Annotated in this window: 42 protein-coding genes and 1 tRNA gene; 16 read left to right on the forward strand and 27 right to left on the reverse strand. The window is 59.9% G+C overall.

Features of this window, described 5'->3' with window-relative positions:
- Positions 1-52: 52 nt before the first annotated feature.
- From pqqD to PMI29_RS29190, 8 genes are all read right to left on the reverse strand, one after another.
- Positions 53-328 (reverse strand): pyrroloquinoline quinone biosynthesis peptide chaperone PqqD, encoded by a 276-nt coding sequence (gene pqqD, locus PMI29_RS29220; RefSeq protein ID WP_007993177.1) that lies wholly within the window; start codon positions 326-328, stop codon positions 53-55.
- Positions 325-1,077 (reverse strand): pyrroloquinoline-quinone synthase PqqC, encoded by a 753-nt coding sequence (gene pqqC, locus PMI29_RS29215; RefSeq protein ID WP_007993179.1) that lies wholly within the window; start codon positions 1,075-1,077, stop codon positions 325-327. Before pqqC ends, pqqD begins: the two co-directional genes overlap by 4 nt.
- 127 nt (positions 1,078-1,204) lie before the next feature.
- Positions 1,205-2,116 (reverse strand): pyrroloquinoline quinone biosynthesis protein PqqB, encoded by a 912-nt coding sequence (pqqB, locus tag PMI29_RS29210; protein WP_007993181.1) that lies wholly within the window; start codon positions 2,114-2,116, stop codon positions 1,205-1,207.
- Between the two features lie 81 nt (positions 2,117-2,197).
- Positions 2,198-2,272: a pyrroloquinoline quinone precursor peptide PqqA gene (gene pqqA, locus PMI29_RS30660; protein ID WP_003444522.1), complete on the reverse strand. Its 75-nt coding sequence runs from the start codon at positions 2,270-2,272 to the stop codon at positions 2,198-2,200.
- Between the two features lie 157 nt (positions 2,273-2,429).
- Complete coding sequence (gene pqqF / locus PMI29_RS29205; RefSeq protein ID WP_007993184.1) at positions 2,430-4,859, reverse strand: pyrroloquinoline quinone biosynthesis protein PqqF; 2,430 nt, start codon at positions 4,857-4,859, stop codon at positions 2,430-2,432.
- 38 nt (positions 4,860-4,897) lie between these two features.
- Positions 4,898-5,692 carry a carbon-nitrogen hydrolase family protein gene (locus PMI29_RS29200; RefSeq protein WP_007993185.1) on the reverse strand — a complete coding sequence of 265 codons (795 nt, stop codon included), beginning with the start codon at positions 5,690-5,692 and terminating at the stop codon, positions 4,898-4,900.
- A 12-nt stretch (positions 5,693-5,704) separates the two neighbouring features.
- A complete protein-coding gene (locus PMI29_RS29195) occupies positions 5,705-7,387 on the reverse strand; it encodes a flavin monoamine oxidase family protein (RefSeq protein ID WP_007993186.1) in 1,683 nt (560 codons plus the stop codon).
- A 222-nt stretch (positions 7,388-7,609) separates the two neighbouring features.
- Positions 7,610-8,071: an Lrp/AsnC family transcriptional regulator gene (locus tag PMI29_RS29190; RefSeq protein ID WP_007980298.1), complete on the reverse strand. Its 462-nt coding sequence runs from the start codon at positions 8,069-8,071 to the stop codon at positions 7,610-7,612.
- 173 nt (positions 8,072-8,244) lie between these two features.
- On the opposite strand from PMI29_RS29190, the gene PMI29_RS29185 reads away from it, so the two are divergent.
- A complete protein-coding gene (locus PMI29_RS29185) occupies positions 8,245-8,880 on the forward strand; it encodes a hypothetical protein (RefSeq protein ID WP_007993188.1) in 636 nt (211 codons plus the stop codon).
- Positions 8,881-8,978: 98 nt separating this feature from the next.
- Here PMI29_RS29185 and PMI29_RS29180 read toward each other — a convergent pair whose 3' ends face one another.
- The 6 genes from PMI29_RS29180 to rpsU all read right to left on the reverse strand — a co-directional run bounded on the left by PMI29_RS29180 (position 8,979) and on the right by rpsU (position 18,202).
- Positions 8,979-9,278, reverse strand: coding sequence for a DUF3077 domain-containing protein (locus tag PMI29_RS29180; RefSeq protein ID WP_007993190.1), 300 nt, complete (start codon positions 9,276-9,278; stop codon positions 8,979-8,981).
- 382 nt (positions 9,279-9,660) lie between these two features.
- Positions 9,661-9,737: transfer RNA gene (locus PMI29_RS29175), tRNA-Ile, on the reverse strand.
- Positions 9,738-9,752: 15 nt separating this feature from the next.
- On the reverse strand, positions 9,753-13,499 hold the full coding sequence (locus PMI29_RS29170) for a bifunctional diguanylate cyclase/phosphodiesterase (protein WP_007993192.1): 3,747 nt from the start codon (positions 13,497-13,499) through the stop codon (positions 9,753-9,755).
- A gap of 124 nt (positions 13,500-13,623) precedes the next feature.
- Entirely contained in the window at positions 13,624-15,471 is a 1,848-nt protein-coding gene (gene rpoD / locus PMI29_RS29165; RefSeq protein ID WP_007993193.1) for an RNA polymerase sigma factor RpoD, read from the reverse strand.
- A 67-nt stretch (positions 15,472-15,538) separates the two neighbouring features.
- A complete protein-coding gene (gene dnaG / locus PMI29_RS29160) occupies positions 15,539-17,506 on the reverse strand; it encodes a DNA primase (RefSeq protein WP_007993194.1) in 1,968 nt (655 codons plus the stop codon).
- A gap of 480 nt (positions 17,507-17,986) precedes the next feature.
- Positions 17,987-18,202 carry a 30S ribosomal protein S21 gene (rpsU, locus tag PMI29_RS29155; RefSeq protein ID WP_002551877.1) on the reverse strand — a complete coding sequence of 72 codons (216 nt, stop codon included), beginning with the start codon at positions 18,200-18,202 and terminating at the stop codon, positions 17,987-17,989.
- A 199-nt stretch (positions 18,203-18,401) separates the two neighbouring features.
- Here rpsU and tsaD point away from each other — a divergent pair, with 199 nt between their 5' ends.
- A complete protein-coding gene (gene tsaD, locus PMI29_RS29150; protein ID WP_007993196.1) occupies positions 18,402-19,427 on the forward strand; it encodes a tRNA (adenosine(37)-N6)-threonylcarbamoyltransferase complex transferase subunit TsaD in 1,026 nt (341 codons plus the stop codon).
- A gap of 23 nt (positions 19,428-19,450) precedes the next feature.
- Here the strand turns inward: tsaD and plsY are convergent, their stop codons facing one another.
- The gene (gene plsY / locus PMI29_RS29145) at positions 19,451-20,020 is read right to left on the reverse strand and encodes a glycerol-3-phosphate 1-O-acyltransferase PlsY (RefSeq protein ID WP_007993197.1); all 570 of its coding nucleotides are present in this window, start codon (positions 20,018-20,020) and stop codon (positions 19,451-19,453) included.
- 74 nt (positions 20,021-20,094) lie between these two features.
- Between plsY and folB the strand changes: the two genes are divergently transcribed.
- Together folB and folK are read left to right on the forward strand one after the other, a co-directional pair.
- Entirely contained in the window at positions 20,095-20,451 is a 357-nt protein-coding gene (folB, locus tag PMI29_RS29140) for a dihydroneopterin aldolase (protein WP_007993198.1), read from the forward strand.
- Positions 20,442-20,960 carry a 2-amino-4-hydroxy-6-hydroxymethyldihydropteridine diphosphokinase gene (folK, locus tag PMI29_RS29135; protein ID WP_007993199.1) on the forward strand — a complete coding sequence of 173 codons (519 nt, stop codon included), beginning with the start codon at positions 20,442-20,444 and terminating at the stop codon, positions 20,958-20,960. The genes folB and folK overlap by 10 nt, the downstream gene beginning before the upstream one ends.
- A gap of 22 nt (positions 20,961-20,982) precedes the next feature.
- On the opposite strand, the gene PMI29_RS29130 is transcribed toward folK, so the two are convergent.
- The 11 genes from PMI29_RS29130 to PMI29_RS29080 form a co-directional block, all read right to left on the reverse strand.
- Positions 20,983-22,212: a multifunctional CCA addition/repair protein gene (locus tag PMI29_RS29130; RefSeq protein WP_007993200.1), complete on the reverse strand. Its 1,230-nt coding sequence runs from the start codon at positions 22,210-22,212 to the stop codon at positions 20,983-20,985.
- 63 nt (positions 22,213-22,275) lie between these two features.
- Positions 22,276-23,838 carry a SpoVR family protein gene (locus tag PMI29_RS29125; RefSeq protein WP_007993201.1) on the reverse strand — a complete coding sequence of 521 codons (1,563 nt, stop codon included), beginning with the start codon at positions 23,836-23,838 and terminating at the stop codon, positions 22,276-22,278.
- The gene (locus PMI29_RS29120) at positions 23,835-25,106 is read right to left on the reverse strand and encodes a YeaH/YhbH family protein (RefSeq protein WP_007993202.1); all 1,272 of its coding nucleotides are present in this window, start codon (positions 25,104-25,106) and stop codon (positions 23,835-23,837) included. The genes PMI29_RS29125 and PMI29_RS29120 overlap by 4 nt, the downstream gene beginning before the upstream one ends.
- Before the next feature lie 203 nt (positions 25,107-25,309).
- Positions 25,310-27,232, reverse strand: coding sequence for a PrkA family serine protein kinase (locus PMI29_RS29115; RefSeq protein ID WP_007993203.1), 1,923 nt, complete (start codon positions 27,230-27,232; stop codon positions 25,310-25,312).
- Positions 27,233-27,529: 297 nt separating this feature from the next.
- Complete coding sequence (glpE, locus tag PMI29_RS29110) at positions 27,530-27,859, reverse strand: thiosulfate sulfurtransferase GlpE (protein ID WP_007993204.1); 330 nt, start codon at positions 27,857-27,859, stop codon at positions 27,530-27,532.
- A gap of 33 nt (positions 27,860-27,892) precedes the next feature.
- Positions 27,893-28,777 (reverse strand): symmetrical bis(5'-nucleosyl)-tetraphosphatase, encoded by an 885-nt coding sequence (locus PMI29_RS29105; protein ID WP_007993205.1) that lies wholly within the window; start codon positions 28,775-28,777, stop codon positions 27,893-27,895.
- The gene (apaG, locus tag PMI29_RS29100) at positions 28,777-29,157 is read right to left on the reverse strand and encodes a Co2+/Mg2+ efflux protein ApaG (protein ID WP_007993206.1); all 381 of its coding nucleotides are present in this window, start codon (positions 29,155-29,157) and stop codon (positions 28,777-28,779) included. The genes PMI29_RS29105 and apaG overlap by 1 nt, the downstream gene beginning before the upstream one ends.
- A gap of 115 nt (positions 29,158-29,272) precedes the next feature.
- Positions 29,273-30,091 (reverse strand): 16S rRNA (adenine(1518)-N(6)/adenine(1519)-N(6))-dimethyltransferase RsmA, encoded by an 819-nt coding sequence (rsmA, locus tag PMI29_RS29095; protein WP_007993207.1) that lies wholly within the window; start codon positions 30,089-30,091, stop codon positions 29,273-29,275.
- A complete protein-coding gene (pdxA, locus tag PMI29_RS29090) occupies positions 30,088-31,077 on the reverse strand; it encodes a 4-hydroxythreonine-4-phosphate dehydrogenase PdxA (RefSeq protein ID WP_007993208.1) in 990 nt (329 codons plus the stop codon). The genes rsmA and pdxA overlap by 4 nt, the downstream gene beginning before the upstream one ends.
- On the reverse strand, positions 31,074-32,390 hold the full coding sequence (surA, locus tag PMI29_RS29085) for a peptidylprolyl isomerase SurA (protein WP_033051862.1): 1,317 nt from the start codon (positions 32,388-32,390) through the stop codon (positions 31,074-31,076). The genes pdxA and surA overlap by 4 nt, the downstream gene beginning before the upstream one ends.
- Positions 32,371-35,181, reverse strand: a complete 2,811-nt coding sequence (locus tag PMI29_RS29080) for an LPS-assembly protein LptD (protein WP_007993210.1) — start codon at positions 35,179-35,181, stop codon at positions 32,371-32,373. Before PMI29_RS29080 ends, surA begins: the two co-directional genes overlap by 20 nt.
- Before the next feature lie 130 nt (positions 35,182-35,311).
- Between PMI29_RS29080 and PMI29_RS29075 the strand changes: the two genes are divergently transcribed.
- The 3 genes from PMI29_RS29075 to PMI29_RS29065 are packed head-to-tail and all read left to right on the forward strand — an operon-like array spanning position 35,312 to position 37,768.
- On the forward strand, positions 35,312-36,331 hold the full coding sequence (locus PMI29_RS29075; protein ID WP_007993211.1) for an aminoglycoside phosphotransferase family protein: 1,020 nt from the start codon (positions 35,312-35,314) through the stop codon (positions 36,329-36,331).
- Entirely contained in the window at positions 36,328-36,999 is a 672-nt protein-coding gene (murU, locus tag PMI29_RS29070) for an N-acetylmuramate alpha-1-phosphate uridylyltransferase MurU (RefSeq protein ID WP_007993212.1), read from the forward strand. The genes PMI29_RS29075 and murU overlap by 4 nt, the downstream gene beginning before the upstream one ends.
- Position 37,000: 1 nt before the next feature.
- Entirely contained in the window at positions 37,001-37,768 is a 768-nt protein-coding gene (locus PMI29_RS29065; protein WP_007993213.1) for a TerB family tellurite resistance protein, read from the forward strand.
- 138 nt (positions 37,769-37,906) lie between these two features.
- Here the strand turns inward: PMI29_RS29065 and PMI29_RS29060 are convergent, their stop codons facing one another.
- The gene (locus PMI29_RS29060) at positions 37,907-38,896 is read right to left on the reverse strand and encodes an alpha/beta hydrolase family protein (protein ID WP_007993214.1); all 990 of its coding nucleotides are present in this window, start codon (positions 38,894-38,896) and stop codon (positions 37,907-37,909) included.
- Positions 38,897-38,969: 73 nt separating this feature from the next.
- Here PMI29_RS29060 and PMI29_RS29055 point away from each other — a divergent pair, with 73 nt between their 5' ends.
- From PMI29_RS29055 to PMI29_RS29015, 9 genes are all read left to right on the forward strand, one after another.
- On the forward strand, positions 38,970-41,366 hold the full coding sequence (locus PMI29_RS29055; protein ID WP_007993215.1) for a PAS domain-containing sensor histidine kinase: 2,397 nt from the start codon (positions 38,970-38,972) through the stop codon (positions 41,364-41,366).
- Positions 41,367-41,467: 101 nt separating this feature from the next.
- Positions 41,468-42,121, forward strand: a complete 654-nt coding sequence (locus tag PMI29_RS29050) for a response regulator (protein ID WP_007993216.1) — start codon at positions 41,468-41,470, stop codon at positions 42,119-42,121.
- 343 nt (positions 42,122-42,464) lie between these two features.
- Positions 42,465-43,589, forward strand: coding sequence for an ABC transporter ATP-binding protein (locus PMI29_RS29045; RefSeq protein WP_007993218.1), 1,125 nt, complete (start codon positions 42,465-42,467; stop codon positions 43,587-43,589).
- Positions 43,590-43,637: 48 nt separating this feature from the next.
- The gene (locus PMI29_RS29040) at positions 43,638-44,681 is read left to right on the forward strand and encodes a polyamine ABC transporter substrate-binding protein (RefSeq protein WP_007993220.1); all 1,044 of its coding nucleotides are present in this window, start codon (positions 43,638-43,640) and stop codon (positions 44,679-44,681) included.
- Positions 44,682-44,882: 201 nt separating this feature from the next.
- Positions 44,883-46,130 (forward strand): ABC transporter permease, encoded by a 1,248-nt coding sequence (locus PMI29_RS29035; RefSeq protein WP_007993222.1) that lies wholly within the window; start codon positions 44,883-44,885, stop codon positions 46,128-46,130.
- A 12-nt stretch (positions 46,131-46,142) separates the two neighbouring features.
- Positions 46,143-46,967 (forward strand): ABC transporter permease, encoded by an 825-nt coding sequence (locus tag PMI29_RS29030; RefSeq protein WP_007986034.1) that lies wholly within the window; start codon positions 46,143-46,145, stop codon positions 46,965-46,967.
- 152 nt (positions 46,968-47,119) lie between these two features.
- Entirely contained in the window at positions 47,120-48,268 is a 1,149-nt protein-coding gene (locus tag PMI29_RS29025; RefSeq protein WP_007993224.1) for an iron-containing alcohol dehydrogenase, read from the forward strand.
- A 115-nt stretch (positions 48,269-48,383) separates the two neighbouring features.
- The gene (rpe, locus tag PMI29_RS29020; protein WP_007993226.1) at positions 48,384-49,058 is read left to right on the forward strand and encodes a ribulose-phosphate 3-epimerase; all 675 of its coding nucleotides are present in this window, start codon (positions 48,384-48,386) and stop codon (positions 49,056-49,058) included.
- Positions 49,055-49,516 (forward strand): HAD hydrolase-like protein (locus tag PMI29_RS29015; protein WP_007993227.1); only part of this gene is annotated, 462 nt, incomplete at its 3' end. The genes rpe and PMI29_RS29015, both read left to right, overlap by 4 nt.

Consider the following 49,516-nt stretch of genomic DNA (forward strand, 5'->3'; position numbering starts at 1 on the left):
CAGCCACAGCGGCAGGCCGACGTCGGGTTTGGGCGGTACTTGCCTTGATGAATCAGACAAGTTCGATCCAGTGCTGCGCACGGGCAACCTCCATGAATTGCTCGATGTCGTCTCCGAGCTCGGGCACGCCGGGAAACTGTTGGTCAAGTTCATTGATGATCGCCGCAACATCCCGCTCACCGTCTATCAAACCGCCGATCAGCGCGGCACTTTCGTTGAGTTTGATCATGCCTTCCGGGTACAGCAGCACGTGGCCTTTTTGCGCCGGTTCGTACTGGAAGCGGTAGCCGGGGCGCCAGGTCGGGGTCTTGCTGCGATCGAAACTCATAAGGTGATTCCTTTGTGCCAGACCCGCTCCCCGGTCACGCTGTGATACGGCGGGCGTTTCAGTTCGTAGGCCATGCTCATGGCATCGAGCATGCTCCAAAGAATGTCCAGTTTGAACTGGAGAATTTCCAGCATGCGCTCCTGGCCTTCTCGGGTGGTGTAGTGCTGCAACGTGATCGCCAGACCATGCTCGACATCACGCCGTGCCTGGCCCAGGCGCGTGCGGAAATACTCGTAGCCGGCCGGGTCGATCCATGGGTAATGCTGGGGCCAACTGTCCAGGCGCGATTGGTGGATTTGCGGGGCGAACAGTTCGGTCAGCGAACTGCTGGCAGCCTCCTGCCAGCTGGCGCGGCGGGCGAAGTTGACGTAGGCGTCCACGGCGAAGCGCACGCCGGGCAATACCAGCTCCTGGGAACGCAACTGGTCCGGGTCGAGGCCCACGGCCTGGCCCAGGCGCAGCCAGGCTTCGATGCCGCCGTCTTCACCGGGCGCACCGTCGTGGTCGAGCAGGCGCTGAATCCACTCGCGGCGGATCTCGCGGTCAGGGCAGTTAGCGAGGATCGCCGCGTCTTTCAGGGGAATGTTCACCTGATAGTAAAAGCGGTTGGCGACCCAACCCTGAATCTGTTCGCGGGTGGCCCGGCCTTCATACATCGCCACGTGGTAGGGGTGATGGATGTGGTAGTAGGCGCCTTTGGCGCGCAGGGCCGCTTCGAATTCGGCGGGGGACATCGGGGTGTCAGTCATTGCGGTTCTCCGGTGCGCAACCGTTGAAATCTCTGGTGTCTGGTCGGACGCCTTCGCGGGCAAGCCCGCTCCCACAGGGGAATGCGGTCAACTGTGGGAGCGGGCTTGCCCGCGAAAGGGCCATTCGCTACAACACAATACTCATGCCGTCATACGCCACTTCAACCTGGCGCCGATCCAGCTCCGCCCGCTCCGGCGAATCCTCATCGAGAATCGGGTTGGTGTTGTTGATGTGGATAAGCACCTTGCGCTGCTCGGGCAGTTGCTCCAGCACTTCGAGCATGCCGCCGGGGCCGTTTTGTGCCAGGTGTCCCATCTCGCGACCGGTGCGGGTGCCGACGCCGCGACGCTGCATTTCATCGTCGTCCCACAACGTGCCATCCACCAACAGGCAATCGCTGCCGGCCATGATCTCCAGTAACGCCGCATCCACCTTGCCCAGACCCGGTGCGTAGAACAGTTTGCCACCCGTGCCCCGGTCTTCGACGATCAGGCCGATGTTGTCGCCCGGATGCGGGTCGAAACGGTGCGGCGAGTACGGCGGTGCGGCACTGCGCAAAGGCAGCGGGGTGAAACGCAGGTTCGGGCAGGCGGGGATGGTGAAGCTTTGATCGAGGTCGATGCGGTTCCAGTTCAGCCCGCCATTCCAGTGAGTCAGCATGGTGAACAGCGGAAAGCCGCTGCTCAGGTCTTCATGGACCATGTCGGTGCACCACACCTGATGCGGGCAACCTTCGCGCAACATGAGCAGGCCGGTGGTGTGGTCGATCTGGCTGTCCATCAGGATGATCGCGCCGATCCCGGTATCGCGCAGGGCGCGGCCCGGTTGCATCGGGGCGAAGCCCTGGAGTTGGGCGCGGATGTCCGGGGAGGTGTTGCACAGTACCCAGTTCACGCCGTCATCGGAAATCGCGATGGACGACTGCGTCCGCGCCTTGGCCCGCAGGCTGCCGTCGCGAAAGCCTGCGCAGTTCACGCAGTTGCAGTTCCACTGGGGGAAGCCGCCGCCGGCGGCGGAACCTAGAATCTGGACAAACATGGACGCTCCATCATTTCAACGCTGAAAATAAAACGCCTCGGATAACCGAGGCGTTGTGCTGCACGTCTACCAAGGTAGAGATTAGCGGCTTGCGAAGTACATGGTGACTTCAAAGCCGATACGCAGGTCGGTGTAGGCAGGTTTGGTCCAGGCCATAAATTGAACTCCTTCAGGTGGGTGGGACAGCGCTATCTATAGATATAGTCCACCTCAAGTCAGAGATGTTCCAGATAGTTAGGTTGCTATGTTACTCAAAATTTCAAAGAGATTGCCCGTGAAACTTTGAGAAAGCTCCTTACAGCCCCGGTAACGATCATTTTGCCGCTTGCCATGGCTCGCCCGGGCTGGCGGCGCTGGCCAGGCAGCACCAGCCGCCCTCGGCCTGATTCAGGCGTCGGGTCGCAGCCAATAGCGCGGCCCGGTCGATCTGCAAAATGGCCTCGGGTAATTGCGTCAGATAATCCGACGAGCGGCCAGCCAGTTTGCCCTGCCAGAGCAATTCGGCCGCCTGGGCCGTGGTGAGCGTGGCGCTGGAAAACTGATCCGCCAGGGCCTTGCGTTGAGCGGTGAAGGTGGTGTCGTTGATTGCGTTGATCAGTTCCGGCAATCGATTCAGGAATTGCTCGATGTGTTGCAGCAGGTCCATCGGCGCAACGCTTGGCGATTGCACACCGAACAGCAGTCCGGTTTGTCCGTGAATCTGCCGCAGGGCGCTGAACACCGCATAGCCGAGTTGCAGCTCCACCCGCAGGCGCTGGTAGAACGGCGTCTGACAGACATGCGCGAGCAAACGCCACGCGGCTTCGTCGGCCATTTCCTGGGTGGCTGTCGGACAGAACAGCAGCAGCGCGTGCTCGCTGGAGGCGGTATCGACATTGCTCCACAGACGTTGTGAATGGATCGAAGCTGGCGCCGTCAGTTGATTGTCCGGCGTGCCGGGTATGCGGCTCAAGGCCAGACCCATGGCCGCTTGAGTCTGAGCTGACAAACCGAAGGCCAGCCCATCCCAGCGCGCACTTGACCAGAGTTGCTGTACGTCATCCGAATTCGCGGTGTGCCCAAGACAGTGATCGGGCAATACCTTGAGTAGTTGTCGAATCGGCATTAACGCAACGCTCGTCGATTCTGATGGTGAGACAGTGGCATCAGGTTTTGTCAGTTCTTTGAGCGCATGCTCCAGGACGGAGGGCATCGGCTCCTGTAGCCCGTTCAGCTTCAGCAACCATTCGTTGCCCGACGCACTGAAGGAAAAGTCCACGCCGGCCTGGCGCGCGTCTTCTCGCAACGGATGCAGGTTATTTTCCAGCCGTGATTGAAGGTTGCTACCGGGAGTCGAGTCCAGGCGCCAACGCAGATAGATCGCACCTTCAGCACCGTTGTCCGGGAATGCCTGGCTGAATTGCATCGGAGAACGTTCACGACGGCTGCGCGAGCGATCCTGGGCAAAAGTACGCAGGCCGCGGTGGGCGCTGGTCTGGCCGCGAATCAATCCGGCGTTGGGTGCCGGTGCTTCGCAGCGCAGGAAAGGATTTGGGGCGGGCAATTGCCATGGGCCACAGAAGTTATCCACAGCTCCAATTTGTTGGAGGATTTGCTTGAGGGCTGTAACGCCTTTGTCGGATAACACGACTTCGCGCTGTTCGCTGTCCAGTCGGGCCAGTTGCAAGGCACTGCTGACTTGCTGCTGGCGCTGGAGCAGGGTTGCGTATTCTTCACGCAATCGGTTCCAGTCTTGTTCGGCAAAAAAACCGAGCCAGTCCATCAGGCATTCGCGGATGCCTGTTGCCGAGGTTGCGGCGGGCAGGGTGAATTCGATATGCAGCAAAGCTTGCCCGGCGAACTGGTACAGCGGTTGGGCTTTCAGGTTATCGGCCAGCCCGCGCTCGCGCAGGTTTGCCAACAAGCCGCCGGGTTTTGCCAGATTCAGCCAGTGGCACAGGAACGCCAGCGCTTGCGCAGAGAAATCGGGCAGTGCTTCGAGTGCGAACAGCCAATCCAGACGCCGTTCTCCAGCCTGTTGATAACTTTTTTCTGACGTCAACATCAGTGGCACAGGAGCTTGTTGCTCGACGTTTTCTCCCTTGGTGATGACGTTGCCAAACGCTTCAGCCAGCGCCCTCAGCTCTTCGAGACTCTGCGGCCCAGCCAGGCTCAAGGTCATCTGCCCGGTCTGATAAAACCGCTGATGAAAGTCCTGCAAAGCCTGCTGAAACCCGGGTTGCTCCACCGCCAGACTGTCGCGATTACCAGCATGGAAACCGCGAAGCGGATGCAACTCTGACAGTCCATCGAAGAGCGAAAATTGCTGTTGCGCGGCTGCATCCTGGGACCAGGCGACAAATTCAGCGTGTAGCACCTCCCGTTCCCGCTGCTGATCGTCCGGATTCATACGCGGATGAGCGAGCATGTCTGACAGACGCTCCAACCCACCGGCAAAAGCCTGCGCTGGCAATTCGAAAAAGTAATCCGTGGCGCGCTCGCTAGTGCGTGCATTCAACTGTCCACCATGCCGTTGTACGTAGGCCATCAACCCTTGATCGGCGGGAAAACGCGCGGTGCCGAGAAACAGCAAATGCTCAAGAAAGTGCGCCAGCCCCGGCCAGGTCAGCGGCACGTCATGGCTGCCGGTCGCGACGCGCAATGCCGCAGCGCAACGCTTCAAATTCGGCGCATGACGCAGCGTCACCCGCAAGCCGTTGGCCAGGGTTTCAGTGAGAGGGAGAGGGTGATTCAGCGCGGGCATGGGCACTTCCAGAACAGTGAAGTGCCAATGCTAGCGGATTAGGACTTGTTCAGCTCGCCGTAAAGCTCGGGACGACGATCGATCAGGTAGCGATTGGCGGCACGGGAATCGACCATCAACTGTCGATCCAGCTCACCGACAATCAGCGATTCATCCAGTCCCGCCTGAGCGATACGGCTGCCATCCGGCGCAGCAATGCTGCTCTGGCCGCAATAGTGGATGTCGCCTTCATGGCCACAGTAGTTGGCGTAAGCCACATAGCATTGGTTTTCGAAGGCGCGGGAACGCACGGTGACATCGGCGACGAAATCGAATGGAATCATGTTCGCGGTCGGCACCAGAATCAGCTCGGCGCCGCCCAGGGCCAGGCGTCGGGCGTTTTCCGGAAACTCCAGGTCGTAGCAGATCAGGAAACCGAGTTTCCAGCCGTTGAGCTCAACGATGGGAAACTCGTCCGCGCCTGCACTGAACATCGAGTGATCGAGGTCGCCGAACAAGTGCGTCTTGCGGTAGTTGCACACGCGCTCGCCATTGGCGTCGATCAACTGCACGGCGTTGTAGATCTGCCCGTCGGCGGTGCGCTCCGGATAGCCATACAAGATGGCGATCCCGGCAGCTTTGGCAATGCGCGCAATCTGCTGCGCCGATTCGCCGTTGTACACCTCCGCGAGGACGCTGACGGCATCGACGCCGATGTTGTAGCCGGTCAGGAACATCTCCGGCAACACCAGCAGGTCCGCGCCTTTTGCCTCCAGCGCCAGTTGTTGCAGGCGTTGCAGGTTGCCGGCGACATCCAGCGGCAACGGTGGACATTGGTAAAGGGCTACGCGCATTTCGGATTCCTCTTACTCGGGCAGGGCGATCGGTCCGATCTCATTGAATACATCTCCTGGACCCGGATTCTCGGCGTGAGTTGCACCGCCGAAGTGTTTCATGATCCCCCACACCGCGTTGAGCGAGGTCTGCACCGCGCCTTCAACCCATGCCGGCGTCCACGAAACGTCGTCACCGGCAATGAAGATCCCGCGCTGCTCGGCCGGCATGTCGTCCTGCATGAAGTGCGCGTACATGCGCTGGTTGTAGCGGTAGTGGCCGGGCAGGGCGCCTTTGAACGCGCCGAGGAAATGCGGGTCGGCTTCCCAGGAAACCGTGATCGGATCGCCAATGATGCGGGCCGCGATGTCGACTTTCGGGTAGATCTTTTTCAGTGCATCCAGCGCCAGTTTCACGCGTTTTTCCACCGGGTGCGGGAGCATTTTCAGCGCGTCGCTCATCCACGAGTACGACAGGCAAATCACCCCCGGTTTGTCATCGCCGTTGTCGAACAGGTAGGTGCCGCGGGTCAGGCGGTCGGTGAGGGTCATGCTCATCAGGTCGCGGCCGGTTTCCGGGTCCTTGTCCTTCCAGAACGGACGGTCAACCATCACGAAGGTTTTCGACGACTGCATGTAGCGGGTGCGGTCCAGGGCCATCCACATCTTTTGCGAGAACAGGGTTTCGTCGCATTCGATCTGGGTGGTCAGCAGCCAGCTCTGGCACGTGGTCAACACGGCGGCGTATTCGCGGGTGTCGCCCCAGTTATCGGTGACGGCGAAACGGCCGCCCGGCGCGTGAGCAATCTTCTTCACACCGGTACGCGGTGCGCCGCTGTGCAGGGAGCTAAGGCTGGTGCCGGCCGGCCAGTGCGCGCAACGCTCCGGCACATGGCGCCAGATGCCCTGCGGCACCTGTTCCACCCCGCCGACCACCAGGTGCTGATGGTCATCACAGTTGGTCATCACCACGCGGAAGATTTCCAGCATCGAGTTGGGGAAGTCCGAGTCCCAGCCGCCAGTACCGAAACCGACCTGGCCGAACACTTCGCGGTGATGGAACGAGAGCTTGGCGAACGCTTTGGAGGTGGCGACGAAGTCGTAGAAGGTGCGGTCGTCCCACAGCGGCACCAGCGTGTTCCACAGTTCCTTGAGGCGCGGCACGTCGCGGTCGCGAATGGCTTGCTGGATATCCGAGAACTGCGAACCGGCCTCCAGGGCATCGGCCCAGGCGTCAGCTACTTCCTGGAACAGTGCAGGAAGATCCGACAGTTTCTGTGCGTAATGAGTCTGGCCTTCGAGGTCGATCACCGTGCTGCCCGATGCGGGTGTCAGCGGGTTGGGGAACGGTTTGGTTTCCAGGCCGAGCTTGTCGACGTAGTGATAGAACGCAGTGGACGACACCGGGAAGCGCATGCCGCCCAGCTCGGCGACGATGCCTTCAGCGCCGTTGAACGCCTGGGAGCGCAGACGGCCACCCATTTTCGAGGCTTCGTAGACGACGGGTTTGAGACCCAGCTTCATCAACTCGTACGCGGCCACCAGGCCGGCAATCCCGCCACCGACAATCGCCACTTCGGCACCATGATTGTGCTCGGGAATGCTGCCCAGGCCAGCCGGGTGTTCGATCCAGTCGTCGAAGGCGAAAGGAAAGTCCGGGCCGAAAATGGTGACTGGTTTTTTACCGTCTGCGGGATGGCGATTGTTCTTGTTCATGGCTGACCTTGCTGGCGACCCGACGCGGAATGCGCATCTGAGTATAGGAAAAGATGCCAGCCATTCTAGAGAGCACAGAACACGTTAATAAGACGCAAAGTGTCGTCGTTTTGCTATTTTATTGGTCAATATGACGATGTTGATGTGCGGACTGTCCACTGTGGGAGCGAGCTTGCTCGCGATAGCGCCAGGTCAGTCACTGATGAACCCTGGCCTGAAAACTCAAACCGGCTGCCCCCGATCAATCTTGCTGCTCAAGATGATCGACGTCGTGGTCTTCTCCACCCCATCCACACTGCCAATCTGATCCAGCAACTGATCCAGCTGCTCCGGCGAATCGGTGCGCAGCCACGCTACATAATCAAATTCGCCACTCACCGCACACAACTGCTGCACCTGCGCCATCGCGCTCAGCCGCCGCAGCACTTCCTTGCCGGAACGCGGTTGCACAGTGATCCCCACATACGCCTGTAACCCGCCATCCACCACCCGCTGCCCGAGGCGCACACCGTAACCGGTGATCACTTTGGCTTTTTCCAGCCGCGCCAGGCGCGAAGTGACGGTGGTGCGGGCAATGCCCAGTTGCCGGGCCAGCATGGCCACGCTCTCGCGGGCGTTGATCTGCAGGGCGGCAATCAACTGGCGGTCGATTTCATCGAGGACGGGTGGGCGAGTGTCAGGCAAAGGGGGATCTCCATTGGCGCGGATCAATGGTGCAGCATGTTACAGGCTCGTTCGACGGGGCGCTTGTGGTCGTCAACCGGACGGATTGCGCGGCTTTTTGCTGTTGAATGGCCGAAAGACGGTGTGCGTAAATCGGCTAGGGTTAATGCAGTCGAGAGTGCGAGGCGAAGGATATGACGACAAAGCTGCCTGTCGCTGTACGGGACCGTGCATTGCAGATCGCCCATCACGAAATGGGGCACTACGTGGTGGCCAGAGCCCTGAGGTTCGAAACGGGGGGTGTGCACCTGACGGTGACCATGGATTTGAGGCATCAAGGTGGGGCGTCCATCAGCTTGGCGCGTTCAATTTTTTCGATAGAAGCCATGAAGGAACATCTGGAAGCCCGGATGATGGTCCTCTTGGCGGGTGCGATGGCACAGACACTCCCTTCAAAAAATACAGCCGTGAAACGCGTCGATAAATCGAAAGCCACAGCCATCCTCAAAGGCGGGCAGGGGGCGGAACAGGATTACGCAAAAATCAGGGAACTTCAGCATCTGCTGCGCAACCTCGTCTACCCGGATACCGATCCAGCGTCGTCTGAGCGAATAGCGGCGCAGCTTAAAGCGATGACTGATCGGGTGTGGGATCGGACTCAAAAAATCATAGAAGATCAGGCCGAAACGATTGCCGAATTGGCTGGGGCACTGGTCGACGGCATGGCCATCGTGGAGCAGTGGGGGCGGGCGGCGGATACGTATGAGGTGGTGTTGACGGGTGAGGCGCTTGAGCGGATGTGGCCCGAGCAGCGCGTGCATACATTGTAGGAGCGAGCTTGCTCGCGAAGATTGTGAACGATAACGCGAGAAACCAGATAGTTAGCGTCGCCTGTGATTTCTTCGCGAGCAAGCTCGCTCCTACAGGTTCATCGGTTCGCGTCCTTGCTTGCTCCGGCAGGCCGACGCGTCAGCACCTTCACCACATCATCAATCACCGCTTTGCTCATCGTCGTCAGGTAATGTGCCGCCCAGGCGTGACGGTCGGAGTCTTGGGCGTAGGCGGCATCGACTGTCAGGGACTTGGCGAGGAACAGCAGGTCGGAGGCTTGGGCCAGGGCGTCGGCGATGGGGACGTCGCGGCAGACGTGGAACAGGGGTTGATCCGAGAGATACAGGAAGGGGGTGAAGCCGACGGTTTTTAGTTCTGAAGGTGCGGATATGCTCATGTTCAAACTCCTAATTTTTTAAGGAGCTGTCACGTTCGTTTCCAAGCGAATGGGTGGCAGCTGTGCGCAGGTTGGAAAACCGGGAAACTAGGAAACCGGCACGCCCAGGGACGTCCCACGCACAGCAGCCATAACTCGAAATTGAGGTGGGCAATCTGTTGCGTCTAATTTCGTCGGGTTTCCAAGCCCGATCGCTGAATGTTCAGCGACGACCAGAGACTATCCCGTCAAAGAAAAGCGCAACAAGGCGGCAAAGTGCCCAAAAGCAAGATTCGGAGTTTGCCTACAAGGTCTGCGGGCGTCATCCGATAAAGCGAGACCATAAGTAAACAAAACTAAACGTCAGATACGAAAAAGCCGCGCAATGCGCGGCTTTTTTGTTTGGTGGGCCCACACGGACTTGAACCGTGGACCAAAGGATTATGAGTCCTCTGCTCTAACCAACTGAGCTATAGGCCCTCAGTAGGCCGCGGATTATAACGACGGTTTCGCTACTGTGCCATCCGAAAAAGCCATTACGGTTGTACGAAGAAACGTCGCGGCAAATTCGTCCGGGGGCAGGGGCAGGCTGACGATGTAGCCCTGGATTTGTTCACAGCCCTCGGCAGCGAGGAATTGCTGTTGCGCCAGGGTCTCGACTCCTTCGGCAATCACGGTGAATTGCATGCTGCGCCCGAGCGCGATGATGGCGCGTACGATCGCCGCATCGTGGGGATCGTCCGGCAGGCCGCGGACGAAAGACTGGTCGATCTTGAGGATGTCCAGTGGCAGACGCTTGAGGTAGCTCAGGGACGAGTAACCGGTACCGAAGTCATCAATGGCCAGTTGCACGCCCAGTTGTTTGAGTTGATGCAGCACCGCCAGCGCTTCCTCGGCCTGGCTCATGATGAAGTTTTCGGTGATTTCCAGTTGCAGGAAACCGGGATTGAGGCCGTTGTCCTTGAGCAACTGTTCGATACGGCCCAGCAGAGTGGGTTGGCGCAATTGGGCGCCGGCAAGGTTGACCGACAGCGGGCCGGGATTGTCGTACAGCCGATGCCATTCAGCCATCTGCCGGCAGGCGGTTTCCAGGACCCAGTCGCCGATTTGCAGGATCATGCCGTTTTCTTCCGCCAGCGGGATGAAGTGTTCCCGCGGCACGTCGCCAAAGGTCGGATGGCGCCAGCGGATCAGGGCTTCGGCGCCGACCAGGCTGTAGTCCACGAGGCTGATTTTCGGTTGGTAGCACAGGTGCAACTCGTTGCGTTCGATGGCGCGGCGCAGTTCGTGTTCCAGCGCTACGCGTTCGCTGGCCTGGGCGGTGAGGTCGCGGGTGTAGCTTTCGACACGGTTGCGGCCCTTGGCCTTGGAACGGTACATCGCGGCGTCGGCGTTCTTGATCAGTGTGGCAACGTCGCAGCCATCCTTCGGATAGAGGCTGGTGCCGATGCTGGCGCTGATGAAAAACTCGTGTTCGCCGGCCTGGAACGGCGCGGCGAAACAATTGAGCAGTTTGGTGGCGATGTGGTCGGCATCGCTGGATTGTTGCAGGCCCGGCAGCAGGATGATGAATTCGTCACCACCCAGGCGCGCCACGGTGTCGATATCACGCAATTGCTCCTTGAGACGTACGGCAATGCCTTTGAGCAGCAGGTCGCCGACCGGGTGGCCGAGGCTGTCGTTGATGTGTTTGAAGCGGTCAAGGTCGAGGAACAGCACGGCGCCCTGGCCGCCGTTTTCCTGCTGGTTGTTGAGCGCCGTCAGCAAGCGGCTTTCGAACAGCGTGCGGTTCGGCAGGCCGGTCAGCGGGTCGTGGTGCGCCTGGTAGTCGAGTTTGGCCTGGGCATGCTTGAGGCTGGAAATGTCGGCGAACACCGCGACAAAGTGGGTGATGAACTTGTCGTGGTTGCGCACGGCACTGATGGTCAGCCAGCTTGGATACAGTTCGCCATTCTTGCGCCGATTGGAAATCTCGCCCTGCCAATGACCTTCGGCGGTCAATTGATGCCACATGGCCGCGTAGAACGCGCTGTCATGCAGGCCCGAGGCGAGCAAGCGCGGCGTGTGGCCCAGGGCTTCGTTTTCGCTGTAACCGGTGATTTCGGTGAACGCTCGGTTCACCGCACTGATGTGTTGTTGGGTATCGGTGATCAACACGCCTTCGGCGGTGCTTTCGAACACGGTGGCGGCCTGTTGCAGTTTTTCCTGCATCAGGTGCCGATCGGTGATGTCCCGGGCGATGGTCAGCATGCAGTCTTCATCGCCAATCGGCAGCGGACGGCTGGACACTTCACAGAGGCGGATCTGCCCGTCGCTGCGGCGGATGTGGCAGCTGAAGTCGCGGACAAAACCGTCGCGGTGCAGCAGGTCGAGCATTTGCTTGCGTTCATTGAGGTTGACCCAGATTCCCAGGTCCAGCGCCGAACGATCCACCGACATGGCGCTGTTGAACCCGGTGATGCGGCTAAAACCCTCGTTGACCTCCAACAGCAAGCCATCGCTTTGCCGCGACAGCAGCAAGCCGTCGGGGGAGGCGTGGAAGGCCTTGGCGAATTTTTCTTCGGAAGTTTGCAGCTGTTGCTGGGTTTCCTTGAGCTGGGTGATGTCCCGCACCACGACCACCAGCGCCGGTGTCATGTCGAGGTTGAACGGTTCGGCGGAGATCAGGCCGGTAAACACCTGGCCGTTGCTGCGACGAAAGGGCATTTCCAGGTTGCGGATGCTGCCGGCCTGCAAGCGTTGCAACAGACCCGGCCCAACACCGGGAATCCCCCAGATGTTCAGGTTGGTGGCGGTCTGGCCAATGACGTCCTCGGCCTTGAGGCCGATCTGTTCTTCGAACGCTTCGTTGACTTCCAGCAGGCAACCGTCGCTCAGGCGCGCGATCACCAGAATGTCCGGGCATTGCTGGAACACGGATGCAAATTTCTGTTCCGACAGGCGCAGGGCTTCTTCGGTGCGCTTGGCGTCGGTGATATCGATCATCAACCCGCGCAACACCGGCTCATGCCCGTGTTCGATCAGGCTGACGATATCGCGCACCCACAGGCAGCGGCCGTCGGCGGTGATCACACGGTAATCGAGGCGGTGATCGCGCCCGGCCAGCACTTCGTGATCGCAGAAGGTCTGGGCGCGGATAAGGTCGGCGGGGTGAATGATGTTGCGCCAGAAGCCCGGAATCAGCCAGTGGGACAGGGGGTAACCGAGAAGATCCTCGGCGTGGGGCGATACATAGCTGTAGGTGAAGTCGGTGACTTTTGCTTCCCAGGCGATGGCCGACAGGCTCTCCACCAGGCCACGGTAGTGGTATTCGCTGCTACGCAGTTCCTGTTCAAGGTCGACACGGCGGGCGATTTCCGAGCTCAAGCGGCGGTTGATGCGGATAACCACCGCCAGCACGGTAGTCAGCAGCAGCAATCCGGGCAGGCCATACACCACCAGGTCATTCCAGAAAGTTCGATGATCGAGGACGTTACCGACCCAATGTTCCTGAATGGCGCTGATTTCGGCGGGGCTCATGTCCGCCAGGACTTTGTCGAGAATGCCGACCAGCATCTTGTTGTCGCGGGGTACAGCCATGGCCAGTTGATATCGATAGGGGGTTTCACCGCTGACATACAACCCGTCGAGCTTGAGTTGGCGCAGGCTCCAGACGCTGGAAGCCAGATCGCCCACCACGGCGTCCACTGCGTCGGTGGCCAGTGCCTGTAGCGCCGAGCTGACGTTGGGCATCGCCACCAGGTTCAAGTCGGGATGGTGGCTGCGCAGCAGCTCGTGGGGGGCGTAGTTTTCCACCACGGCGATTTTCAGGCCGTACAGGTCTTGCAGGTTGTGTGGCTGGGGGCCCCCGACATGGGCCAGGATGACAATCGGAAAATCCAGATAGGGGCGGGTGAACGACAGGTACTTCTGGCGTTCCGGGGTCGACATGATGCCTGGCAGCAGGTCCAGTTTGCCTTTTTTGGCTTGTTCCAGGACGGCGGTCCAGCTCACCGGTTCGATGGGTGTGAGCCGGGTTGCCAGCCTTTTGCGGATGACCTCGATGTAATCCGCGGCAAGACCCTGGTAGCGGCCCTCATCGTCACGAAACTCGAAAGGCGGCCACGACGCATCGACCCCCAGGCGCAAATCCGGGTGAGCCGTCAGCCAGCTACGTTCATCCTCAGTGAGAGTCAGCGCGCCAGCCGTTGCGGTCCAGGTCATCAGCGACAGCAAAAAAAGCACGGTCGGCAGTCTGGGCATAACGGTCTCGTTATGGCTCTGGAGAATGTTTCGAGTGTAGACGGGCTACAGGGAGGAGGGGGAGGTGCGGAGATATTAATCTGCCATAAAACAAAACCCCCGGCCTGGGCCGGGGGTTCTGGTATCACTCGTCGAGGAAGGAGCGCAGATGCTCGCTTCTCGTCGGGTGGCGCAGCTTGCGCAGCGCCTTGGCTTCGATCTGACGAATCCGCTCACGGGTCACGTCGAACTGCTTACCAACCTCTTCGAGGGTGTGGTCGGTATTCATGTCGATACCGAAGCGCATGCGCAGTACCTTGGCTTCACGGGCAGTGAGGCCGGACAGTACTTCGCGAGTCGCTTCTTTAAGGCTCTCAACGGTTGCGACATCGATTGGCGACTGCATGGTCGAGTCTTCGATGAAGTCACCCAGGTGGGAGTCTTCGTCATCACCGATCGGGGTTTCCATGGAGATCGGCTCTTTAGCGATCTTCAATACCTTGCGGATCTTGTCCTCAGGCATTTCCATGCGTTCGCCCAGCTCTTCCGGGGTCGGTTCACGACCCATTTCCTGCAGCATCTGGCGGGAAATGCGGTTGAGCTTGTTGATCGTCTCGATCATGTGCACCGGAATACGGATGGTGCGGGCCTGGTCGGCGATCGAGCGAGTGATCGCCTGACGGATCCACCAGGTGGCATAAGTCGAGAATTTGTAGCCGCGGCGGTATTCGAACTTGTCTACCGCTTTCATCAAACCGATGTTGCCTTCCTGGATCAGATCGAGGAACTGCAGGCCACGGTTGGTGTACTTCTTGGCGATCGAGATCACCAGACGCAAGTTGGCTTCGACCATCTCTTTCTTCGCGCGGCGGGCCTTGGCCTCACCGATCGACATGCGACGGTTGATGTCCTTGATCTCGGCGATCGTCAAACCGGTTTCGGTTTCCAGCGCGGTCAGCTTCTGCTGGCAACGGACAATGTCCGGCTGCAGGCGGCCAATGGCTTCAGCGTATTTGCTTTTGCCTTTGGCCAGGGCGTCACTCCAGCTTTCGTCGACTTCGTTGCCCGGGAACTGGCGCAGGAAGTCTGCACGCGGCATGCGCGCATCACGAACGCAGAGCTGCATGATTGCGCGCTCTTGTTGACGCAGGCGATCCAGGGCGCTGCGAACACGCTCGACCAGGGCTTCGAATTGCTTCGGCACCAGTTTGATCGGCATGAACAGGTCGGCCAGGGCCAGCAACTCGGCAATCGTTGCCTTATTGTTACGACCATGCTTTTTCAGCGCCTTGCGGGTGATCTCCATCTGATCGGCCACAGCGCCAAAACGCTGGGCGGCGATGATCGGATCCGGACCGCTTTCGGCTTCTTCCTCGTCATCCGAGGCTTCACCGTCTTCGTCGTCGGAATCGTCATCCGCCTTGACGGCTTTCGCGTCAATCGGCGGTGGCACTTCTGCCGCAGGCGGCGCGATGCCGTCGTCCGGGTCGATATAACCGCTCAGGACGTCAGACAGGCGGCCACCTTCGGTGGTGACGCGGGTGTACTCGGAGAGAATATGATCAACCGTGCCAGGGAAGTGCGCGATTGCGCTCATCACTTCACGGATGCCCTCTTCAATACGCTTGGCGATTTCGATTTCGCCTTCGCGTGTGAGGAGCTCGACCGTACCCATTTCGCGCATGTACATGCGCACCGGGTCGGTAGTGCGACCAATGTCGGTCTCGACCGCAGCCAACGCTGCAGCGGCCTCTTCGGCTGCGGCTTCGTCGGTATCGGCGTCGGCCAGCATAAGGGAATCCTTATCTGGCGCAACCTCGAATACGTTGATCCCCATGTCATTGATCATGCGGATGATGTCTTCCACCTGTTCCGGATCTGAAATATCCTCCGGCAGGTGGTCGTTGACCTCCGCGTAAGTCAGGTAGCCCTGCTCACGACCAAGGGTGATCAACTCTTTGATACGAGACTGCTGTTGCGCTTTTCCGGACATAACACCCTATCCACTGAAGGTCTTGGCGGGCAAAAAACAAGCCGAGGATTATACCTGAGCTATGACCTCACGCGCCAGTTGAGGTCGGGTTTGTTGCGGAAACATTGCGACTCAAGAGGTCGCGCAGTTGATTTTTCTCTTCGCTGGTCAATTCGCTTTGACGTGCTTTTCTAAGAAGTTGTTCCAGGTTTCGCTCGCGTTGGCGGGCTGACAAGCTAGTAATGGTGTCGAAAAACTGTTGTTCAAGGTTATCTCCATCAATCAGCCATTCCTTTTCCGCCAGGGCCTTGAGCAAACGGCCTTGTTCTGTACCGTGCCAACGCGCAATCAGCTGAATTGAGTTTAGCTTGGGATTCTTCTGCACAGCTTCGAGCAGCGCCACCAGCAATTGTGTGTTGGTGTGATCCTCGGCGGCGAAGTGTCCGGCATCCTCGACTTTTTCGGCCAATTGCGGGTGATGCAGCAATGTGCGCAAGGCGGCGAGGGTCGGCGGTTCTACGGCGGCGGGCACCCGTGGCGCGCGGGGTTGATCGCGATCACCGCCCCGTTTGCCATTCTTGTCCCACGGTTTCTTGTCCCATTTCTTGCCTCCTGCACCGGGTTTCTTCGGCGTCCATTCCTGCTGCGGCACATACATTTCCTGTGCCTGCGGCTGATGATAGTCGCTGTAATCAGGCATCGCGTCGTAATCGATGCCCGGGTCGTAGGCCGGCGGTGCTTCTTGCGGGGCGCTTTGTGCCAGCTGGCTCACCGCTTCGCCGCTAAGGCCGGTGATTTCACTCAGACGCTGGCGCATCAGTGTGCGCAGGTTGGCACCGGGGACTTTGTCGATCAACGGCGCAGCGAGGGTGGCCATATGCGCCTTGCCCTCAAGCGAGCGCGGGTCGGCTTCTTCCGTCAGTTGCTGGAAGAAGTAGTCGGCCAGAGGTTGCGCGTGCTGGTTGATGCGTGCGCGGAAGGCATCGGTGCCTTCGGAGCGGACCAGGGTGTCCGGGTCCTCGCCTTCTGGCAGGAATAGAAAACGTGCGCGGCGACCGTCCTGCAGGCTCGAAAGTGTCGCCTCCAGCGCTCGCCATGCAGCATTGCGGCCGGCCTGATCGCCGTCGAAGCAGAACAATACGCTGGGTACGACGCGAAACAGCCGCTTGAGGTGTTCCTCGCTGGTGGCGGTGCCCAAGGTCGCGACGGCATTGCGCAGGCCTTGCTGGGCCAGGGCAATGACGTCCATGTAGCCCTCGACGACGATGATCTCGTCGAGGTTGCGGTTGGTCTTGCGCGCTTCGTACAGGCCGTAGAGTTCCTGGCCTTTATGGAAAACCGGGGTTTCCGGGGAGTTCAGGTACTTCGGCTTGTCGTCGCCCAATACCCGGCCACCGAAGGCGATGACGCGCCCGCGACTGTCGCGGATCGGGAACATCACGCGGTCGCGGAAGCGGTCGTAACGTTTGCCGCTTTCGGCATTCTCGATTAGCAGGCCGGCATCGATCATGGCTTTTTGTTGCAGGGTATCGCTGCTCAAATGCTTGAACAGGTTGTCCCAGCCAGGTGGAGCAAAACCGAGACCGAAGTCCCGGGCGATTTCGCCGGTCAGTCCGCGCCCTTTCAGGTAGTCCACGGCGGCCTTGCGTGATGGATGGCTTTTCAGGGCCTGGCGATAAAAGTCGGCAGCGGCGCTGAGTAGCGGATACAGCGGCGAATCGGTCGGCTGTCGCGGCTTGTGCGGGCGGCCGCTTTCTTCGCGGGGGATTTCCATGCCGGCGGCTTTGGCCAGTTCTTCGACAGCCTGGACGAAATCCAGGTTGTCGTGGTCCATGATGAAGCCGAGGGCGTTGCCGCCAGCGCCGCAGCCGAAGCAGTAATAGAACTGCTTGTCGGGGCTGACGCTGAACGACGGAGTCTTTTCTTTGTGGAACGGGCAGCAGGCGGTGTGGTTCTTGCCGGCCTTTTTCAGTTGCAGGCGCGAGCTGACCACATCGACGATGTCGGTGCGGTTCAGAAGGTCGTCAATGAAGCTCTGGGGAATTAGCCCGGCCATGGCGTTCTCGTCGTCTGCGCTGAAAGGAACCCGAAACGTACGGCGATCGAACGCGGTCATTGTTTGAGACGCGCAAAGTGTGCGGCTCGACCAGTGTCGTCTGCGTAATCGCTGTCGGGAAGTGTATCTGCCGAAAGTCCACTGACGTTAATGCCAATCAGTATTCGACCGTTTGAAAGTGTTGCGCTGAATCCGCTGCGGCCAACTATCGGCCTCGGATAGCTCATCATTTGGCACGCAAGCAGGTGCCTTGGGCTGATCGTCGTGAGAGGAATCAGTGGGTGTGCTCGTCAGTAGCCTTGAAAGGCTCGTCAGAAAAGACGTGCACCGCTGGCAAAAGAGCCAGGTCTGACGCGGTGAAGCAGATTTGTCTCGGTCGCGTCTGCGGCTTTGACGGTGAAGCATCAAGCGTTTTACGCAAATGCCATAAGCCCGGCTGAGGGCCGGGCTTGGCAGAAGCTTGCTACGATCGTCTGTGTATTAGTACAGGCGAACGGCGCGGCGCTGTTCGCGCTGAACTTTCTTGGCGTGACGCTTAACAGCGGCTGCTGCTTTGCGCTTACGCTCAGAAGTTGGCTTCTCGTAAAATTCGCGGCTACGAACTTCAGCCAGTACACCGGCTTTTTCGCAGGAGCGCTTGAAACGACGCAGAGCTACGTCGAAGGGTTCGTTCTCTTTTACTTTGACGGCTGGCATCCAGAGCTACCTTCATTCATTACCGGGGTCAACATCCTCGCGGCAAAAGAGCACTTGAAGACGTCGGTTTTTAAGGGTTGCGGATGTTAACCCCTCAACGCTCGGAATGCAAAGCCTCTGATCGAAAACCGCTGGTCGGGGCATCACGCGACGACTATTATGCGCGCCTTCGAATTCAGCCTAAACAAGGCGCAAACCCATGCTAGTACTGGGATTAGAAACCTCCTGCGACGAAACCGGTGTCGCACTTTACGACAGTGAACGCGGCCTGCTGGCCGATGCGCTGTTCAGTCAGATCGACCTGCACCGCGCCTACGGCGGTGTGGTGCCGGAGCTGGCTTCGCGCGATCACGTCAAACGCATGCTGCCCTTGATTCGTCAGGTGTTGGCCGAGGCCGACTGCGTGCCGACCGAGATCGATGCGATCGCCTACACCGCGGGTCCTGGCCTGGTTGGCGCGTTGCTGGTAGGGGCTTCCTGCGCGCAGGCGCTGGCCTTTGCCTGGGGCATTCCGGCCCTCGGCGTGCATCACATGGAAGGCCACCTGCTGGCACCGATGCTGGAGTCGCAACCGCCGGAATTTCCGTTCGTCGCTTTGTTGGTGTCGGGTGGTCATACGCAACTGGTTCAGGTCGACGGAATTGGTCAGTACACGCTCTTGGGCGAGACCCTGGATGACGCCGCCGGCGAAGCGTTCGACAAGACGGCGAAGATGATGGGTCTCAATTATCCGGGGGGACCTGAGATCGCTCGCCTTGCAGAACAAGGCGTTGCAGGACGTTTCGTCTTCCCGCGTCCGATGTGCGACCGTCCGGGCCTGGATTTCAGCTTCAGTGGCTTGAAAACCTTTGCGCTGAATACCTGGCAGCAGTGCGTCAGCACCGGGGACGACGGTGAGCAAGCCCGTTGCGACATCTCGCTGGCGTTCCAGCAGGCCGTGGTGGAGACTTTGACCATCAAGTGCAAACGTGCCCTGAAAGCCGCCGGCATGAAGCGCCTGGTGATCGCAGGGGGCGTCAGTGCCAACAAGGCGTTGCGGTTCTCTCTGGAGAAAATGCTCGGCGACATGAGGGGCGATGTGTTTTATGCCCGTCCGCAGTTCTGCACCGATAACGGTGCGATGATCGCCTTTGCCGGCTGCCAGCGCTTGCAGGCCGGTCAGCAGGAAAGCCTGGCGATCAGCGTGCAGGCACGCTGGCCGATGGAGCAGTTGTCGGCGTTGTGATGAGTGGTGCTAATGTCCGGCCGCTAGAAATGCCGTTCGCGCCCGGCAAACAGGTCGCGTAGATTGCCGCGATGGCGCCAGACGATCAACCCGGTGAGCGTGCTCATGGGCAGCAGGGCTGCAGGCTCTTGCCAGGCCAGCAACGGCAGGGTCAGCGGCGTGGCAATCAGGGCAGCCAGTGAGCTGGTGCGGGTCAGGTAGAACGTCAGCAGCCAGGCGCAGACCGCCAGAAGGGCTGCGGGCGGGTAGAGTCCCAGCAACATGCCGGCAGCGGTGGCGACACCCTTGCCGCCGCGAAAGCGGAAGTACAACGGAAACAGATGGCCGATGACGGCATAGACGCCGATCCAGGCTTGCTCCTGCTGCGAAAGGCCCGCAAGACGCGCAATCAGTACCGGCAGCAGGCCTTTGCAAAGGTCGCCGAGCAGGGTCAGGATGGCGAGTTTCTTGCCGGCCAGGCGCAACATGTTGGTGGCACCGGCATTGCCCGAGCCACTCATTCGCGGATCGGGGTTACCGGTCAGACGGCTGAGCAAAATGGCGAAGGACAGAGAGCCGAGCAGGTAGGCGAGGATCGCCAATAACCAAAACATGCTAACTATTCCGGGCGAGGAAGCCCTGATTCTAACGGCGCATTGCGCCCTTGTCGTGTAGCGGAGAGAAGTGCTTGGACAGAGTGTTTATCGAGGGTCTGGAAGTCGACACGGTGATTGGTGCCTACGACTGGGAGCGAGGCATCCGACAGTGCCTGCGTCTGGATCTGAGCTTTGCCTGGGACAATCGCCCGGCCGCAGCCGGTGATGACCTGACCCTGGCGCTCGACTATGCCAGTGTTTCCTCGCGCATTCAGGCGTTTGCCGAGCAGGCGCAGTTCCAGCTGGTTGAAACCTTTGCCGAGCGCCTGGTTGAAGTGCTGATGAGCGAATTCAAGATCACATGGGTGCGCCTGAAGCTGACCAAGCCCGGCGCCGTCCCGGCTGCCACCGGTGGTGTGGGCGTGGAGATCGAGCGCGGATGTCGCTGACTCAGGTGTACCTCGGGCTTGGTAGCAATATCGAGCGTGAAACCCATTTGCAGGCGGGGCTCGATGCTTTGGCGGAGTTCCTGGTGGATATCCGCTGTTCGGCGGTGTTTGAGAGCCAGCCGGTGGGTATCAAGAGCGGGCCGTTCTTCAATTTCGTGGTGTCGGCGTATACCGATCTGCCTCTGATGGAGCTCGATCGCCGGCTGAAATTCATCGAGGCAGATAACGGTCGTTATGCACCTGATCGCCGAGGTTTGCCGTTGGATATCGACGTGTTGCTGTTCGGCGATCTGGTGGGTAACTTCGATGGCCTGATCTTGCCGCGGGCAGAAATTCTGAAAAATGCGTTCGTTCTGTGGCCGCTGTCGTTGATAGCACCGGATCGAGTACACCCAGGTGCGGGTAAAAGTTTCGCTACATTGTGGGCCGAATCGCAGATCGATCAGACACTGGCGCCGGTGGCTTTCGAGTGGCGTGGCGAGCAATTGACGCCTTCAGATTTGCTGTGATCCGACTTGCTCGCGAAGCTTTTCAGGTAGATGCCGCTTCCTTGTAAGCCTTCAGCGCCTTTAGCCGCTCGCGCTTGATCGCCTCTCCCAGCTCCGGTCCCTTGAAGCCCTTTTCCATCAACGGTTGAACCGCCACGCTGCGAGCCGCGGTTGCCGCGCCGCGCAGATAATCCGCCTGTGGGTAACTTGTTTCTTCCCGCCCTTTGCGCCCGCGCGCATCCATCTCACATGCCGCGATGAACTCCTCGAACCGCTGTGGCCGACGGTAAACGTCGAAGCTTTGCAGCAATTCCAGCAGCGTCGATGGCTTGAGTTCAAGGGCGCGATGGCCGTGGGTGTGATATTCGCCCACCAATACTGCCAGTTCCTGGCAGTCTCTCGGCACCTTGAAGCGTTCATTGACCGCTTTGATCAGCCTCAGGCCTTTGAGCTCGTGGGCAATGTGTCGCGGCCATTCTTCCTCTGGCGTCAGGCCTTTGCCCAGGTCGTGCAGCAGGCACGACCAGCGTACGGTCAGTGGCTGTTTGTGTATGGCGGCTTGCTGCAAAACACTCAGGGTATGTGCGCCAGTATCGATTTCCGGGTGATGGGCCGGGGGTTGTGGTACGCCGAACAGCGCGTCGACCTCGGGCATCAGTACCTTGAGTGCGCCGCATGCGCGCAAAACCTCAACAAACACCTGTGGCTGATCTTCCATCAGGGCGCGGGAAATTTCCTTCCAGCTGCGCTCCGGGGTCAGCGCCTCAAGCTCGCCTGACTCGCTGAGTTGGCGCATCAGCTCCAGGGTTTCTGGGGCAACGGTAAAACCCAGTGCCGCGTAGCGCGCCGCGAAGCGGGCAACACGCAGGACCCGGAGTGGATCTTCGGCAAATGCCGGGGAAACATGGCGAAGCAGGCGTGCTTCGATATCGCGCTGGCCGTGGTACGGGTCGGTCAGGTTCTGCTGATCGTCTTCGGCCATGGCGTTGATGGTCAGGTCGCGACGGATCAAGTCTTCTTCGAGGGTGACTTCAGGACTGGCGTGAAAAGTGAACCCGCCATAACCGCGCCCGCTTTTGCGCTCGGTGCGGGCGAGGGCGTATTCCTCACCGCTTTTTGGGTGAAGGAACACCGGGAAATCCGCGCCCACCGGGCGAAAGCCCTTGGCGAGCATTTCTTCGGTGGTGGCGCCCACCACGACCCAGTCGATATCGGTAACCGGTTTGCCCAGCAGGCGATCACGTACCGCACCACCGACTTTATAAATACGCATAAAAAACCTCCGTTAGCTCGACAGGATAACCGTTGCATCGAGCTTTCGGAGGCATAAACCGGATCAAAGATGGATGACGGCCAGGTCCAGGCGGCCGTAATCACCTTCGCCGTGCTCGCTTCTGGGTGGCACGTGGTGGGTTTTCATCACGGTTTCCCCTTGCAGGGTTTCCAGGTGAATGTCGAAGCCCCAGAGGCGGTGCAGGTGTTTGAGCACTTCTTCGGTCGAGTCCCCCAGCGGTTTGCGGTCGTGCTGCTGGTGACGCAGGGTCAGGGAGCGGTCACCACGCCGGTCGATGCTGTAGATCTGCACGTTGGGCTCGCGATTACCCAGGTTGTACTGCGCCGCAAGGGTTTCACGGATGATGCGGTAGCCACCTTCGTCGTGAATGGCGGGCACCAGCAGGTCGTCCTTCTGGTCGTCATCGAGAATGCTGAACAACTTCAGGTCTCGAATCACCTTTGGCGACAGGTACTGCAGGATGAAACTCTCATCCTTGAAGCTGCTCATGGCGAACTTGATGGTCGACAGCCAGTCGGTGCCGGCAATTTCCGGGAACCAGCGGCGATCTTCCTCGGTGGGTTCTTCGCACATGCGCCGGATGTCCCGGTACATGGCAAACCCGAGGGTGTAGGGGTTGATTCCGTTGTAGTAAGGGCTGTCGAAGCCTGGCTGAAAGACCACGCTGGTATGGGATGTCAGGAACTCCATCATGAAGCCGTCGGTGACCAGGCCTTCGTCGTACAGGTCATTCATCAGCGTGTAATGCCAGAATGTGGCCCAGCCTTCGTTCATTACCTGGGTCTGGCGTTGTGGGTAAAAATATTGAGCGATCTTGCGCACGATCCGCACGATTTCCCGCTGCCACGGCTCCAGTAGCGGAGCGTGTTTTTCGATGAAGTACAGGATATTTTCCTGAGGTTCGGCGGGGAAGCGTGCATTATCCTTGTCGCTGTACTTGTCAGCGCCTTTTGGAATGGTGCGCCACAAATCGTTGATCTGCTTCTGTAAATGCTCTTCCCGATCCTTTTGCCGACGCCGTTCTTCTTCGGCGGAAATCGGGTAGGGGCGTTTGTAGCGGTCGACGCCGTAGTTCATTAGCGCGTGGCAGGAGTCGAGCAAGTCCTCCACCGCATCGATGCCGTGGCGCTCCTCGCACTGCATGATGTACTGCTTGGCGAATACCAGGTAATCAATGATCGAACTGGCGTCGGTCCAGGTGCGGAACAGGTAATTGCCTTTGAAAAAGCTGTTGTGCCCGTAGCAGGCATGCGCAACGACGAGCGCTTGCATGCAGATGGTGTTTTCTTCCATCAGGTAAGCGATGCATGGGTCCGAGTTGATCACGATCTCGTAGGCCAGCCCCATCTGTCCGCGAGTATAGGATTTCTCCGTGCTGAGGAAGTGTTTGCCATATGACCAATGGTGATAACCCAGCGGCATACCGACAGAGGCGTAGGCGTCCATCATCTGCTCGGCGGTGATCACTTCGATCTGGTTGGGATACGTGTCGAGTGCGTAACGAGCCGCCAGGCGACTGATTTCACGGTCGTAGGCCTGGATCAGCTCGAACGTCCATTCGGAGCCGGTGGAAATGGGTTGGCGCTTCTGCTCTTTGGCGGTCATGTCACTAACCTGCGCTGGAAGAGTTCACGGAAGACCGGATAAATATCCCCGGCCGAGACCAGTTGTTGCTGGGCAAAAGTGTCGGAAAAGGCTTCGGCGATGCGCTCGTACTCGAACCACAGGGCCTGGTGTTCGCGCGGGGTGATCTCAACGTAAGTGTAGTACTGCACGAATGGCATGATCTGGTTGATCAGGATGTCGCGGCAGATCGGAGAGTCGTCGTTCCAGTTGTCACCGTCAGAGGCCTGGGCAGCGTAGATGTTCCACTCGTTGCTCGGATAGCGCTCGGCCATTATCTCCTGCATCAGTTTCAGGGCGCTGGAGACGATGGTGCCGCCGGTTTCCCGGGAGTAGAAAAATTCCTCTTCATCCACTTCGCGGGCGCTGGTGTGATGGCGGATGAACACGACGTCGATCTTTTCGTAGTTACGCTTGAGAAACAGGTACAGCAGGATAAAGAAGCGCTTGGCGATGTCCTTGGTCGCCTGGGTCATCGAGCCGGACACGTCCATCAGGCAAAACATCACGGCCTTGGAACTGGGGTTGGGTTGCTTGATGAGCAAGTTGTACTTGAGGTCGAATGTGTCGAGAAACGGTATGCGGTGAATGCGTGCGCTGAGTTTTTCGATTTCAGCTTCTATTTCCTGAATATCGCCGAAGTTGTCCGGTTCTTCCTGCTTGAGTCGCAGAAGTTCTTCCTTGGCTTCGCGCAGTTTTGCCCGGCTGCTGCCGGACAGGGCGATTCGCCGGGCGTGGGCTGAGCGCAGGGTGCGGATGATGTTGATCCGCGACGGGTTACCCTCGTTACTGATCCCGGCCCGCACGGTCTTGAAGGTATCGGTGCCGGTCAGGTTGCGCTTGACCAGGTTGGGCAGTTCGAGATCCTCGAACATGAATTCGAGGAATTCTTCCTGGGTGATCTGGAAGACGAATTCGTCCATCCCTTCGCCGGAATTGCCGGCTTTGCCGGGGCCCCGACCGCCACCACCTCCCGGTGGGCGGGCGATATGTTCGCCGCTGGTGAATTCCTTGTTGCCCGGGTGCACGACCGTTTGCTTTCCGCCGCGGCCGTGGTGCAGCACCGGTTCGTCGATGTCACGGCCGGGAATGCTGATTTGTTCGCCGTGTTCCATATCGGTAATGGAGCGCCGGCTGACCGCCTCTTCGACAGCCTTTTTGATGTGATCACGGTAGCGCCGCAGAAACCGCTGGCGGTTCACCGTGCTTTTGTTCTTGCCATTGAGACGTCGGTCGATCACATAGCTCATGACTGCTCCTTAGAAGCTGTCCTGAAAGGGGCGAGCGGTGATACAGCATCGAACCGAGAGCCGAGGGGTATTGAACGCTCCCCCAAGCGCTTTGGATGCTGCCTGAACTCGCTACCGACTTTCGAACACCTTCCAGAGGCCTGTGTAACAGAAAATGCGTACACAGGTCTCTGGCTGACGACAACCGGTCTGACCGGCGCGGGTTATTGTGATTTTCTGACCCGCAGGTACCACTCGGACAGCAGTCGTACCTGTTTGTCGGTGTAGCCCCGCTCGACCATCCGTGTCACGAAGTCGTTGTGTTTTTGCTGGTCCTCCTTGCTGGCCTTGGCATTGAAGCTGATGACCGGCAGCAGGTCCTCGGTGTTGGAGAACATTTTCTTCTCGATGACCACCCGCAGTTTTTCGTAGCTGAGCCAGGTCGGGTTCTTGCCGTTGTTGTTGGCCCGGGCGCGCAGGACGAAGTTGACGATTTCGTTGCGGAAATCCTTCGGATTGCTGATGCCGGCCGGTTTTTCGATTTTCTCCAGTTCCTCGTTCAGCGCTACGCGATTGAGGATTTCGCCTGTTTCCGGATCGCGGTATTCCTGGTCCTGGATCCAGAAGTCGGCGTACAGCACATAACGATCGAAGATGTTCTGGCCGTATTCGCTGTAGGACTCGAGGTAAGCGGTCTGGATCTCCTTGCCGATGAATTCGATGTAGCGCGGTGCCAGGTATTCCTTGAGGAAGCGCAGATAGCGTTCGCGGGTCTCGGCCTGGAACTGTTCCTGTTCGATCTGTTGTTCCAGGACATAGAGCAAATGCACCGGGTTGGCGGCGATTTCGTGCGGATCGAAGTTGAACACCTTCGACAGGATCTTGAACGCGAACCGGGTGGAGAGACCGTTCATGCCTTCGTCGACACCGGCGTTGTCGCGGTATTCCTGGATCGACTTGGCTTTAGGATCGGTGTCCTTGAGGTTCTCGCCGTCGTACACGCGCATCTTCGAGTAGATGTTGGAGTTTTCCGGTTCCTTGAGGCGCGAGAGCACGGTGAACTGAGCCAGCATCTTCAGGGTATCCGGCGCACAATGAGCCTTGGCCAGCGAGCTGTTGAACAGCAGCTTGTCGTAGATCTTCACTTCGTCACTGACCCGCAGGCAGTACGGCACTTTGACGATGTAGATCCGGTCGATGAAGGCTTCGTTGTTCTTGTTGTTGCGGAAGGTATGCCATTCCGATTCGTTGGAGTGCGCCAACAGGATCCCGGTGAACGGAATCGCGCCGAGGCCTTCGGTACTGTTGTAGTTGCCTTCCTGGGTGGCGGTCAGCAGTGGGTGCAGCACCTTGATCGGTGCCTTGAACATTTCGACGAACTCCATCAGGCCCTGGTTGGACCGGCACAGTGCACCCGAGTAGCTGTAGGCATCGGCGTCGTTCTGCGGGAATTCTTCCAGTTTGCGGATATCGACCTTACCCACCAGTGCCGAGATGTCCTGGTTGTTTTCATCGCCCGGTTCGGTCTTGGCCACGGCGATCTGGTTGAGGATCGACGGATAGAGCTTGACCACGCGGAACTGGCTGATATCGCCGCCGAATTCGGCCAGGCGTTTGGTGGCCCATGGCGACATGATGGTGTTGAGGTAGCGCCGTGGAATGCCGAAGTCTTCCTCGAGGATCGCGCCATCTTCGGTGGCATTGAACAGACCCAGGGGCGACTCGAAAACCGGCGAGCCCTTGATCGCATAGAAGGGCACTTTTTCCATCAGTTGTTTGAGCTTTTCGGCCAGGGACGATTTACCGCCACCGACGGGGCCGAGCAGGTAGAGAATCTGTTTCTTTTCTTCCAGACCCTGAGCGGCGTGACGGAAATACGACACGATCTGGTCGATGCATTCTTCCATCCCGTGGAAGTCTTCAAAGGCCGGATAGCGGCGGATCACCTTGTTGGAAAAGATGCGCGACAGTCTCGAGTTGGTCGAGGTGTCGAGCAGCTCCGGTTCTCCGATGGCCAGCAGCAGACGCTCGGCGGCGGAAGCGTAGGCGCTGCGGTCCTTTTTGCACAGCTCCAGGTACTCTTGCAGAGAGAGTTCTTCCTGGCGTGTGGACTCGAAGCGTTGTTGGAAGTGGCTAAAGATACTCATGACGTCACCTCGCTCGATACGTGGAGCCGACGCCGGATCACTCAGTCGATGCTGGCAGCAACCGAACAGGCGGTTGCTGTTTACCCCCCAGAACTCCCTCAAGGCTTACCGCCCCGAAAGCTACTCCCGATGACCCGTGCGCCGGTGTACCGGCTCTCCCCTGTTTTGGATGGCCTGCGCTTAAGGATAGTTGGGAATTCGGCAGGTAAAGGCGAGATACGTAATTGTTTGTGGCAGACCGTTCGTCTGCCACCGCGCCAGCCCGCAGGAGCCGGGGCCTGCAACGTTACAAAAAAATTATTCGCAGGTGCCTTGCGCCGTTTCCGCAGGATACGTCGTACGCCACAACTCAAATCCGCCATCCATGCTGTAGACATCGGAGAAGCCCTGGCTGATCAGGTAGGCGGCCGCGCCCTGGCTGGAATTGCCGTGATAGCAGACCACCACGGTCGGTGCGTCGAGGTCGGCACCCTGGATGAAAGCGTGCAGTGAATGATTGTCCAGATGCTTCGAGCCTGCGATGTGCAGGGCGGCAAAAGTGGCCGGGTCGCGGACGTCGACCACCACGGCGCCTTGTTCGCGCAGGGCTTGGGCCTGTTCCGGGGGGATACGTTTGAATTCGCTCATGGCGGGCTCCTGTGGCTCGGCTGAATGGGCAGTCTAGCGCGGGGCGCTGGCTGGTGATGTTTGGGGAATGGATGAGGCGACTGACGGCACGGCAACATGGCCGTGTTCGTCGCATTTGCAGGACAGGCGCTCAAAGCTGTCGACGTTCATCAGGGTCAGGGCGCCGCCCCAGACACAACCGGTGTCGAGGGCCGAGATACCCGGCTCGTCGCACTTGCCTTCCAGTGCAGCCCAGTGACCGAAGAGGATTTTCAGACCTTTGGTCTTGCGTTCCTTGTGCTGGAACCAGGGCTTGTAGCCAGGTGGTGCGGTATCGAGACCTTCCTTGCTCTTGAGGTCGAGTTTGCCTTCGGCAGTGCAAAAACGCATGCGGGTGAAATAGTTGGTGATCACCCGCAGGCGCGTCACGCCTTTGAGATCGTTGTCCCATTTCGCTGGATCGTTGCCGTACATGCCATCGAGGTAGGGCGGCAACAGGTTGTCGTCACGCAAGGCTGTCTCGACTTCGGCAGCACACTTCAAGGCTTTGCGCAGCGACCACTGGGGTGGAATGCCGGCATGGACCAGTGCCACGTTGCGCTGTTCGTCGTAGTGCATGAGCTTTTGCTGGCGTACCCATTCGAGCAGCTCGGCGCTATCCGGCGCTTCAATGATTTCGCGCAGGGTATCGGCCTTCTTCAGGCGTTCGATGTTGCGTCCGGCCGCCAGCAGGTGCAGGTCATGGTTGCCGAGTACGCACACCAGCGATTCGCGGATGCCATAGAGGAAGCGCAGGGTTTCCAGCGACTGCGGGCCGCGGTTGACCAGGTCGCCCACCAGCCACAGACGATCCCGTTGTGGGTCGAACGCCACTTGTTTGAGCAGGCATTGCAGGGCCTGAAGGCAGCCTTGCAAGTCGCCGACCGCGTACGTTGCCATCAGTGCAAGGCTCCGGGCACCGCCAGGCGGAAGGGCGCGATGATGGCATCGAAATGTTTGCCGTCATCGGAAAGCATCTGATAGGTGCCCTGCATGGTGCCGACCTTGGTGGTCATGACCGTGCCACTGCTGTAGGTGTGGCTCTTGCCGGGGTCGATCAACGGTTGCTGGCCTACCACGCCTGCGCCGCGCACTTCTTCGACATGTCCGTCACCATCGGTGATGACCCAGTGCCGAGACAGCAATTTGGCGGGCACCAGGCCATTGTTTTGCACGGTGATGGTGTAGGCGAAGGCAAAGCGGTCGTGCTCGGGTTGCGATTGTTCTGCCAGATAGCGGGTGACGACGCTGACGTCGACCTGATAACGAGGATCGGACATGCAAGGGGCCTTAAAAACGAAGCGGGACGCGGGGCGTAGCTGATGGGGTTCAGTCTAGGCCAAGTATCGGGTAGTAGACCAGAGTGGCGTCCTACCCGATAGCGCTCATCGCCTGTCAGTCAGCGGCAGGCTTTTGTGGCGCCTGCTCGCTGAGCTTGTCGGCCAGGCGCACGAAGGCGGCCAGGTCGAGTTGCTCGGGACGCAGGCTGCCATCGACGCCGGCGGCTTCGATTTCGGCATTGCTCAGCAGCAGCTTGAGGGTGTTGCGCAGGGTTTTACGGCGCTGGTTGAACGCTTCGCGCACGACGCGCTCCAGCAGGCGGTGATCCTTGGCCGGGTGCGGCAGCACCGCGTGGGGCACCAGGCGCACGATGGCCGAGTCGACTTTCGGCGGCGGGTTGAATGCGCCCGGGCCGACATTGAACAGATGTTCGACCCGGCAGTGGTACTGAACCATGATCGACAAACGGCCCCAGTCACCACCACCCGGGCCGGCAGCCAGGCGCTCGACCACTTCCTTTTGCAGCATGAAGTGCATGTCGCGAATCAGGTGCGAGTTGTGCAGGAGGTGAAAAATCAGCGGCGTGGAGATGTTGTACGGCAGGTTGCCGACCACTCGCAGGCTGCCTGGCGTGGCATTCAGGCTGTTGAAGTCGAACTTCAGTGCATCGCCCTGATGCAGGTTGAAGTTGCTCTTGCCGGCAAACTGCTGGTTGAGGATCGGGATCAGGTCCTTGTCCAGCTCCACCACATCGAGTTGGGCGCCGCTGCTGAGCAGGCCTTGGGTCAGTGCGCCCTGGCCCGGGCCGATTTCCAGCAGGCGGTCTTCTGCCTTGGCGTGAATGGAACGCAGGATGCGGTCGATAACGCCGGCATCGTGCAGGAAGTTCTGGCCAAAGCGTTTGCGCGCCTTGTGTTGGTATTGCTCGGTCATAAACGGGTCTCGGCCATCTGGTAGGCGGTTTCCAGGGCGACTTGCAGGCTGCCGGTGTCGATCTTGCCGCTGCCGGCCAGATCCAGGGCGGTGCCGTGGTCGACCGACGTGCGGATGATTGGCAAGCCAAGGGTGACGTTGACTGCCGCGCCGAAGCCTTTGTACTTCAGCACCGGCAGGCCCTGGTCGTGGTACATCGCCAGCACTGCGTCGCAGTGCTCCAGATATTTGGGGGTAAACAGAGTGTCGGCGGGCAGGGGGCCACGCAGGTCCATGCCTTCGCCGCGCAGGCGCTCTAATGTGGGTTCGATGATATCGATTTCTTCATGGCCCAGGTGTCCGCCTTCACCGGCATGGGGGTTGAGCCCGCAGACCAGGATACGTGGCCGGGCGATGCCGAATTTGTTTTGCAGGTCGGCGTGCAGGATTCGCGTGACGCGTTCCAGGCGCTCCGGCGTGATTGCATCGGCAATCTCGCGAAGGGGAAGGTGAGTGGTCACCAGTGCCACGCGCAATCCGCGTGTGGCCAGCATCATCACCACTTGCGCGGTATGGGTCAGGTCGGCGAGGAATTCCGTGTGCCCGGAAAAGGCGATACCGGATTCATTGATCACACCTTTGTGCACCGGGGCGGTAATCATGCCGGCGAAATGTCCGTCCAGGCAGCCCTGGCCAGCGCGGGTCAGGGTTTCCAGAACGAAGGCAGCGTTGGCCTTGTCCAGTTGCCCGGCAACGACCTTGGCATTGAGTGGTGTATCCCAGACATACAGGCTATTGGCTGGCGCGGGTGCATCCGGCCAGTTGTCCGGTGTGACCGGCAGCAAGTCGACAGCCACGCCCAGTTGCGCGGCCCGCTCAATGAGCAGGTCGCGGCTGGTAATGGCAATCAGGGGGTAGGGCTGGGCTTGCGAGGCGAGCAGCAGGCACAGGTCGGGACCTATGCCGGCCGGTTCACCGGGTGTCAGCGCGAAACGTTGAGGTTTCACTGCGCTGCCTGGTCGGCGCCAGGGAGTTTGATTTCCACATACGCTTCGTCACGGATCTGACGCAGCCAGGTTTGCAGCTCTTCATCGTATTTGCGGTTACGCAGTACGGTCATTGCTTGCTGCTCACGAGCCTGTGTGGTGCTGTCGGTGGCGCGACGACCAAGGACTTCCAGAACGTGCCAGCCGTATTGAGTCTGGAACGGCTTGGACAGCTGGCCTTGTGGGGTCTTGGCCATCACTTCGCGGAACTCGGGCACCAGCGCGCTCGGGTCGATCCAGTTCAGGTCGCCGCCGTTGAGGGCGGAACCCGGGTCTTCCGAGTAGCTTTTTGCCAGCTCGCCGAAGTCTTCGCCAGCCTCGATACGGCTGTAGAGCGACTGGGCCAGGGCCTTGGTTTTCGCTTCGTCGCGGATCGGGCTTGGTTTGACCAGGATGTGGCGCACATGCACTTCATCGCGCATCTGGGTTTCGCCGCCACGCTTGGCGAGGATCTTCAGGATGATGAAACCGCCCGGCGTGCGCATTGGCTGGGTGATATCACCCACCGGCATGGTGCTCAGCAGGCGATCGAATGGCGGTGGCAATTGAGCGGCTTTACGCCAGCCCATGTCACCACCTTCCAGTGCGGTTTCGCTGGCGGACTTGGCGATGGCCAACTGACCGAAGTCAGCGCCTTGCTTGAGTTGCTGGTAAATCGCATCGGCCTGTTTGGCTGCATTCTGAATTGCGTCGGAGTTGGCGCTTTCCGGCGTAGGAATCAGGATGTTGGCCAGGTGGAACTCTTCGGACAGCTGCATTTTTCCCAGGTCGGAAGCCAGGAAGTTCTTCACTTCCTGCTCGGAGACCTGAATGCGTTCGGCAACCCGACGCTGGCGCACACGGCTGATGACCATTTCGCGACGAATCTGCTCACGCGCGTCGTCGTAAGACAGGCCGTCGCGAGTCAGGGCGGCGCGGAACTGCTCGACCGACATGTTGTTGCGCTGGGCAATGGTGCCGACAGCCTGGTTCAACTCTTCATCGGTAATGCGGATGCCGGAGCGTTCGCCAATCTGCAATTGCAGGTTTTCGACGATCAGGCGCTCCAGTACCTGCTGCTCCAGCACGCTGGCCGGCGGCACGGCAGAACCACGCTTGGCAATGGTTTGCTGAACGTCATGAACGCGTTGGTCCAGTTGGCTCTGCATGACCACGTCGTTGTCGACGATGGCCACCACTTTATCGATGGACTGCACTGCAGCGCTTGCCGCCGTACTCAGGAACAGCGCGCCCAGCATCAGCGGGCGCAGACAATCAGAAAGCTTGGTCTTCACGTTCACGATAACCTTGAATGCCTTTGTCGAGGAAGCTCTCTGCCTTGGCGCCGGTGAGGCCGCCGAGTCCCTTCAGAACAATTTGGAGGAAGACGCCATGGTCGCCTTTTTCGTTTTGCGGTGCTTGTTGGCTGAACTCGTCGTAATCAACGAAGTAACGGTTGATCAGGCGCAGTTTCCAGCAGCAGCTGTCGTACTCGAAACCACCGAAGGCTTCCAGGGTACGGCTGCGGTTGTAGTCATACTGCCAACGGCTGATAGCGCTCCATTGCGGCACGATCGGCCAGATCACCGAGAAGTCGTGCTGCTTGATCTTGTAGTAATCCTTCACGAAGCCAGGCTGGCCAGGGGTGCCGTAGTCACCGCCGAACTGCCATTGACCGGTGTTCTGGTTGTAGATCACCTGGTCGTTACGATAGCGATAGCCGACGTTGACGACCTTGTTCGGGTTGTCTTCAGGCTGGTAGTGGAACATCGCACTGCCCGAACGAGGGCTGCGGCTGTCCGGGTCCCAGTTGTAGTCGGCCGTGGTGCGCCAGTCGCGGTTCCAGCGATATTCGTATTCCAGTGCATAAGGCGAAACATTCGAATGTGCATCGGCGCGGGTTTGTGGATTGATGCCCGGCAACTGGACTTCGCGATCCTTGAAGAACAAGGCCTGGCCAACACTGATGCGCTGGCGCTCGAAACCGTTGTCTTCGATCCAGCGGCTGGTCACGCCCAGGGACAGTTTGTTCTCGTCGCCGACACGGTCGGAACCGGAGAAGCGATTGTCACGGAACAGCGACGCATAGTTGAAGGTGTATTCGCTGGTATCGAATACCGGGATGTCTTCCTGGTCGACCTCAGGCACGTACAGGTAGAACAGGCGCGGCTCGAGAGTCTGGCGGTAGTTCTTGCCGAAATACTGGGTATTTCGATCGAAGTACAGACCGCTGTCGATGCTGGCGATCGGCACGCCGCGGTTCTGGTTGCTGTCAAAATTGCCATTGAAGTTCTTAGTCCCGGCTGCAGCCGCGGCTTGATCTTGCTGCGCGATTTGACTTTTGCCGATATTGTCCAGGTCCAATTGGTACTGAGTGTACTGGTACTTGAGCTTCGGTGTCAGGAAGCCGTACGTCGTGTTCATCGGCAGGCTCATGGCGGGCGCGAGATTCAGACGGTCGCCATTGGCACGTGCCAGACCTTGTATGTTGTTATCAAGACGTGGCGTCACGTTACCGTCTTCGTCGGAGTAATTGCCGTTCTGCAGATCGCGGTCAAACCGCACGAGTTCGGTGTTGTACGTGAAATTCAGGCCTTCCGGATGATAAGGCAGCATGCCGTCGAGGGTGAGCTGCGGCAGGCGATCGTACGGCGTGATGTTCGATACGCTCGCCAGTTGGTATGCCTGGGCGTTCACGCGAGCGGTATAGCTGTCGCCACGATAGGTGACGGAGCCCTGCTGGTTCACGTAGTCGTTGCTTTTCACGCCGATCTGGTCGGTCTGCAGATCCTGGAAGTAATACGGATCGCTGATCTTGGTGTAGTCGACTTGCGTGAGTACCCGCGAGTCGAGACCACCCTTGTGCTGCCAGTTGTACATGTAGCGGGTTTTCTCGGCGTCGGACTGCTTGTCGCGTTCGTTGCTTTCGTCGTTGAGGTACGCCGCACCGAACTGGCCTTCGCTGGTCTTGGTCAGGTAGCGGAATTCGCCTTCCATCAACAAACCGTGCTTTTCCATGTAGCGCGGGTACAACGTGGCATCGTAGTTCGGCGCCAGGTTGAAGTAGTACGGGGTGACCAGCATGAAGCCGGTATCGCTGCCGGTGCCGATGGTCGGCGGCAGGAAGCCGGACTGGCGACGGTCGTCGATCGGGAAATAGATGTACGGCGTGTACAGGACCGGAATGTCCTTGACCCGCAGCGTCACGTTGGTCGCTGTACCGAAACCGGTGGCCGGGTTCAGGGTGATGTTATTGCCCTTGAGCTGCCAGGCGTTGCTGTTCGGTTCGCACGTGGTGTACGTACCATCCTTGAGGCGGATGATCGCGTTCTCGGCACGTTTGGCGTACAGCGCATTACCGCGGACGCGGGATTTGTGCATCACGTATTCGGCGTTGTCGACCTTGGCTTCACCGGTGTCGAGCTGTACGTCGGCGTGGTCGCCAACGATCAGTGCGCCGTTGTCGCGAATGCGCACGTTGCCGTTCAGGTCACCACGGCTCTCGGCCTGGTACAGGTTGGCTTCGTCGGCTTCGACCTGCATGCTGCCCTGACGCATGACAACGTCGCCGGCCAGGGTCGCGACCTGCTCATCCTGCTTATAGCGGGAGGCTTTTGCGCCGATGAAGGTTGGAGCGTCACTTTTATTCGTCTTGTCATTCATGCCAGGACGAATCGGTTCGATATAGGAGCCAGAGCAATAAGGACCGGTTTCGGCCAATTGTGCGGCGGTGAGCTGTTCGCGCGGAACCCAGTCGAGGTGACTATAGTCTGCGCTACGCGACTTCAGGCCACGGCCTTCGGATTCGGTGACCAGTGCCGGCTTGGCGCCAGTGTCTTCGCTGGAACCGTTCTCGGCCGGGGCTTCGCCGGTGGCGGAAACAGCGCTGCCGTCATGGACGGGACGCGGTGGCAATGCAGCCGCCGGCGACTTTGGCGCACAGTCCCAGGAACCCGAAGCAGAGACTGAACAGTCAAACTGTTCCGCGGCGACCACGTAGGAAGTGGCAAGGGGTTGCAGCGCCAGCAAACTGCCGGTAACCAACAACGGAAATTTTTTACGAAACGCGGGGGATTTCAATGCCATCTTATTAGTCCGGGCTTCCTGCGTGCCATCTGCCCGCGGTGTGGGCCGCACGCCTCTCGATGGTCTGAAAAAGATGCTGGATAATAAAGCATGACCCGCTTGACGGCTAGCGCCGTCGGAGACCCTTGCAATGCCTGATCAAGATGTACGCTTGCAACACCTGAAAGTTTGGCTCGATGAACAATTGGCGACCCTTTTTGCCGAGCAGGATTGGGGGGGCGTACCCCCGGCCACGTTGACTGCGGCCAGCAGCGACGCGAGTTTCCGGCGGTATTTCCGTTGGGAAGGCGGTGGCAAAAGTTTCATCGTGATGGACGCGCCGCCGCCCCAGGAAAACTGTAAACCCTTCGTGGATATCGCCTTTTTGCTGGCGAAATCCGGAATAAATGTGCCGAAAATTTATGCCGAAGATCTCGAGCGCGGTTTTCTTTTGCTCAATGACCTGGGCAACAAGACCTATCTGGACGTCATCGACAGCGAAAACGCCGACGATTTGTTCAAGGATGCCCTGCAAGCGTTGCTGGCTTTCCAGCAGTTGCCGATGGTTGCGCCTCTGCCGAGCTATGACGTGGCATTGCTGCGTCGTGAGCTGGAACTGTTCCCCGAGTGGTACGTGAAGCGCGAATTGGGCATCGAATTCGACCCGGCCCAGCAAGTGCTCTGGCAGCAGGTCAGCGAACTGTTGATTGACAGTGCCCTGGCTCAGCCAAAGGTTCTGGTGCATCGCGACTACATGCCGCGCAACCTGATGCTCAGCGAACCCAACCCCGGCGTGCTGGATTTCCAGGATGCGGTGTATGGCCCGGTGACCTACGATGTGACCTGCCTGTTCAAGGACGCATTTCTCAGCTGGCCGCAAGAGCGCGTACACGGCTGGCTCGAAAGCTACTGGCAGCAAGCGGGCACCCTCGGCATTCCTGTTCAGCCCGACTTCGAGGATTTCCTGCGTGCCAGCGACTTGATGGGCGTGCAACGGCACCTGAAAGTCATCGGTATTTTCGCCCGTATCTGCCATCGCGACGGCAAGCCGCGTTATCTGGGTGATGTGCCGCGTTTCTTTGCGTACATAGAAGCCGTGATCGCGCGCCGTCCTGAACTGGCCGGGCTGGATGTGTTGCTGACCAGTCTGCGTGCCGGAGTGACAGCATGAAGGCAATGATTCTGGCCGCGGGCAAAGGCGAGCGCATGCGCCCGTTGACCCTGACCACGCCAAAACCGCTGGTTCGTGCAGGCGGAGTCCCGCTGATCGAATATCACCTGCGAGCGCTGGCCGCCGCCGGGTTCACCGACATCGTGATCAATCACGCCTGGCTCGGTCAGCAGATCGAAGACTATCTGGGCGATGGTTCGCGCTATGGCGTGAGCATTCAGTACTCGGCGGAAGGCGAGCCCCTGGAAACCGGCGGCGGGATTTTCCGCGCGTTGCCGTTGCTGGGGGATGAAGCGTTTGTCGTAGTCAACGGCGACATCTGGACCGATTACGACTTCAGCGTGCTGCATCAGCCCATCAATGGCCTGGCGCATCTGGTGCTGGCGAACAACCCACCCCATCATCCGGCCGGGGACTTCAGCCTGGTCGGAACCCTGGTGCGCGACGGTCAGTCGGAGGCTGCCACCCTGACCTACAGCGGCATCGCCGTGTTGCATCCGCAGTTGTTCGACGGATGCACCGCAGGGGCCTTCAAGCTCGCGCCGCTGTTGCGCAAAGCCATGGCCGACGGGCAAGTGACCGGCGAGCCATTGAAGGGGCACTGGGTTGATGTCGGCACTCACGAGCGCCTGGCCGAAGTTGAAACATTAATAGAAGCGAGCCGCTGACATGTTGTGGCCAGGGACTCTGATTGGAGCCGGGGCAGGCTTTGCCATAGCCAGTCTTCCGGGGGCCATGCTCGGTGCGTTGTTGGGGCAGGCGCTGGACCGGCGCTTGCACTTGCAGAGCTGGGGGCACTTGCGGGAAAAGCTGGGCGGCCGCCCGGTGCTGCGTAACGATGAATTGCTGTTTGTCTTGTTGGGGCGCCTGGCCAAGTGCGACGGCCAGGTGACGGCCGGGCACATCGATCAGGCCCGGGCGGAAATGCGCTCGCTGGAAATGTCCGAGCCGGCCCAGCGTCGTGCGATTGCCGCGTTCAATCGCGGCAAGTCGGGCCGCGACCGGTTACGCGGTTATCTGCGTCGCCTGAGTGCCCAGCCCCATGCGGCAGAAGGTGTGTTGCGCGCCTGCTGGCGCATGGTGTGGGCCGATGGTCGTGCCGGCCGCTGTGAGCGTGAGTTGATCGGCCAATGGGGCAAGTGGCTGGGCTGGACGCCGCACCAGGTGCAAGCGTTGGCCCATGACTACGAGCCGCAGAAACGGCCATTGGGCAACAGCGTGCCAAGTTATCAGGAGGCCTTGCGGCTGCTGGGCGTGTCGGCCACCAGCGAGCCGGCGCAGATCAAGCGAGCCTATCGGCGCCTGCTCAGTCGCCATCATCCGGACAAGATTGCCGGCAGTGGCGCGACGGCGTTGCAGGTGCGTGAGGCTACCGAGAGAACGCGTGAATTGCATAGCGCCTATACGCTGATTCGGGAGCGGCGGGATTTTCGCTAGCCGAATAGCTTTGTGTTGCCTGTAATGGCCCCTTCGCGAGCAAGCCCGCTCCCACAGGATTAACGTCGCACACAACTTTTGTAATCGACATAAAACCTGTGGGAGCGGGCAAGCTCGCGATGAGGGCGACTCGGTCCTTCAGTCTGTCGCAGTCTGCGGATTCAACCAGCCCCGCACCCGACGGAACAGTTGCTCCTGTTCGGCCTTGCTATCCGGCAACGCCTTGAGTGCGACCTGGCTGAATGCCGACGACTTCAGGCGTTTGCTGGCCTGCAGGCGTTCCAGTGCTGCGTTGCGATCCGGCGCCTTGTCCTTGTAGAAAATATCCGCGGTCGGCAGTTTCAGGGGCGGAGTCAGCTCTGCCAGCCCGGGCGTGGCCGCCACAGGTGTCCGGGCGGCAACCATCACCAGTTTTTCGACCTGCGATGGCTGCTTCTCGCTCAGGTAGCGCGCGGCCCAATAGGCGCCGGAACCATGCCCCAACACCACGATACTGCGAGCGCTTTGCTGTTCGGCGAACGCGATTGCGGCGTCGATCCGGGCAAAGATGCGCTCGGCATCTGCCCTGGACTGTTCTTCGGTGGTCTCGGCGATGGCCTTGTCGGCTACATCGGCCTCGCCACCGGCCACCTGTTCGATGGGGGCCGCGGTGGTCGAGTCTTTACTGCCGGTTTCGGGGGCCTTGGGAGCCGGCGCCGCTTCCACGATTCGTGGCGCAATGGCATCGCTTTGCAGGTCCGGCAAGGTGATACTCAGGCTACTCCACTCGGCATCCGGCAACTTGCGCCGTAAAGGGCCGACCGCTTGCGGCCAGTCAACGGTTTCGCCGGCGCCCGGGATGATAATCGCCGCGCCTTTGGGTTCGGCGGCGTTGGCCGGTTTCCACAAGGCCAGAAACGTGTCGGTGCCCGCTTGCAGTTGTTGCTGTTCCTGAGCCGGGATCTTTCGCTCAAGTGCAGTCGCTTCTTCCTGACTACGTTCAGGCAGCGGCTGACGTTCGAGTGGCTTTTCTTCGGTGGTTTTTTCCTTGGCGGCGGGCGCCGGTTCGGCCGCCTCGACGGAAAAAGCGCAAGGCAGGATCAACGACAGGCACAATGCTGGCAGGGCCAGGCGGTAGACAGGGGGCATCGGATATTCCAGGCCAGAAGTTGTTCCGGCAGCCTAATGGGTTGGTCAGTATTTGTCAGTGTGTGAGAGTTCAATGATGCGTTTTCGCTGCCTGTGGGTTATCGGCTGTTTGTGGTTTCCCTTGATGGGCTGGGCGGCAGTCGTGCCTCCGGTGCATGTTGCCCAGCTGTCACCGAAACAACAGCACTGGCTGGCGCAGCAAAGCGAGTTGCGGGTCGGCGTGGTGTTGCAGGCACCCTATGCGCAATACGATCGCCGCTTGCAGCGCCTGTCAGGGGTGAACGTCGAGCTGATGAAGTGGCTCGCAAAAAACCTCAATGTCGAACTGAGCTGGCGCAATTTTTCCGACCTTGAACAATTGGAAGCCGCGGCCCGGGAGGGTGAAATCGACATCGCCCCGGGGCTGACCCAGACACCCGGCGGACTGCGCCTCTGGCAGTTTTCCGACCCCTACATGCGGGTACCGCAACTGGTGGTCAGCGACCAGAAAAGCGCCGGCGCGGTCGAGCTGGAAAAACTCGACAGCCAGACCCGCGTCGCCGTGCGCATGCCCAGTGCCATTGCCGATTACCTGCGCGGCAACTATCCGCACCTGAATCTGCAAGGCGTACCGATGGAACGCCAGGCATTGCAATTACTGACTGGCCAACAGGCGGCCTATGCGGTGATCGATGAGGCGCAACTGGGGCGCCTGTCCGTCGAACCGGAGTTCGCCGGGTTGGTGGTGGTGGGGGATGTCGGCCTGCCACAGCTGCTGCGGGTGGCCACGCGCCGCGACAAGCCGGAACTGGCGGGCATTGTCGAAAGTGCATTGCGGGCGATCCCGGCCAAGGATCTGGAACAACTGCACAATCAATGGCTGCAACCCAAGTATCCGCGCCTCACCGAGTCTCCGGGGTTTTGGCAGAACCTCTGCCTGTTGCTGGCCGTGCTGGCGTTGAGTTGCATGGCCATCGTGTTCTGGCAACGTCGCCAGCAGCACAACCTGGAGCAACGCTTGTTGGCCGCGCAGGAAGACATTGCCTTGCGCGCTGCCAGCGAAGAGGCCTTGCGGCTTACCCAGTTTTCCATCGACCAGAGCACCGTCGGAATCCTCTGGGTCAACTGGGACAGCCATGTGCGCTACGCCAACCGCGCGGCGGAAAGCATGCTTGGCTATCCGGCCGGGGGGATCATCGATCGGCCACTGATCGATTTCGAACCCGGCCTGCACATGGACCGCTGGCTGAACCTGTGGAAGCGTGCCCGGGCCAGTGAAGAGGGCCCGCAAAGCTTCGAAACCAATTGCGTGCGCGCTGATGGCAGCATTCTGCCGGCCGATGTCTCGTTGAGCTTCCTGCGCTTTCGCGATGGCGAATACCTGGTGGTTTACCTCAACGACGTCACCGAGCGACGCCGCGCCCTGGCCGCCTTGCGGGAAAGCGAGGCGCGACTGCAAGGCATCGCCGCCAACGTTCCGGGACTGGTTTTCCGGCTGGAGCGGGCGCCGGTGACGGGCCAGATCGACTTTGCCTACATCAGCGAAGGCAGCGAAAGCCTGGTGGGTTATTCGCCGGCCACGCTGGCGCATCGCGATAAAGGCCTGCGCAGCCTCGTGCATCCGGACGACAAGGCCAGTTATCACCAGACCCAGGATCATGCGCTGGACACCGACAGCGACTGGTCGTGGCAGGGGCGAATCCTCACGCGCCAGGGCGAACAGCGCTGGGCGGAAATCAAGGCCATCACCCGTCAGCTGGAAGACGGCGCCTATGTCTGGGACGGGATCGTCTGGGACATCAGTGAGAGCAAGCGCATCGAACTTGAACTGGCGAGCTCCCGGGAACAACTGCGTGAGCTGTCCGCGCACCTGGAGAGCGTGCGCGAGGAAGAAAAAGCGCGCATCGCCCGGGAAGTTCACGACGAACTGGGTCAGATGCTGACCGTGCTCAAGCTGGAAACCTCGATGTGCGAACTGGCTTACGCGCAACTTGATCCCGGTCTGCATGAGCGCCTGAGCAGCATGAAGCGCCTGATCGCTCAACTCTTCCAGTTGGTTCGCGACGTCGCGACCGCATTGCGCCCGCCGATTCTTGATGCCGGCATTGCCTCGGCCATCGAATGGCAGGCCCGGCGTTTCGAGGCGCGTACGCAGATTCCGTGCCTGGTGCAGGTGCCGGACAACTTGCCGGTGCTCAGTGATGCCAAGGCGATCGGCTTGTTCCGGATCCTTCAGGAAGCGCTGACCAATGTCATGCGCCATGCCCAGGCGCATACTGTTGAACTGACACTCGCGCTGGAAGGCGACGAGTTGTGTCTGACGGTCGCCGATGATGGCGTAGGATTTGTTGCTGCGCCTGGCAGGCCAACGTCCTTTGGGATCGTCGGAATGCGTGAGCGGGTGTTGATCATGGGCGGTGAGTTATCCCTTGAGAGTGAGCCGGGTGAAGGCACGACCTTGAGTGTGCGAGTGCCATTGGATGGGGCCTGATTATTTAATGTTGTCTGTACTGACGCCTTCGCGGGCAAGCCCACTCCCACAAAGTTTTGTGTAAATACTCAAATCCAATGTGGGAGCGGGCTTGCTCGCGAATGATCTTGAATCTGGAGAAGAACGTGATCCGTGTACTGGTAGCCGAAGACCACACCATCGTCCGCGAAGGCATCAAGCAGTTGATCGGCCTGGCCAAGGACTTGCTGGTGGTGGGGGAGGCGAGCAATGGCGAGCAGTTGCTCGACACCTTGCGTCATGTGCCCTGCGAAGTGGTGCTGCTGGACATCTCCATGCCGGGCGTCAACGGCCTGGAAGCCATTCCGCGGATTCGCGCCCTGAACAATCCGCCGGCGATCCTGGTGTTGTCGATGCACGATGAAGCGCAGATGGCCGCCCGGGCGCTGAAGGTCGGGGCTGCCGGTTATGCGACCAAGGACAGCGACCCCGCGCTTTTGCTGACGGCCATACGCAAAGTGGCGTCAGGCGGGCGTTACATCGACCCGGAACTGGCCGACCGCATGGTCTTCGAGGTCGGCCTGACCGACTCGCGTCCATTGCACTCGTTGCTCTCCGAACGCGAATTTTCCGTGTTCGAGCGCCTGGCCCAGGGCGCCAACGTTAACGACATCGCCCAGCAACTGGCGCTGAGCAGCAAGACCATCAGCACCCACAAGGCGCGGCTGATGCAAAAGCTCAACATCACCTCGCTGGCGGAGCTGGTGAAGTACGCGATGGAGCACAAGCTCCTCTAAAGCACACCACTGTCCAATGCGGGAGCGGGCTTGCTCGCGAAAGCGGTGTGTCAGTTGACATATTTGGGCCTGATCCACCGCTTTCGCGAGCAAGTCCGCTCCCACAAGTCCGGTGGTGGCATACCGAATTGCGACACTGTTCAAAACCGCATTGGCTTGTTCTTGCGGCCTGCAACTGAGCGCTCGCCTCTGTGCTTGCCAAAACGCGCCATCCTTGTAGGGCAATCCCTACCCCCAGCCTTCCATCCGGCTGAGGCGAATCTCTCTTGCACCCCGATTTGCGTGACCCTCAGCGTCCACTAGGCTTAATCCCACAGCAGTCATCAATAACAAAGGTGTGGGTATGAGCCAGGTCGATTCAAGCGCAGGGGCCAATGATGTTCTGGTCAGCTTCCGTGGAGTGCAGAAGAGCTACGACGGCGAGAACCTGATCGTCAAAGACCTCAACCTGGACATTCGCAAAGGCGAATTCCTCACGTTGCTCGGGCCGTCCGGCTCCGGCAAGACCACCAGCCTGATGATGCTCGCCGGTTTCGAAACCCCGACCGCGGGCGAAATCCTGTTGGCGGGGCGCGCCATCAACAACGTGCCGCCGCACAAGCGCGACATCGGCATGGTGTTCCAGAACTACGCGTTGTTCCCGCACATGACGGTGGCTGAGAACCTGGCGTTCCCGCTGACCGTACGCGGCATGAACAAGAGCGACGTCAGTGCCCGGGTCAAGCGCGTGCTGAGCATGGTCCAGCTCGATGCGTTCGCCCAGCGTTACCCGGCGCAGCTTTCCGGTGGTCAGCAACAGCGTGTGGCATTGGCCCGGGCGCTGGTGTTCGAACCGCAACTGGTACTGATGGACGAACCCCTCGGCGCACTCGACAAGCAACTGCGTGAACACATGCAGATGGAAATCAAGCACCTGCACCAGCGCCTGGGCGTAACCGTGGTCTACGTGACCCACGATCAGGGCGAAGCCTTGACCATGTCCGACCGTGTGGCGGTGTTCCATCAGGGCGAAATCCAGCAGATCGCGCCGCCGCGCACCCTCTACGAAGAGCCGAAAAACACCTTCGTCGCCAACTTCATCGGCGAGAACAACCGCCTCAATGGCCGACTGCACAGTCAGACCGGCGACCGCTGTGTAGTCGAACTGGGGCGTGGTGAAAAAGTTGAAGCGCTGGCGGTGAATGTCGGCAAGACCGGCGAGCCGGTGACCCTGTCCATTCGCCCGGAGCGAGTGAGCCTCAATGGCTCCAGCGACCAATGCATCAACCGCTTCTCCGGGCGAGTCGAGGAATTCATCTATCTGGGCGACCACGTCCGGGTTCGCATGGAAGTCTGCGGCAAGACCGACTTCTTCGTGAAACAACCGATTGCCGAGCTTGATCCCTCGCTCGCCGTCGGCGACGTGGTACCGCTTGGCTGGCAGGTCGAGCACGTTCGCGCGCTCGACCCTCTTTTAGAGGCGAACTGATCGCCCGGGCAATACCAACACCAACCCTGCACGTGGAGAGAACAATAAATGTTGAGATCCCTGAAATTCACCGCTTTGGCACTGGGCATGATGGGCGCGGCGCACGCGATGGCGGCCGGCCCGGACCTGACCGTGGTGTCCTTTGGCGGGGCGAACAAGGCGGCTCAGGTCAAAGCCTTCTACGCACCGTGGGAAGCGGCAGGTAACGGCAAGATCGTGGCCGGCGAGTACAACGGCGAAATGGCCAAGGTCAAGGCCATGGTCGACACCAAGAGCGTGTCGTGGGATCTGGTAGAGGTTGAATCGCCGGAACTGTCCCGTGGTTGCGACGAAGACATGTTCGAACAACTTGATCCGAAGTTGTTCGGCAAGACCGAAGACTACGTCAAGGGCGCCATCCAGCCTTGCGGCGTGGGTTTCTTCGTGTGGTCGACCGTGCTGGCCTACAACGCCGACAAACTGAAGTCCGCACCGACCAGCTGGGTGGATTTCTGGGACACCAAGCAGTTCCCGGGCAAGCGTGGCCTGCGTAAAGGCGCCAAGTACACCCTGGAATTCGCACTGATGGCCGACGGCGTTGCGCCGAAAGACGTCTACAAAGTGCTGGCCGGCAAAGACGGTCAGGACCGCGCGTTCAAGAAGCTCGATGAACTCAAGCCGAACATCCAGTGGTGGGAAGCCGGCGCACAACCGCCGCAATACCTCGCTTCCGGTGACGTGGTCATGAGCTCGGCCTACAACGGCCGGATCGCTGCCGTACAAAAAGAAAGCAACCTGAAAGTCGTGTGGAACGGCGGTATCTACGACTTCGACGCATGGGCCATTCCGAAAGGCCTGGATGCCAAGCGTGCAGAAGCGGCGAAGAAATTCATCGCCTACTCAGTACAGCCACAGCAGCAGAAAACCTACTCGGAAAACATCGCCTACGGCCCGGCCAACACCCAGGCCGTACCGTTGCTGGCCAAGGATGTCCTGAAAGACATGCCGACCACCCCGGAAAACATCGCCAACCAGGTGCAGATCGACGTCAGCTTCTGGGCTGACAACGGCGAGCAACTGGAACAGCGCTTCAACGCCTGGGCTGCCAAGTAAGACCGCACCGCGGGCTTACGCTGTAGGAGCGGGCTTACGCTGTAGGAGCGAGCTTGCTCGCGAAAGCGGTGGGTCAATCAACATAGATGTTGAATGTGATGGCCTCATCGCGAGCAAGCTCGCTCCCACAGGTTGCGGTGTTTCAACACAACAGAGGTGGTTCTCTGCCTCTGTAACGATCAAAGATTCCCGGAGTACGTCATGGCTATCGCCGTTCCCCTGAACGAGGGCACCAGCCCCACCTTGAAGCAGCGGCTCAAGCACGCCGAGCGGGTCAACCGCTGGAAGGCCCAGGCGTTGATCGCGCCGCTGGTGCTGTTTCTGTTGCTGGTGTTCCTGGTGCCGATCGTGGCGCTGCTCTACAAAAGCGTTGGCAACCCGGAAGTGGTCGGCGGCATGCCGCGCACCGTGACCGCCATCGCCAGCTGGGACGGCCGCGGCCTGCCCGCTGAACCGGTTTACAAAGCGGCGGCCGAAGACCTCGCCGACGCTCGCAAGAACCAGACCCTGGGCGATCTGTCCAAACGTCTGAACATGGAACTGGCCGGCTACCGCAGCCTGCTGACCAAAACCGCCCGTGCCTTGCCGCTCGCCACTGAGCCGGCTTCCTATAAAGAAGCGCTGGAAGGCCTCGATGAGCGCTGGGGCGACCCGGCCTACTGGCAAGCGGTACGCCGCAACACCAGCAGCATCACCCCGTATTACCTGCTGGCGGCTGTCGATCATCGCATCGACGACCTCGGCGAAATCGCCCCGGCCACCCCGGATCAGGCGATCTACCTCGACATCTTCGCCCGCACCTTCTGGATGGGCCTGATCATCACCGCGATCTGCCTGATGCTGGCGTATCCCCTGGCTTACCTGTTGGCGAACCTGCCTTCGCGCCAGAGCAACCTGCTGATGATTCTAGTGCTGTTGCCGTTCTGGACGTCGATCCTGGTACGGGTCGCGGCGTGGATCGTGTTGCTGCAATCGGGTGGCCTGATCAACAGCGGCCTGATGGCCATGGGCATCATCGACAAGCCGATCGAGTTGGTGTTCAACCGTGTCGGTGTCTACATCTCGATGGTGCACATTCTGCTGCCGTTCATGATCCTGCCGATCTATAGCGTGATGAAAGGCATCTCGCCGACCTACATGCGTGCTGCGATTTCCCTCGGCTGCCATCCGTTCGCCAGCTTCTGGCGGGTGTACTTCCCGCAGACCTATGCCGGTGTCGGCGCCGGTTGCCTGTTGGTGTTCATCCTCGCCATCGGCTACTACATCACCCCGGCATTGCTGGGCAGCCCGAACGATCAAATGGTCAGCTACTTCGTCGCCTTCTACACCAACACCAGTATCAACTGGGGCATGGCGACCGCACTCGGTGGGCTGCTGTTGCTCGCGACGGTCGTGCTTTATCTGATTTACAGCTGGCTGGTGGGCGCGAGCCGCCTGCGCCTGAGCTAAGGAGAGAACGAAATGCTGAGTCCTTATATGTCGCCCATCGAACGGGTGTGGTTCTACAGCTTGCGGATTCTCTGCGGCTTGATTCTGTTGTTCCTGATTCTGCCGGTGCTGGTGATCATTCCACTGTCGTTCAACTCGGGGAGTTTTCTGGTCTATCCGCTGCAAGGCTTTTCGCTGCACTGGTACCAGGACTTCTTCGCCTCGGCGGAATGGATGCGTTCGTTGAAGAACAGCATCATCGTGGCCCCGGCCGCGACGGTACTGGCGATGATCTTCGGCACGCTGGCGGCGATCGGTCTGACCCGAGGCGATTTCCCGGGCAAGCCGCTGGTGATGGCGCTAGTGATTTCGCCGATGGTGGTGCCGGTGGTGATCATTGGTGTGGCCAGTTACCTGACCTTCGCTCCACTGGGATTTGGCAACAGCTATACCTCGCTGATCGTCGTGCATGCCGTGCTTGGTGTGCCGTTTGTGATCATTACCGTGTCGGCGACGTTGCAGGGGTTCAACCACAACCTGGTGCGGGCTGCTGCGAGCCTGGGCGCTTCGCCGCTGACCACGTTCCGCCGGGTGACCTTGCCACTGATTGCACCGGGCGTGATCTCCGGGGCGCTGTTTGCCTTCGCGACATCGTTCGATGAGGTGGTGGTGACGCTGTTCCTCGCCGGCCCTGAACAAGCGACCCTGCCTCGGCAGATGTTCAGCGGCATCCGCGAAAACCTCAGCCCGACCATCGCCGCCGCCGCGACGCTGCTGATTGCCTTCTCGGTGATCCTGCTGCTGACCCTGGAATGGCTGCGTGGGCGTAGCGAGAAACTGCGTACCGCGCAGGTCTGACGCCGAACCCGGTAAAAATGTGGGAGCGGGCTTGCCCGCTCCCACAGGGGGTTCCAGTGGACCATTAGTTCATTCACCGCCTGAATACCAGCCAACCCCAAATCCCCAGCTACTATTGTGCCCAGCTCCCCTATCTATAAGAGGCTGCGCACATGAGTATTTCCTCTTTCAAAATCGCTCACAAACTGATCACCGGCGCAGGTGCCATCGAGCAACTGTCTGCCGAGCTGACGCGCCTGGACATCGACAATCCGCTGATCGTCACCGACGCCGCCCTGATCAAGTCCGGCACGGTAGAGCTGGCCCTCGCGCAGTTGGGCGAACGCAGCTACGAGATTTTCGACCGGGTATTGCCGGACCCGGAAATCGCCATCGTCGAAGATTGCATGCAGGTGTATCGCGATGGCGGGCATGACGGATTGATCGGCCTGGGTGGCGGCAGTGCCATCGACATCGCCAAAAGCGTTGCGGCCTATGCCGGTTACCACGGGGCGCTGGAGGACTTGTTCGGTATCGATCAGGTGCCGCGCAAAGGCCCGCCGCTGATCGCCATCCCGACCACGGCCGGCACTGGCTCGGAAGTGACCAACGTCGCCATCCTTTCCGACAAGGTCGCGCAACTGAAGAAGGGCATCGTCAGCGACTACCTGTTGCCGGACGTGGCGCTGGTCAGTCCGCAAATGACCCTGACCTGTCCGCGCAGCGTCACGGCGGCGAGTGGCGTCGATGCGCTGGTGCATGCCATCGAGTCCTATCTGTCGGTCAATGCCTCGCCGATTACCGATGCCCTGGCCATCGGCGCCATCAAGTTGATCGCCAGGGCCTTGCCCAAGGCCTACGCGAATCCGTCGAACCTGCAAGCCCGGGAAGACATGGCCACCGCCAGCCTGATGGCCGGCATGGCGTTCGGCAATGCCGGGGTCGGCGCAGTGCATGCGTTGGCGTATCCGCTGGGTGGGCGCTTCAACATTGCTCATGGCGTCAGCAATGCCTTGTTACTGCCCTATGTCATGACCTGGAACAAGATGGCCTGCATCGAACGCATGCAGGATATCGCCGAGGCCATGGGCGTGAAGACTGCACATTTGAGTGCCAACGATGCAGCCGACAAAGCCGTGCACGCCATGACCGAGCTGTGTGCAGCCGTGGAAATTCCCCAGGGCCTGCGCAGTTTCGGTGTTCCCGAGGACGTCATCCCGTCCATGGCCGCGGAAGCGGCGGGGATCGAGCGCTTGATGCGCAACAATCCGCGCAAGTTGAGTGCCGTCGATATCGAAAAGATTTATCGCGCGGCGTACTAGGGCCTTCTCTGATCAGGGATGATGGCAAGGTCCAATCATCGCACTCACGGTGCGCGCGTCAAAGCATGAGGTATACAATGCGCGCCATCGTGATTCTGCTCAGAAAAGGTGCGTCATGCAGCCCTTCGTAATTGCTCCGTCGATTCTCTCCGCCGACTTCGCCCGCCTGGGCGAAGAAGTGGACAACGTCCTGGCCGCCGGCGCCGACTTCGTGCACTTCGATGTCATGGACAACCACTATGTACCGAACCTGACCGTCGGCCCGTTGGTCTGCTCGGCGCTGCGCAAGTACGGCGTGACCGCGCCGATCGACGCACATTTGATGGTCAGCCCGGTGGACCGCATCGTTGGCGACTTCATTGAAGCCGGCGCGACCTACATTACCTTCCACCCGGAAGCCACCCAGCATGTCGATCGTTCCCTGCAACTGATCCGCGAAGGCGGCTGCAAGTCGGGCCTGGTGTTCAACCCGGCGACCCCGCTGGACGTGCTCAAGCACGTGATGGACAAGGTCGACATGATCCTGCTGATGAGCGTCAATCCAGGGTTCGGCGGGCAGAAGTTCATCCCCAGCACCCTCGACAAACTGCGTGAAGCACGGGCTTTGATCGATGCTTCTGGCCGTGACATTCGCCTGGAAATCGACGGCGGCGTGAACGTGAACAACATCCGTGAAATCGCAGCGGCCGGTGCCGACACCTTTGTCGCCGGCTCGGCCATCTTCAATGCGCCGAACTATCAGGAAGTCATCGACAAGATGCGTTCCGAACTGGCGCTGGCTCGCCCATGAGCGGTTTTGAGCAGTTGTTCCCGGGGCAACTGCCGCGGCTGGTGATGTTCGATCTGGACGGCACGTTGATCGATTCGGTCCCCGACCTTGCGGCGGCTGTGGATAACATGCTGCTCAAGCTCGGGCGTAAACCCGCCGGCATCGAATCGGTGCGCGAGTGGGTTGGCAACGGTGTGCACATGCTGGTTCGCCGGGCGCTGGCCAACCATATCGACGAAGAAGGTGTCGATGATGTCGAAGCCGAATATGCTCTGGAGTTGTTCAATGGCTTTTATGAGGCCGGCCATGAGTTGACCGTGGTTTACCCCGGCGTGCGCGATACCCTGAAATGGCTGCAAAAACAGGGCGTCGAGATGGCGCTGATCACCAACAAACCGGAGCGTTTCGTCGCGCCGCTGCTGGATCAGATGAAGATCGGCCGCTATTTCCGCTGGATCATCGGCGGCGACACCCTGCCA

This window comes from Pseudomonas sp. GM49 (assembly GCF_000282355.1).
Classification (GTDB): Bacteria; Pseudomonadota; Gammaproteobacteria; order Pseudomonadales; family Pseudomonadaceae; genus Aquipseudomonas.

Bases quoted from the DNA above. Each gene is read 5' to 3' on its own strand.
- pqqB (WP_007993181.1), bottom strand. From the start codon at position 2,116: ATGTTTGTCCAGATTCTAGGTTCCGCCGCCGGCGGCGGCTTCCCCCAG.
- PMI29_RS29060 (WP_007993214.1), bottom strand. From the start codon at position 38,896: ATGCCCCCTGTCTACCGCCTGGCCCTGCCAGCATTGTGCCTGTCGTTG.
- pqqD (WP_007993177.1), bottom strand. From the start codon at position 328: ATGAGTTTCGATCGCAGCAAGACCCCGACCTGGCGCCCCGGCTACCGC.
- PMI29_RS29120 (WP_007993202.1), bottom strand. From the start codon at position 25,106: ATGAGCTATGTGATCGACCGACGTCTCAATGGCAAGAACAAAAGCACG.
- folK (WP_007993199.1), top strand. From the start codon at position 20,442: ATGTCGCTGACTCAGGTGTACCTCGGGCTTGGTAGCAATATCGAGCGT.
- PMI29_RS29050 (WP_007993216.1), top strand. From the start codon at position 41,468: ATGATCTTGAATCTGGAGAAGAACGTGATCCGTGTACTGGTAGCCGAA.
- PMI29_RS29040 (WP_007993220.1), top strand. From the start codon at position 43,638: ATGTTGAGATCCCTGAAATTCACCGCTTTGGCACTGGGCATGATGGGC.
- PMI29_RS29065 (WP_007993213.1), top strand. From the start codon at position 37,001: ATGTTGTGGCCAGGGACTCTGATTGGAGCCGGGGCAGGCTTTGCCATA.
- PMI29_RS29125 (WP_007993201.1), bottom strand. From the start codon at position 23,838: ATGACCGCCAAAGAGCAGAAGCGCCAACCCATTTCCACCGGCTCCGAA.
- PMI29_RS29180 (WP_007993190.1), bottom strand. From the start codon at position 9,278: ATGAGCATATCCGCACCTTCAGAACTAAAAACCGTCGGCTTCACCCCC.
- rpe (WP_007993226.1), top strand. From the start codon at position 48,384: ATGCAGCCCTTCGTAATTGCTCCGTCGATTCTCTCCGCCGACTTCGCC.
- PMI29_RS29115 (WP_007993203.1), bottom strand. From the start codon at position 27,232: ATGAGTATCTTTAGCCACTTCCAACAACGCTTCGAGTCCACACGCCAG.
- murU (WP_007993212.1), top strand. From the start codon at position 36,328: ATGAAGGCAATGATTCTGGCCGCGGGCAAAGGCGAGCGCATGCGCCCG.
- dnaG (WP_007993194.1), bottom strand. From the start codon at position 17,506: ATGGCCGGGCTAATTCCCCAGAGCTTCATTGACGACCTTCTGAACCGC.
- PMI29_RS29025 (WP_007993224.1), top strand. From the start codon at position 47,120: ATGAGTATTTCCTCTTTCAAAATCGCTCACAAACTGATCACCGGCGCA.
- pqqC (WP_007993179.1), bottom strand. From the start codon at position 1,077: ATGACTGACACCCCGATGTCCCCCGCCGAATTCGAAGCGGCCCTGCGC.
- PMI29_RS29075 (WP_007993211.1), top strand. From the start codon at position 35,312: ATGCCTGATCAAGATGTACGCTTGCAACACCTGAAAGTTTGGCTCGAT.
- glpE (WP_007993204.1), bottom strand. From the start codon at position 27,859: ATGAGCGAATTCAAACGTATCCCCCCGGAACAGGCCCAAGCCCTGCGC.
- PMI29_RS29185 (WP_007993188.1), top strand. From the start codon at position 8,245: ATGACGACAAAGCTGCCTGTCGCTGTACGGGACCGTGCATTGCAGATC.
- PMI29_RS29045 (WP_007993218.1), top strand. From the start codon at position 42,465: ATGAGCCAGGTCGATTCAAGCGCAGGGGCCAATGATGTTCTGGTCAGC.
- PMI29_RS29105 (WP_007993205.1), bottom strand. From the start codon at position 28,777: ATGGCAACGTACGCGGTCGGCGACTTGCAAGGCTGCCTTCAGGCCCTG.
- rpsU (WP_002551877.1), bottom strand. From the start codon at position 18,202: ATGCCAGCCGTCAAAGTAAAAGAGAACGAACCCTTCGACGTAGCTCTG.
- pqqF (WP_007993184.1), bottom strand. From the start codon at position 4,859: ATGCCCGCGCTGAATCACCCTCTCCCTCTCACTGAAACCCTGGCCAAC.
- PMI29_RS29195 (WP_007993186.1), bottom strand. From the start codon at position 7,387: ATGAACAAGAACAATCGCCATCCCGCAGACGGTAAAAAACCAGTCACC.
- PMI29_RS29035 (WP_007993222.1), top strand. From the start codon at position 44,883: ATGGCTATCGCCGTTCCCCTGAACGAGGGCACCAGCCCCACCTTGAAG.
- PMI29_RS29080 (WP_007993210.1), bottom strand. From the start codon at position 35,181: ATGGCATTGAAATCCCCCGCGTTTCGTAAAAAATTTCCGTTGTTGGTT.
- PMI29_RS29055 (WP_007993215.1), top strand. From the start codon at position 38,970: ATGATGCGTTTTCGCTGCCTGTGGGTTATCGGCTGTTTGTGGTTTCCC.
- apaG (WP_007993206.1), bottom strand. From the start codon at position 29,157: ATGTCCGATCCTCGTTATCAGGTCGACGTCAGCGTCGTCACCCGCTAT.
- plsY (WP_007993197.1), bottom strand. From the start codon at position 20,020: ATGTTTTGGTTATTGGCGATCCTCGCCTACCTGCTCGGCTCTCTGTCC.
- rpoD (WP_007993193.1), bottom strand. From the start codon at position 15,471: ATGTCCGGAAAAGCGCAACAGCAGTCTCGTATCAAAGAGTTGATCACC.
- tsaD (WP_007993196.1), top strand. From the start codon at position 18,402: ATGCTAGTACTGGGATTAGAAACCTCCTGCGACGAAACCGGTGTCGCA.
- rsmA (WP_007993207.1), bottom strand. From the start codon at position 30,091: ATGACCGAGCAATACCAACACAAGGCGCGCAAACGCTTTGGCCAGAAC.
- PMI29_RS29030 (WP_007986034.1), top strand. From the start codon at position 46,143: ATGCTGAGTCCTTATATGTCGCCCATCGAACGGGTGTGGTTCTACAGC.
- PMI29_RS29170 (WP_007993192.1), bottom strand. From the start codon at position 13,499: ATGCCCAGACTGCCGACCGTGCTTTTTTTGCTGTCGCTGATGACCTGG.
- PMI29_RS29130 (WP_007993200.1), bottom strand. From the start codon at position 22,212: ATGCGTATTTATAAAGTCGGTGGTGCGGTACGTGATCGCCTGCTGGGC.
- PMI29_RS29200 (WP_007993185.1), bottom strand. From the start codon at position 5,692: ATGCGCGTAGCCCTTTACCAATGTCCACCGTTGCCGCTGGATGTCGCC.